Genomic DNA, 56,075 nt, shown 5'->3' on the forward strand with positions numbered 1-56,075 from the left:
AAGACTGATTTCATCGGGCAGACCGACGACCAGCTCGGCGAAGCGCTGGGCAACCTGAAGCGCGAGCAGTTCAACCTGCGCTTCCAGGCGGCGACCAATCAGCTCGAGAAGCCCAGCCGCGTGCGCGAGGTCCGCAAGGACATCGCCCGTATCAAGACCCTGCAGGCGGCTCGCGTCGCCGCAGCGGCCAAGTAAGAGGACGAGAGACATGCCGAAGCGCGTGCTGACCGGGGTGATCGTCTCGGACAAGGGCGAAAAGACGGTGGTCGTGAACGTGGAGCGCAAGGTCAAGCACCCGCTCTACGGCAAGATCATTCGCCGCTCGAAGAAGTATCACGCCCATGACGAGGCGAACGAGTTCAAGACTGGCGAGACCGTGCGGATCGAAGAGACCGCGCCGATCTCCAGGCTGAAGACCTGGAAGGTGGTCGATCGGGTCAATGCCCGCGCGACGCCGGCTCAGGTCGATGTCGATGGCGACGTCGCGGCGTAAACCGTTCGCCTCTTGATGGGGTTTGGATTTGAAGGCGGCGCTGGGTCGGTATCCAGTGCCATAACCGAGAAGGAAGCGGATCGATGATCCAGATGCAATCCAATCTCGACGTCGCTGACAACAGCGGCGCGAAGCGGGTGCAGTGCATCAAGGTGCTGGGCGGCTCTAAGCGCCGCACGGCCAGCGTGGGCGACATCATCGTGGTGTCGATCAAGGAAGCACAGCCGCGTGGCAAGGTGAAGAAGGGTGACGTGCATCGCGCCGTCATCGTTCGCACCGCGAAGGACATTCATCGCGCGGACGGCTCGACCATCCGTTTCGATTCGAATGCGGCCGTGCTGGTCAACAAGAACGAGGAGCCGATCGGCACCCGTATCTTCGGCCCGGTGGTGCGCGAACTGCGTGCCAAGAAGCACATGAAGATCATCAGCCTTGCGCCGGAGGTGCTGTAATGGCCGCCGCGAAGATCAAGAAGGGTGATCGCGTGATCGTCCTGTCCGGCAAGGACAAGGGCAAGACCGGCACCGTAACCCTCGCGATGCCAAAGGACGGCAAGGTCGTTGTCGAAGGCGTCAACGTCGCCACCCGTCACCGCAAGCCGAGCCAGACCAACCCGCAGGGCGGCCTGGAGCGCACGGAAGCGCCGCTGCACATCTCGAAGGTGGCGCACGTAACCGCCGACGGCAAGCCGACGCGCGTCCGTTTCGAGGTGAAGGACGGCAAGAAGGTCCGCGTGGCCGTGAAGTCCGGGGAGAAGATCGATGGCTGATGCGTACACCCCGCGTCTGCGCAAGCTGTATGACGACACCATCGCGAAGGCGATGACCGAGAAGTTCGGCTACAAGAACGCGCTTGAAGTTCCGCGGATCGACAAGATCGTCATCAACATGGGCGTCGGCGAGGCGACCCAGGACAAGAAGCGCGTCGAACAGGCCGCTTCGGAGATGGAGCTGATCGCGGGCCAGAAGCCGGTGATCACCAAGGCGAAGAAGTCGATCGCGCAGTTCAAGCTGCGCGAGGGCATGCCGATCGGCGTTAAGGTCACGCTGCGTCGCGAGCGCATGTACGAATTCCTCGATCGCTTCGTCACGATCGCGCTGCCGCGCGTTCGCGACTTCCGCGGGCTGAACCCGAAGAGCTTCGACGGCCGCGGCAATTACGCCTGCGGTCTGAAGGAGCAGCTCGTATTCCCGGAAATCAACTATGACCGCATCGACAAGGTGCGTGGCATGGACATCATCGTCGCGACGACCGCGAAGACCGACGACGAGGCGCGCGAGCTGCTTCGCCTGTTCGGCTTCCCGTTCCCGCAGGATGTCCAGATCGAAGAAAAGCAGGCCGCGTGAGCGCCCCGCGTAATTTTTGAACGAGAGAGCTTAAGTCCATGGCGAAACTGAGTTCCGTTAACAAGAACGAGCGCCGCAAGAAGCTGGTGAAGCAATATGCCGGCAAGCTTGCAGCGCTGAAGGCGAAGGCGAACGACAAGTCGCTCGATGAGACCGAGCGTCTCATCGCGCGCCTGAAGATGGCCGAACTGCCGCGCAATTCTAACCCGACCCGGGTGCGTAACCGCTGCGAGATCACCGGCCGCCCGCGCGCATATTATCGTAAGTTCCGTCTCTGCCGCGTGCAGCTGCGTGAATTGGCCAACAAGGGCCTTATTCCCGGCGTCACGAAGTCGAGCTGGTAAGGATCACGAACAATGGCAGTGACCGATCCCCTGGGTGACCTGCTCACCCGCATCCGCAACGGCCAGCGCGCGCGCAAGGACAGTGTCCTTTCGCCGGCGTCGAAGCTGCGCGTCCGCGTGCTCGACGTGCTTCAGCGCGAAGGCTATATCCGTGGCTACAGCGAGGAAGACATGGGGCCCGCCAAGGGCGTCCGTATCGAACTCAAGTATTTCGAGGGCCAGCCGGCGATCAAGCACGTCGCGCGCGTCTCGAAGCCGGGCCGCCGCATCTATAGCGGGTCGAACGACCTGCCGCGTGTGATGAACGGCCTGGGCATCACGATCGTATCGACGCCGCGCGGCGTTCTCTCCGACGCGGAAGCGCGCGAGCAGAATGTCGGTGGCGAAGTGCTGGCGGAGGTGTTCTGATGAGCCGCATCGGCAAGAAGCCGGTCGCGATCCCTTCGGGCGTGACCGCTAACATCGCTGACGGCACGCTGAGCGTGAAGGGCCCCAAGGGCACCCTTTCGCTCGCGCTCGCCGACGACGTGACCTACGACGTTCAGGCGGACGGCATCTCGGTGCAGCCGGCGAACGACACCAAGCGCGCGCGCGCCTTCTGGGGCATGCAGCGTACCCTGGTGCAGAACCTCGTCACGGGCGTCACCGATGGGTTCACCAAGAAGCTGCTCATCACCGGCGTCGGCTATCGTGCCAACGCGCAGGGCCGGAAGCTGAAGCTGCAGCTCGGCTACAGCCACGATGTCGACATCGACGTGCCGGAAGGTCTTGAGGTCAAGACCCCGGATAACACGACGGTCGAGATTTCGGGTGCCGACAAGCAGAAGGTTGGCCAGCTCGCCGCAGAGATCCGCCGCTGGCGTAAGCCCGAGCCGTACAAGGGCAAGGGCATCAAGTACGACGGCGAGTACATCTTCCGTAAGGAAGGGAAGAAGAAGTGACCAAGGGCCTTTCGCTTTTCGAGAAGCGGCGTCGCCGCAATCGCACGGCGCTGCGCGCACGCGCCGGCGTTCGTCCGCGCCTTTCGGTGCATCGTTCGGGCAAGCACATCTATGCCCAGGTGATCGACGACGAGGCGGGCCGCACGCTCGCGTCGGCCTCGACGCTCGCCGGCCACGAGGGCAAGACCGCGACCGTCGCGGCCGCGACCGAAGTGGGCAAGCGCGTTGCCGAGGCGGCGAAGGCCGCAGGCGTTACGCAGGTCGTATTCGACCGTGGCGGCTTCCTGTTTCACGGCCGGGTGAAGGCGCTGGCGGAAGCCGCGCGCGAAGCCGGACTGGAGTTCTAAGACATGGCTGACGAGAACAACACCGAGGTTCAGGCGACCGCGACCGCTCCTGAAGCGGCGTCCGGTGGCGCCAGCGAGGCCCCGCGCGGCCGTGGAGCGCGTGGCGGCCGCGGCGGTGGCGGTGGCGATCGCGGCCGTGGCGGCCGTGACGGCAACCGTGGTCGTCGCGACGATCGGCGGAACAACAACGAGGATGGTGGCGAGGAGCTGATCGAGAAGCTCGTCCATATCAACCGCGTGTCCAAGACGGTGAAGGGCGGCAAGCGCTTCGGCTTCGCGGCGCTGGTTGTCGTGGGTGATGGCAAGGGCCGTGTCGGCTTCGGCCATGGCAAGGCCCGCGAGGTGCCTGAGGCGATCTCGAAGGCGACCGCCTCGGCCAAGAAGCACATGGTTCGTGTCGCGCTCAAGGAAGGCCGCACGCTGCACCATGACGGCAACGGTCATTTCGGTGCCGGTCGTGTCACCGTCCGTTCGGCGCCGCAGGGCACCGGGATCATCGCGGGCGGCCCGATGCGCGCCGTGTTCGAGAGCCTGGGCGTCCACGACGTGGTGACCAAGTCGATCGGTACGTCAAACCCCTACAACATGATCCGCGCCACGTTCGAGGCATTGGGCAGCCAGACTTCGCCGAAGTCGGTCGCGCAGCGCCGTGGCAAGAAGATCGCCGACCTGCTCGGTCGCGGGCATGGCGCTGATGCGCAGACCGCCGCTGCCGAAGCCGCGGCCGTCACGGAGTAACCCGGCATGGCGAAGATCAAGGTGAAGCAGACCGGATCGCCGATCCGTCGCACCAAGGACCAGCGCGCGACTTTGGTCGGGCTCGGGCTCAACAAGATGCACCGCGTATCGGAGCTGGAGGACTCGCCTGAAGTCCGCGGCATGATCCGTAAGGTGCAGCACATGGTGGAAGTCCAGGAGGGCTGACGCTATATCGGGATCAGCCGCTTCGGGGAGGCCGAAGCTGAAAGGCGGCGCCACGGCACTATCCGGCACCGCGGCATGATCCGGTCGGATCCTACGGCGCACAGGCAAAATCCGGCCCGACCCGCAGTAACGCGAAGGCCGGTGCAGACAATGCCTTCGCCGTCGGGCCGATAGTGACAAATTTGCGGAAGGGGGCTAACGCGCCCCCTTCCTTATTTCCGTCCGCGCGACAAAAGCGAAAGCGAGTGCACGATATGAAACTGAACGAACTCCGCGACAACGAAGGCGCCCGCCATCGCCGTATGCGTGTTGGCCGTGGCATCGGCTCCGGCAAGGGCAAGACCGCCGGTCGTGGCCAGAAGGGCCAGAAGAGCCGCGAAGGCGTATCGATCGCCGGCTTCGAGGGTGGCCAGATGCCGCTCCACATGCGGCTGCCGAAGCGCGGCTTCAACAACATCTTCGCCAAGGATTATGCCACGGTGAATCTGGGCGCGATCCAGAAGGCGGTCGACGCGGGCAAGCTGACCGGCACCGACGTGGATCACGCGGCGCTCAAGGCGGCCGGCCTGGCGCGTGGCGGCAAGGACGGGGTCCGTCTGCTTGCCAAGGGCGAGCTGACGGCGAAGCTGAACTTCACCGTCGCCGGCGTCTCGGCCTCGGCGCGCGAAGCGGTCGAGAAGGCGGGTGGCTCGGTCACGGTGCCGGAGATCGTGCCGGCAGCCGAAAAGGCGAAGGCCAAGAAGGGCACTGTCCGCGCGGCGAAGATTGCCGCGAAGACCGCGAAGTAAGTCTCGAATGCCGCCCCGGCCGATCGGCCAGGGCGGAATTTGCTCGCCGGGTTAGACAAGCCTTCGAGCATGACTATATGAGCGGCGGGGCGGGGGCATCAGCACCTACTCCGCCGTTTTTCGTATCCGAAGGCATCCACGCACGATGGCATCCGCAGCCGACCAGATGGCGCAAAGCATCAGTCTCGCGAAATTCGCGAAGGCGACCGACCTCAAGAAGAGGCTGTGGTTCACGATCGGCGCGCTGATCGTCTTCCGCATGTTGAGCTATGTGCCGCTCCCGGGCATCGATCCGACCGCGCTGGGGCTGCTCAGCCAGCAGACGCGTGGCGGGGTGCTCGATTTCTTCAACACCTTCTCCGGCGGCGCGCTGACGCGCATGTCGCTGATCGCGCTCGGCGTGATGCCATATATCACTGCCTCGATCGTGGTGCAGCTCGCGACGTCGCTGTCGCCGCAGCTCGCCGCGATCAAGAAAGAGGGCGAGAGCGGGCGCAAGAAACTCAATCAATATACGCGTTATGGCACGGTATTGCTCACGGCGGTCCAGGGCTATTTCATCGCGGTCGGGCTCGAGGCGCTGGGCGCAAACCAGGGCGTGCAGGCGGTGATCCAGCCAGGCATGATGTTTCGCGTCGCGGCGGTCATCTCGCTGATCGGCGGCACGATGTTCCTGATGTGGCTGGGTGAGCAGATCACCAGCCGCGGTATCGGCAATGGCGTTTCGCTCATCATCATGGCCGGCATCGTCGCGCATCTGCCCACTACGCTGTTCAACCTGCTGGAGGGCGGCCGTTCGGGCAGTCTCGATCCGGTGAAGCTGATCGGCATCGTCGTTGCGGTCATGCTGCTTGTGCTGTTCATTTGCTTCATGGAACGCGCGCAGCGCCGCATTCTGATCCAATATCCCAAGCGACAGACGCAGCGCGGGATGCAGGCTGAGCGTAGCCATCTGCCGCTCAAGCTCAACACCGCCGGCGTGATCCCGCCGATCTTCGCATCGTCGCTGCTGCTGATGCCGCTGACGATCACGCAGTTCGCCGGCAATCGCGTGTCTGGCGAAAGCTGGTGGGGCGATGTCATCATCAGCCTCAACCAGTATCTGCAGCACGGCTCGCCGGTTTACATGCTTCTTTATGGCGCGGGCATCATCTTCTTCTCGTTCTTCTACACCGCGGTACAGTTCAACCCGGAGGAGACGGCGGAAAACCTGAAGCGCTATGGCGGGTTCATTCCCGGCATTCGCCCCGGCAAGAACACCGAACAGTATTTCGACTATGTGCTCACGCGCATCACGGTGATCGGGGCGGCTTATCTGACGATCATCTGCCTGCTCCCGGAATATCTGGTCTCGGCGCTGTCAATTCCCTTTTATCTTGGCGGCACCAGCCTTTTGATCGTCGTCAACGTGACGATGGATACGGTAACGCAGATCCAGTCGCACCTGCTGGCGCACCAGTATGGCGATCTTATCAAGAAGGCGAAGCTGAAGGGCGGCCGCCTGCGCTGATCGCGCTGAGGAATTGGGGGAGACGGTTCGCGTGAACATCATCCTGTTGGGGCCGCCGGGCGCGGGCAAGGGGACTCAGGCGGCGCGGCTGGTTGCCGACCGCGGCATGGTGCAGCTTTCCACCGGCGACATGCTGCGCGAGAAGCGCAAGGTCGATTCGCCGCTGGGGCGCGAGGTTGCCGCGATCATGGATTCCGGCGCGCTCGTTTCCGACGAAATCGTCTCGGCGCTGATCGACGATAAGCTGGCATCGATGAGCGAGGCGCAGGGCGCGATCTTTGACGGGTATCCCCGCACGGCTGCGCAGGCCAACTCGCTGGATGGCATTCTCGCCGGCCGTGACCGTGCCCTCGATTTCGTGATCGAACTGAGCGTGGACGAGGATGCGCTGGTAGAGCGGATCGTCGGGCGTTTCACGTGCGGTACCTGCGGTGCGGGATACCACGACACGTTTCAGCAACCGAAAGTTCCCGGGACGTGCGACGTCTGCGGCGGCCATGATTTCAAGCGTCGTGCCGACGACAACGAGGAGACGGTGCGCACGCGGATGGCGGAATATCGCGCAAAGACTGCGCCCATCATTCCGATCTACGAGTCGCGCGGGCTGGTTCGTCGCGTCGACGGCATGGCCGACATCGGCCAGGTGACGGCCGCGATCGAGGCGATTCTCGACGGCAAGTGAGGCGGGCCCCCCTTAGTTAAGGCGGGCCGCAACAGTGAAGAGCGAGGACTTCCCCTCATCTCGTCCGCGGCGGCGTGAATGCCCGCCTATCGTGCCGCTCGCAGCGCGCGCCTGGCGATGAGCGACTCGATGGCTCGCGCGTGCAATCGCGCGATGCGCGTTTCGGGCGGAGATATCTCTCCGGCTAAATGAACAATTTGTCATGCCGAAGCCACGCCCGCGACGGGCGGGCGCCGGTAACTGATGCGCTATGGCCGCGTGTCCCCTCGCGCGGTTTCCTTGAACAGGTTTCGTTTGATCGCGAGATCGGTACCCGAAACTCCCGGGGGTACCGAGGCCGGCGGGAAGTTCGCTTCCCGCCGGCTTTCCGTTGGCAAAGGTCTCGCTTCGGCGCGTCGCTTGACAGGGCTTGCAGCGGGGCTTAGTGGCACGTACTTCCAAAACAACGGTTACCGGCGGCGCGTTTTTGCGTACGCCGCTTTCCTGCGTCTAGGAAGTCAATGCGACGAGATGGGGGCCGTGGCAGCCATGCCGGCCCCTGTGGAGCACAGGAGAACAAGTTTCATGGCACGTATTGCGGGTGTCAACATCCCGACCAACAAGCGCGTAGTGATCGCGCTCACCTATATTCACGGGATCGGCCCGGCCAAGGCCAAGCAGATCATCGAAAAGCTCGCGATCGCCCCGGAGCGGCGCGTTCAGGATCTGACGGATCAGGAAGTGCTTCAGATCCGTGAGACGATCGACGCCGATCACACCGTGGAGGGCGATCTGCGCCGCGAGACGGCGATGAACATCAAGCGGCTCATGGACCTCGCCTGCTATCGTGGCCTGCGTCACCGCAAGGGCCTGCCGGTTCGCGGCCAGCGCACGCACACCAATGCGCGCACCCGCAAGGGCAAGGCGAAGCCGATCGCGGGCAAGAAAAAGTAAGCTGCACGGGAGCCGTCCGCAGGGACGGTTCTTCGGCTTGCTCCGTCGGTGGCAGGGTTGAGGCATGCAGCCTCCCGGCCGCCGAATTGAAAGAAAAGGTCAGGAATACCACATGGCACAGGCACCGCAGCGCCTCCGTCGGCGCGAACGCAAGAATATCACGGCCGGCGTGGCCCACGTCAACGCCAGCTTCAACAACACCATGATCACCATCACGGATGCGCAGGGCAATGCGATCAGCTGGTCCTCCGCCGGCATGATGGGCTTCAAGGGTTCGCGCAAATCGACCCCGTATGCGGCGCAGGTCGCAGCCGAAGATGCGGGAAAGAAGGCTGCCGAGCACGGCGTCCGCACGCTCGAGGTCGAGGTCAAGGGCCCCGGCTCGGGCCGCGAATCCGCGCTCCGCGCGCTGCAGGCAGTCGGTTTCCAGATCACATCGATCCGTGATGTGACCTCGATCCCGCACAATGGCGTGCGCCCGTCGAAGCGTCGCCGCGTCTGATCTTGTAGCCCCTGGCTGACGAGCCGGGGGTCTTTTGCACCAAGGCCGGGGCGAGCCCCCGTTCCGGCCCAACTTCAGGGGACGTGAGCTTGTCCGTCAACGCAAAGAACTGGCAGGAACTGAAGAAGCCCAACGCGCTCGAGAAGAAGAGCGGCGACGGGAAGCGCAAGGCGACCTTCGTTGCCGAACCGCTCGAGCGTGGCTTCGGCCTCACACTGGGCAATGCGCTGCGCCGCGTGCTGCTTTCCTCGCTTCAGGGTGCCGCCGTCACGTCGATCAAGATCGAGAACGTGCTGCACGAATTCAGCTCGCTCGCCGGCGTCCGTGAGGACGTCACCGATATCGTCCTGAACGTGAAGCAGATCGCGCTCAAGATGCAGGGCGAAGGCCCGAAGCGGCTTCAGCTTTCGGCAACGGGGCCCGCCACCGTCACTGCGGGTGACATCGCGGTCAGCGGTGATATCGAGGTGATGAACCCCGATCTCATCATTTGCCATCTCGATGAGGGCGCGACGCTCAACATGGAGCTGACCGCCGATGTCGGTAAGGGCTATGTCCCGGCGATAGCCAATCGTCCGGCCGATGCGCCGATCGGGCTGATCCCGGTCGATGCGCTGTATTCGCCCGTTCGCCAGGTCAGCTACAAGGTCGACCCGACCCGCGTTGGCCAGGATCTCGATTACGATAAGCTGACGCTGTCGATCGAGACCGACGGTACGGTCACGTCCGAGGACGCGCTCGCCTATGCCGCGCGCATCCTTCAGGACCAGCTGGCGTTGTTCGTGCACTTCGACGATTCTGCCGTTACGCGGTCCGCGCCGATCGGTGTCGCCGCGCCGGCCGCCGGCGCGGAGCCGCAGGGCGATACACAGCAGATCAACCGTTACCTCCTTAAGAAGGTGGACGAGCTTGAGCTGTCGGTGCGTTCGGCGAACTGCCTGAAGAACGACAATATCATCTATATCGGCGATCTGGTCGGCAAGACCGAGGCGGAGATGCTGCGCACGCCGAATTTCGGCCGCAAGTCGCTGAACGAGATCAAGGAAGTGCTGTCGTCGATGGGGCTTCGCCTGGGCATGGAAATCCCCGGCTGGCCGCCCGAGAACATCGAAGAGATGGCGAAGAAGCTCGAACAGGAAATCATGGGGTGATCGCGGCGGATTAGCGCAAGCCAATCCGTGTCTCGCGATAACCTTGGCCGGCGGATCGGCAAAGCCTGATCTGTCCGGCGGCGCGGCTTCTCCGCGTCGTCACACCGGCTCCTATTGGGCCTCAGCCAGTCTGAGGCGGCGTATTCGGGGTGGACCACGCCTCCACCTGGTCTGGGGTTCCGTAAGACGGCCCCCGAACGAACGACAAGGAAGATATCATGCGTCATAAAGTTGGCGGCCGTAAGCTTCAGCGCACCTCGGCACATCGCATCGCGCTGTTCCGCAACATGTCGGCAGCGCTTATCAAGCACGAGCAGATCACCACCACGGTGGCCAAGGCGAAAGAGCTTCGCCCGTATATCGAAAAGCTCGTCACGCTGGGCAAGAAGGGCGGTCTCTCGAATCGTCGCCTGGCGCATGCGCGACTGCTGGACGACGCGCAGCTGGTGAAGCTGTTCGACGTGCTCGCGCCGCGTTACGCCAGCCGCAACGGCGGCTACACCCGTATCATCAAGGCCGGCATCCGCCCGTCGGACGCCTCACCGATGGCGATCATCGAATTCGTGGACCGCGACGCTTCCGCCAAGGGTCAGGATTCCGGCCCGGTGATGACGGACGAGGATTTCGACGCCGCGGCATAAGGCGCAGCCTCGCCGTGTAACGTCGGCGGAAATCAGGAATCGGGCCGTTCCCTTGTCGGGAGCGGCCCTTTTCTTTTCCGCGCCGGAAACAATCGCTGACATAAATGCCGCGTGGCGGTCGCATTGACGCGCTATCCCGGCTGTGATGATTGTTGTCGTGTTCCTGGCCGCCCTCGCGGCTTTTCTCGTCAGCGCAGTATCGGGCGGGGGTGCCGGGCTGGTGCTCGTGCCGATCCTGCGCCTGGTGGTGCCGATCACGGCGGTGCCAGCTGCCTTGTCGATCGGAACGGCCGCGAGCGCGCTGTCGCGGATCGCCTTGTTTCGCAAGGAAGTACGCTGGGACGTCGTCCGCCGCTTCGTGCCGGCCGCGTTGCCGGCCACGGCGCTCGGCGTATGGCTGCTCAGCCGGTTCGAGCCGGCCTATATCGAATTCATCATCGGCTGTTTCCTGCTCTCAAATGTTCCCGCGCTGTTTCGTGGGCGCGAGACGACGCGGCGGTCGGCACTATCGCCGCGCCTGCTGCCGCTGTTCGGAATGGTGGCCGGGCTGCTGTCGGGCTTCACCGGCGCGGTTGGGCTGCTGTTCAACCGCGCCTATCAGCGGCTCGGGCTCACGCCGGGCGAGATCGTCGCGACCCGCGCGATGAACGAGGTGCTGCTCCACATCCTCAAGATCGCACTTTATGCGTGGCTTGGCCTGTTGACTGGCGGCGCGCTGGTGGCGGGTCTGCTGGTCGCGGCAGCGGCAGTATTCGCCTCGATCGGGGTGAAGCGACTGCTGCCGTTAATCAACGAGCGGCTGTTCCGCCGGATCGGGCACGGCGCAATGGTGGCCGCAGGGGCGGCGATGTTCACGCTGTCTGGCGATCAAATCGCGCGCCTGCACCGCGCCTGGATCGAGCATGTCGCGCCGGGCGGGGAGAACGAAATGCAATTCTACTGGCGCGGCAGGCGCGTGGCGGCGCTGGAGTGGGAGCCGGAGGGCCACGGCGCGTTCGAACGCACGATCGCGTTCGAGGCGCTTTCGCCCGCCTGGCGCGCGCGGGCGCTGGCGATCGCGCCACGCGAACGTATCACGCTGGTGGAGCGGGTGCACAGCCCGACGGCGCGCTATTATGAGATATATTACCGCGCGCCCGATGGCCGCGAGTTGAAAGCGGAACTGCACGATCGCCCCGCTTGATATGATCCCGCGCGGCGCCCAGGGCGCGGTCGGTTGCCGGCGGAAGGAGCGCGATGACGACGATCGGTTCATGGCGTTCGATAAGGGCGGCGGACCTGCCAGCGATTGCGGCGATCTCGGACGCGGCACACGGCAGCTCCACCGAGCGGCTGGAAATCTGCGTCGAGCGACTCGCCCCTACCCTGCTGGATAGGGCCGGAAGCGTTTCTGACGCGCCGCGCGGTTTGAGGCGCAGGGCCTCTTTCGCGCGCGCCGGCACATCGCTACAGGCCCGACATGGAACATCCCGACAGCATCCTCATCGTCGATTTCGGCAGCCAGGTGACCCAGCTTATCGCGCGCCGCGTGCGCGAGGCGGGGGTCTATAGCGAGATCGCGCCGTTCCAGTCAGCCGCCGCCGCCTTTGCGCGGATGAGGCCGGCGGGGGTGATCCTGTCGGGCGGCCCCGCCTCGGTGCTCGATGAGGGAAGCCCCCGCATCCCGCAGGAGATCCTCGAATCCGGCGTGCCGCTGTTCGGCATATGCTACGGCCAGCAGGCGCTGATGCATCAGCTTGGCGGCACGGTGGAAAAAGGAAGTTCCGGCGAGTTCGGCGAAGCGTTCATCGATATCGCCGATCGCTGTTCCCTGTTCGATGCGGTGTGGCGCGAGGGCGAGCGGCATCAGGTGTGGATGAGCCACGGTGACAAGGTCACCGCGCTCGCCCCGGGTTTCCGGCCGGTCGCCGCCAGCTCTGGCGCGCCTTATGCGGTGATCGCGGACGACGCGCGCCGGATCTATGCGATGCAGTTTCACCCGGAAGTCGTCCATACGCCCGATGGCGGCAAGCTGATCGCCAATTTCGCGCGCCACGTCTGCGGGCTTCGTGGCGACTGGACGATGGCGGAGTTCCGCCAGGCCAAGATCGAGGAGATTCGCGCGCAGGTCGGCAAGGGGCGCGTTATCTGTGGGCTTTCCGGCGGCGTCGATTCCGCGGTGGCGGCGGTGCTGATCCATGAGGCGATCGGCGATCAGCTTACCTGCGTTTTCGTGGACGGCGGCATCCTGCGCGCGGGAGAAGCGGAGCAGGTGGTCGGGCTTTTCCGGGGTGCGTACAATATCCCGCTGGTCCATGTGCAGGCGCAGACGCTGTTCATGGACGGCCTCGCCGGCGTCACCGACCCGGAGGCGAAACGCAAGTTCATCGGGAAGACATTCATCGAGGTGTTCGAGGCGGAGGCCAAGAAGATCGGCGGCGCGGAATTCCTGGCGCAGGGCACGCTCTATCCCGATGTGATCGAGAGCGTCAGCTTCACCGGCGGCCCGTCCGTGACGATCAAGAGCCACCATAATGTCGGCGGCCTGCCCGAGCGGATGAACATGAAGCTGGTCGAGCCGCTGCGCGAATTGTTCAAGGACGAGGTGCGTGCGCTGGGACGCGAACTGGGCCTGCCCGAAATCTTCGTCGGGCGGCACCCGTTCCCCGGCCCGGGCCTGGCGATCCGGATCCCCGGCGAAGTGACGAAGGAGCGCTGCGATATCCTGCGCAAGGCCGATGCGATCTATCTGGAGGAAATCCGTGATGCGGGCCTCTACGATGCGATCTGGCAAGCGTTCGCGGTGCTGCTGCCGGTGCGCTCAGTCGGCGTGATGGGGGACGGGCGGACCTATGACAGCGTACTCGCGCTGCGCGCCGTAACCTCCACCGACGGCATGACGGCGCAGGCGTTCGAGTTCCCCGGCGGCTTCCTCGCCCGCGTGACCACGCGGATCATCAACGAGGTGAAGGGCATCAACCGGGTAACCTACGACTACACCTCGAAGCCGCCCGGCACGATCGAGTGGGAATGAGGCTTTTCTTTCGGGGATCGCTGTGCGCCGCCGTGCTCCTTACCGGCGCTGCGCCGGCGTCGGCTGGTGATCCTCCGGCTTGGACCCGGCCGATCCAGCCGTTTAATCTGATCGGACCGATCGATTACGTGGGCACCGAGGGGCTGGCTGCCTATCTGATCCATACCAGCGCCGGTGCGATCCTGATTGATGCGCCGATGGCGGAGAACGTGGCGCGACTGGAAAAGAGCATCACGGCGCGCGTCAGGCTGCGCGATGTGAAGCTGATCCTGCTCAGCCATGCGCATTTCGACCATGCCGGTGGGCTGGCGGCGCTGAAAAAGGCGACCGGCGCTCGGCTGGTGGTGGGGGCTGGCGATCGCGATGCAGTGACCACGGGGACGCCGCCGGGCGAGACGACCTATGGCGTTATCCGGTTCCCGGCCGCAGCAGTCGATCGTGGGATCCGCGACGGTGAGGCGGTGCAACTCGGCGGTGTTACGCTTACAGCCGTGGCAACGCCGGGGCATACGCCGGGCTGCACAAGCTGGTCGATGAGGATCATGGCCGGCGGCGTGCTGCGCGACGTGCTGTTCGCATGCAGCATCACGGTGGCGGGCAATCGGCTGGTCCGCAATCACCGTTATCCCGAAATCGTCGCCGATTTTCGCCGCACTTTCGATCGGCTGGCGACGGTGAAAGCCGATATTGTGCTGCCCTTCCATCCCGAGACGACCGATTTGCTCAACCGGGCGCGTGGCGGCGCGCTGATAGATGCCGGTGTGTTGCCGGAGATGGTCGCGAAAGCGCGTGCCGCTTTCGCTGCCGATCTCGCGAAGCAGCAGATGCAATGATCGTGGAGGCGACAGGGGCGGATGAGGCCGAGCTTGTCGCGTTATGGGCAGCCTGCGGTCTGACGCGTCCGTGGAACCCGCCGTCGCGCGATATCGCCTTCGCGCTTGCAGGCGCTACCTCGACGATCTTCGTCGCGCGGGAGGATCGCGCGATCGCCGGCAGCGTGATGGTGGGGCATGATGGCCATCGCGGCTGGGTTTATTATCTTGCGGTTGCGCCAGATGCGCGGCGTGCCGGCATTGGTCGCGCGCTGATGCGAACGGCGGAAGCGTGGTTGCGCGACCGCGGCGCGCCCAAGCTGCAGTTGATGGTGCGTGACGGAAATGAGGAAGCGCTCGCCTTCTATCGCGCGCTCGGCTTTGTGGATCAGCCGGTTGCGGTGCTCGGCCGTTTCCTTGATTGAGGCGCCATGATTACGCTCTGTGGCATCCCGAACTGCGACACCGTCAAGAAAGCCCGCGCCTGGCTGGACGCGCACGGCGTCGTGTACACTTTTCACGATTATAAGAAACATGGTGTGGACGCGGCCAAGATCGCCCAGTGGGTCTCGCAAGCCGGGCTGGATCGGGTGCTCAACAGGCTCGGCACGACTTACAGGAAGCTGCCCGACGAAGTTAAGGGGCGGATGGAGGGTGAGGCGGCGGTTCAGGCGATGGTCGCGAACCCGTCAATGATAAAAAGGCCGATTGTGGAATTCGCCGGCGGGCTTTTGATCGGCTTTTCTTCTGCGGAGTGGGAGGCGGCCTTCTGATCTGCAATGGTGTCATTTCGCCTTTGGCTACACTCTACGCCAAAAAAAATGACGTGGTGTGCCGCTATCGAGCCTGCCAGCTCGATGATGTGGACACCGCATGTATCAGCGCCGCCCCGCCAGCTTTCCTCGAGCATGTAAGGTCGCGGCAGATACACGAACCATGTCGGCGAGCATCGTCCGCCAAACCGACTGAAAAATGGTGCTGCCGGTGAGGATTGAACTCACGACCTCAGCCTTACCAAGTCTGAGCGTGGGCTTTCCGTGTGTTACCGCTGATTTCCGTGTGTGGGTTTCTCACGGAAAATCAGTGCGGTAGGGGAAATCAAATGCAACGCAGAAACGCCACGGTTATCTATTCTGCTAGCGACTTAGTGAATTTCTTGGGCTGCGCGCACGCGACCGTGCTCGACATTGCCCAGCTCGATAAGCGGGTCGCCTTTCCGCCGGACGACGAGCCGACCCAGCTTCTTCAGGAAAAGGGTTTCGAGCACGAACGTGCTTATCTTGAGCGGTTGCGTGGGGAAGGCAAGGTAGTCGTCGAGATCGCCGGCGACGCCGATGTCGACGAGAAAGCCGCACGTACGCTGGCAGCCATGCGCGAAGGCGCCGACGTCATCTATCAAGGTGCGTTCCGCGACGGGCCTTGGCAGGGTTACTCAGATTTCCCGCTCAAGGTCTCGCAACCTTCAGCGCTCGGTGACTTCTCCTACGAAGTTGCTGACACGAAGCTCGCGCGGACGGCCAAGCCGAAGCATTTGATCCAGATGTGCATATACTCGGACATCCTCGCGCGTGAGCAGGGCCGTCAACCGGACGCGATGCACGTGGTGCTCGGCGATGGTTCGACGGCAAGCGTGCGCACCAACTCGGTGATCCACTATTTCATGCTCGCGCGAGACCGTTTCCTCGCATTCTCGGCGAACCCGCCGGCTGCGTCCGAAGGCGCTCCGTGCGGACATTGCACTTACTGTCGTTGGGTGAAGCGATGCGAGGACGAGTGGGACGCGGCCGATCACCTCAGTCTCGTCGCGGGGCTGACGCGGGGACAGGCCGAAGCATTGAAGGCAGCCGACGTTCCTGACCTTCGCGCTCTGGCGGCGCTGCCGCCGGAAGCCCGTGTCGACGGCATCCAGCCTGAAACGCTGTGGCGCTTGAGAGAGCAGGCTCGGCTGCAGGACCATCAACGACAGACGGGCGAACGCGTCGTCGAGCGGCTGGGCCTAGAATCAGGGCGTGGGCTAGCCCGACTGCCGCGCCCGAATGATGGGGACATGTTCTTCGACATGGAGGGCGATCCGCTCTTCGATGGCGGACTAGAGTATCTTTTCGGCATCACGACTGTCGACGACGGTGAAGAGCAGTTTCAAGCATTCTGGGCGCATGACCGTGACGAAGAAAAGCAGGCCTTCCAAGCTGCCGTCGACTTCATGGTCGATCGGATCGAACAATACCCTGACGCCCACATCTATCACTATGCCGCCTATGAGGAGACCGCACTCAAGCGCTTGGCGATGTTCCACGGCACCCGCGAGAACGCGATCGACGATTTCCTCCGTCAACAACGCCTCGTCGACCTCTATCGGGTCGTGCGCGAGGCTATCCGTACCTCTGAGCCGGCGTACTCGATCAAGAACATGGAGAAGTTCTACCTGGAAGACGCGCGTGGCGGAGAGGTGACGACTGCTGGCGACAGCATCGTCATGTATGAGCGATGGCGCCGATTGGGCGACCAGCGGCTCCTCGACGACATCGAAGCATACAACCGCTTTGACTGCGCCTCGACGCTAGCATGTCGGGACTGGCTGGTTTCGATGCGCGGCGAAGGCATGCCTTGGCTCGAACGACCCGCCACGCCAGCGCGGCCGGAAGCAGCCGAGGAGCGCAATGAGGTCGAGATGCGGCTGCACGCGATGAGCGTCGCGCTTCTCGCCGCCGAGGAACCTGGCGAAACATGGCGACCGCTACTCTCGGACTTGCTCGAATTCCACGGTCGCGAGGCTAAGCCCGACTGGTGGGCGATGTTTTCCCGACAGGACCTTCCGCACGACGCGCTGCTGGACGATCCCGAATGTCTGGCTGGCCTTGCGCCGCACCCAGACATCCCGGCGCGGCCAGAAAAGCGATCGGTGATCCACACGTTCACTTTTCCCGCCCAAGATTTCAAGTTGAAGGCGGGGAGTGAGCCCGTCCGCGCGGGTACGCTGGATCGCTCGGGCACCGTGATGTCGATTGACGAGGATCATCTGACGATCGAGCTGAAGCTCGGTCCGAGCGTCGCCGCGATCGCGCCCGGCACCGCGCTGATCCCACCGGGTCCCGTCCCAGACAAGAATCTCCGCTTGGCCATCTATCGCTTCGCGGAAGCGGTTCGTGACAACGATCTCGATCGCTATTCGGCCGTTGTTTCGATCCTGCGTCGCGACCTGCCGACGCTCCGCGGGCGTGAACCGGGCGCGCACGTGATCGCGAACGATGCGCCAGTGCTGCCTGCAACGATCGAGGCTCTGCACGCACTCCAGTCGAGCCACCTGCTTGTGCAGGGCCCACCTGGCGCAGGAAAGACCTATACCGCGTCTCACGCGATCCTTGCCTTGCTGGCGCAAGGCTATCGTGTCGGCATCACCGCGCACGGCCACAAGGCAATCAACCAACTGCTCGGTGAAGTAGAGACGCTCGTCGCAGCGAACGGCCTAAACCTACGCGGCATCAAGAAGAACAGCCGCGAGGATCAGCAGCTCGGGACCGGCCGGTGGATCGAAGAAACCACCAAGAACGACGCCGTGACGTCCGGTCACCAGCTGGTTGCCGGAACGGCTTGGTTGTTCGCCCGACCCGAGCACGACCAGGCATTCGATTACCTCTTCGTAGACGAAGCAGGGCAGTTCGGCATCGCTAACGTGGTCGCGGCGGGTGTGTGCGCGCGAAACATCGTCCTCGTCGGCGACCAGATGCAACTGGCACAGCCTATCAAGGGTACGCATCCTCGCTCGAGCGGGACATCGGCACTGAGGCACGTTCTGCAGGACCATGCGACGGTTCCTCCCGAGCGCGGAGTCTTCCTTTCCCAGACGCGCCGCATGCATCCCGACCTCTGTGAATTCGTGTCCGCTGCCGTTTACGACAACCGGCTCACTTCTGCGGCCGGCACCGAGCGTCAATCGCTCGTCGCGCCGGCCGACCTGGAACCTGGCGTCATCGCACCGTCGGGGCTTCGCTTCGTCACCGTCGAAAGCGTTGGGTGCACGCAGCGGTCGCAGCCAGAGGCGGATCGCCTCGCGCGCACCTACGGCTTGCTCCTCGGTCAGCGGTGGCGCGACAAGGATGGTGTCGAGCATCCGATAACCGTCGCCGACATCCTGGTCGTGAGCCCATACAACATGCAGGTCGAACTCCTGAAGCGTATGCTGCCCGGCGGTGCTCGTGTGGGAACGGTCGATAAGTTCCAGGGTCAGGAAGCCGCCATCGTCCTGATCTCGATGGCGACATCGAGCGGCGATGACCTGCCGCGCAACATCGAGTTCCTCTACAGTCAGAACCGGCTGAACGTCGCCATCAGCCGCGCACGATGCCTGGCGGTAATCTACGCGAACCCCAGACTCATGGAGATAACCTGCAACACGATCCCGCAGATGGAGTTGGTCAACAACTTCTGCTGGGCGAAGCAATTCGCGGACGGACAAGCGGCACAAATATGAGTGAAAGGTGCCCTCGCACCTCGATATGCAAGTGGCTGTTGCGTAGGACCCAGATAACGTCGTTCCCCTCGTCGGGACGGTGGCCGTCTCCGACGTTGCGCAGGCGCAAATGATGAAGCAGTGGCGCCGAACCAAATTGGATTTTTCTCCGCTTGCAGGGTGCGGATCTGGGGTGATTGTGGCTCGAGTCCACGTCTGTTATGCAGACGTCGTCGTGATCCATGGGGGATGAACGGTCGGGTCCGTCAGGCGTTTCTTTGGTTAGACCAAGAAGAGCGAGGCGGGCAGACGTACAGGAGCGTGACGATGGCTGCGAACGAGAGGCGTTTTCCAGGGGAGCAACACCCGCCTTCGCGGCACGAAGCCACGATAGTCCCCGTGCCGAAGAGCGAGCCGCCGCTGCGCAGCTCGACAGTCTATCCCAATGAGAGATCCAAGGACGACCGTGGCCGAAATTCAGCGAAAAGCTCGGGGGCAATTTCCGCGAACCGCCTTGCCGCCTACGCAGTCATCTAAATACTGGGCGAAGGAGAAGGACCGATACCTACGTCAGCTGCTCATCACTGACATTGAGGAGCTGACCGGTCGCGAGGCGATCGTCTATTTCGCCCAGCTCAACGAGGGCATCAACCACACGGACCCCGACGACCTTTCCGAAATCCTCGAGGACATCGAGGGGAAGAGCGTCGATCTGATCATTCAGACGCCGGGTGGCTCCGTCGATGCGATCGAAAAGTTCGTGTCCGTGCTACGGCACCGGGTCGATGATTACCGCGTCATCGTCCCGAGCTGGGCCAAAAGCGGAGGCACGGTGATCGCGATGTCGGCATCGACGATCCTACTCGGCGTCAATTCCGAGCTCGGGCCGATCGACCCGCACATGATGCTTCCCGAGCTCGGGCAGATGCCCTGCGAGTTCATCGCCCGCGACGCTTCAAAGGACCAGGTACTCCGCGACTATGCCGACGCCAACGTCAAGCGGATGCGCGGTCTGGCAGAGAAAATCCTGCGCCGAGGCATGCTTAAGGATCTCGATGACAAGGATCTTCAGACGACGCTCAACAAGCTGTCGTCGGCAACGCAATACAACTCGCACGGCGCGGTCATCGACTTTAGCGAAGCGAAAGAGCTGGGCCTGAACGTCGAGTGGATGGATCCGAAATGCGATCTGTGGCGCGCCGTCTGGCTGCTGTATTGCCTGTATGATCACGACACGAAGAGCAACGATCTCGGGCGTATCGTCGAGGGCGCGATCAACAGCATCGCGCGTCCACGGACGGACGACTGAACAAGCCGGGCCGTCTCGTATCAGACGGCGCCCCCTTGCGCGGCAACTCTCTATTATCCAGACTGCTTGAAGGGGGTGCTGCATGGGGCGACGCGAGCAGATTGCAGGTGTGATCGTTGACCGCTGAGATCGCCTCCTCAACCGCACCGCGGTGGCATTGGCAGCCGACAGCGTCGTCACGTTGGCGAGCCCAGGCCAGCGGAAGATGTACGATTCCGCAGAGAAGATCTTCGAGCTGTCGCGATTCCAGCCCGTCGGGCTTATGATCTATAACAACGCCCATCACATGAACGCGCCATTGGAAGTCGTCGTTCGCGACTTCCGCGAGAAGCAGACAACCGGGACCTTCGACAGGCTCGTCTCGGTATGGCCCAAGTTCAGCGAGTTCCTGCTCAACTTCGGACACAGCGACGAAGATGAGTTCGATCACCTCCGACAGCTCGTCGCCGCCGAGCTGAACCAGCTCAGCACTGTGCATGTGAACGCCATGCTCGAGGCGTTGCTACGAGGTCGTGGGCGTCGCGCGGTCGATCCCGTAGAGCGCGTCCGCTCTGCCATCGCAGCGCGCCAGGCCGAGGCCGAGGACGATCGCATTGACGGCTTCCTCGATGGTCATAGCGAGGCCGATTTCATTTCGCGCTACGGCGCCGTGATCGACGGCATCATCAACGTTGCCCTGAGCGGGTTGGAGGTCGACGCCTCGCTCCGCTCCCAGCTGCATACGATGATCTTCACTTTGGTGCGGTCGCGGATCCGGACCGAGGTGTTCACTGGTTTCGTATTCGCGGGCTTCGGCAGCGCCGACCAGTTTCCGACGATGCACGCCGTGGAATGGGATGGGATCTACTTCGGCGAGTTCCGGGTGATCAAAGAGCAAGTGATCGACATCGACCGGCGGGGCGCGACGGCCGCCGTCGTGCCTTTCGCCCAGACCGACATGGTCGAGCGTTTCATCTTCGGTATCGACAAGTCGTCCGAGGAGCGGCTCGAGCGCATCATGATGTCGATGGTCGGGGAGATACTGGATTCCCGGCCGCGCACATTTCCGCGAACGGCCCGCAAGGCCCTTCAGGAAGCTGCCCTCCAGCGGTTCCGGGAAGGGATCGAGGGGCTCAGCGAAGCCTCCGAGCAGGAAGTCGTCGGTGTCATCGACCACCTGTCGAAGAAGGAACTCGCGGAATTCGCTTACTCGCTTGTCGAACTCACGTCGCGCAAACGTCGATACTCGCCCGACCCCGATACCGTCGGCGGACCGATCGACGTCGCGGTCCTCACGCGTAACGAAGGATTCATCTGGGTTCGACGAAAGCACTACTTCGACATCGAGCTGAACCCCTCCTACGCGAAACGCGTTAAATGAGCAGGAGCATCCACATGCCAGGCGACGATGAGCGCACGTTGGCCATGCTGACGTCGCGTGACGAACAATTGAGACGCTACCTAAGGGACACGCCCTCGCCGGACGATGTCGTGCGAAGCGTCACCACAGCGTTCGCAGGCGACGTCGCGAGGATAATGTCGAGCGTCCAGGGCCAAAGCCTGCCCACGGGTTCCGGTAAGCGCAGCAAGCGCTGAACTATTTCTTGATGTCGACCTTCGCCATGCGCTGATAGGCGGCGGTCACCATACCGATCATCGCATCGCGGCTTTCGGTTGTCAGCCGCGCATCCGCGCTCAACAGGCTCGTGATCTGCGATAGAGCCTCGGGCCGCTGACCACGGCCGCCTGTAACGAACTCATCCGCCGACAGGCCCGACCAAGACACCAGCGCCGCCATGCTATCGACGTCGGGCCGCTTGCCTTGCGACAGGCGGGTCAGCGTCGACGCACTGACACCTGACTTCTCCGCCACCTGCTTCCAGTTGAGATCCTTGGCGGCACGGGCCCCGTCGAGCGCGAGATAGAACGCCCGCGCATTAAATTCGACATTCGGCATCAAATTTCACTCTTGCAATTACCAACTCTCGACCTCATATGAGTCGTCAGTTGCAAGAATGCAATCGAAAACCGAGCTTGAAAGGATTCTCTCCATGGATCAGCCCCAGAATACCGCCAGCATCGAACGCTTCACGGTCGTCGACGTCTCTGACGAGAGCCTCGTCTTTCGCCGCGTGCATGTCCCCGACACGACGCCGACCGGCCGCCAGGTTCTCGCGAGTCTCGGCCTCAGCCCGCACAACGAGTACATCGTCCTCCAGTGGCTGCCCGGCGGCGACATCGAAGAGGTGCGGCCGGAGGAGCAGGTCGATATGACCGGCATCGCCGCGCCGAAGCTCATCGTAGAAAAGACCGACCGCACATTCCGCTTGGTTCTCAACGACCATTCGATCGAGTGGCCCGCTAACGCCATCAGTGAACACGCGCTTCGCACGCTGGCCGCGGTCGATCCGGCACAGCACATCTACCTGCAGCGCGAGGACGAGGCCGATCTGCTCATCGAGCCCGGCACGGACGTCAACCTGAAGCATGCCGGCGTCGAGACCTTCTATACGAAAGCCGACGAGTGGAAGCTGAACGTTCAGGGCGTGACCATCAAGGGCGACACCCCCGAAATCAGCGTCCGTGATGCCCTGACGAAGGCTGGGTTCGACACCGACACGGCGTGGATCATCGTCCTGAAGTCTGCCAGCGGGCGCAGGCAGGTCGATCTCAACTACATCATCGATCTCCGCGAACCGGGCATCGAGAAGCTCCGGCTCACGCCCCGTGAGATCAACAACGGTGAGGTCGCAACGGCGCGGCATCGCGATTTCGCGCTGCTGCCGACCGACGAGGAATGGCTCACCGCCCATGGACACGACTGGGCGACCATCATTGACGCCGGACGGCGTTGGCTCGTTCTTCGGGATGTCGAACTTCCGGCGGGCTACAACGTAGGCACGACCACCGTCGCTATCGAGATCCCGACTGCCTATCCGATGGCCGAGATCGACATGTTCTACTGCAATCCGGCTCTCGCGCGCACGGACGGTCAGCCGATCCCGCAGACCCAGGTCAGCGAGACTATCACTGGTCGCGTTTTTCAGCGCTGGTCGCGCCATCGCGGCGCGATCGCGCCCTGGCGCCCTGGCAAGGACAGCGTGGTCACCCACCTGCTGCTCGTCGAGGAATCGCTCGCCCGTGAGGTGGAAAAGTGAGCCGCCGCTTGACGCTGTCGGGCATCCTCCACGCCCGCCTCGCGACCCACCTACTGCCCATCGACGGCGGCGAGGCGGCTGCGATCCTGCTATGCGGCTCGGGCGCTGGCCCGCAAGGAGACTTGATCGCGCGCGACGTGCTGCTCGTTCCTTACGACGAGTGTCGCCTTCGCGAGCCCGACATGATCGTGTGGCCAGGAGCACGACTGGCTATCGCGCAGGAGCGGGCCGAAGAAGAAGGCCTGACGCTTGTCCTCGTCCACTCCCACCCCGGTGGTCTGTTCGCCTTCTCCCACGCCGATGATGTCAGCGACGCCGAAGTCATGCGGCACCTGTTCGCGGGGTGGTGCGGCGCCACGCCCGCGCTGATCGGTTCGGCTATCATGGTGCCGGGCGGCGCGATGCGGGCGCGAGCCCACACGGCTGCGGGTGAGCGCTACAACCTCGTCGTGCGCGTAGCTGGCGACGATATCCTTCACTTCGAACCGGGCGATGGTGGCCGCAAGCCATCGATGGCGTTTGGAGATGGCATGAAAGCCGCACTTAAACGCCGCTGCGCATGCATCATTGGCGTTTCTGGTACCGGCTCGATCATGGCCGAGCAGGTCGCACGCCTCGGTTTTGGCCGCATCATCCTCATCGACTTCGATCGCGTCGAAACGAAGAACCTGAACCGCATCCTCAACGCCGTGGTCGGCGACGCCGATGCTGCCCGTCTGAAGGTCGACGTTCTGGCGGAAGCGATCGCGCGATACCGCCCCGACGCCACCGCAGAGGCGATACCCGAGACGATCCTTACCCGTGCCGCCATCGAGGCGGCGGCAGAGGCGGATGTCATCTTCTCGTGCGTGGATTCGTCCGAGGGACGACAGATCGCCGATCTGATCGCTCAGGCGTTCCTGATCCCGCTCATCGACATGGGGGTCACGATTCCCACGCGGCGGGACGAGGACGGCGATCCGGCGGTTGCCGAGGTCATGGGTCGCGTCGACTATGTCCAGCCCGGCCGGTCGAGCCTAGGAAGCCGGCGGGTCTACACGCCTGAATCACTACGAGCGGAATACCTCGCGCGGGTCGCGCCCAACGCCCACGCGGACGAAGTGGCGGAGGGCTACATCAAGGGCGTGCACGAAGAGGCGCCAGCCGTCATCGCGCTCAACATGCGCGCGGCATCGGCAGCGATGCTCGAGTATATCGCCCGAGCCTTCCCCTTCCGGCATGAACCGAACGACCGCTATGCCCGAACGTTGTTCCGCCTCGCCGAGATGGAAGACGAGACCTTCCCGGAGGGTAGCTTCGACGTCGCGGCTTCCCATGTCCTCGGCGCCGGTGCGGTGGAACCGCCGCTCGGACTGCCGGCCTTAGGAAAGGCGGGATGATCGTTTTCATCAGGCAGGTCGGCGCGCACCTAGCACAGTGGCGTGATCGGGCGTGGGCGAGGATACTCCTCCTCGCCGGGCGTAGGCCCCGAGACAAGGAATACGCCTTGGCCTTCGTCGAAGGTGACGAACTGCCCGCCGCGCTTCCCGATGGCTTTCTCGTCGTCGCGCGGGAAGATGGCGAGCTCTGGTCCGCCGGCATGATCTGTCCGTGCGGATGCGGTCGACAGCTCGAGGTAATGCTGCTCGATAACGTCAAGCCGCGATGGAGCTTGTCGGTCGATCGGCTTGGCTTGCCTACGCTCCATCCGTCGGTTTGGGCTCGTGACGGCTGCAGGTCGCACTTCTGGCTTGTCGGCGGAAAGGTCCGGTGGTGTCGCGACCTAGAAGAGGACGGCCAACCCCAGCGCCGATCAAGTCGTCGCCGTCGGTTTGGGATCTAGCACATCCCTGACCGCGGCGGCGGCGTCGCCCCGCGGCCAGAACAGGCCCACGACGCAACTCGGATTGCGAACCGCAATCTGGACGTGGGTCCGTTCGGCGAAACCGCATCCTGGATAGACCTCCGGCCCCTCCGTGAACATTCCCCGCACGGTATCGTACGGCTCGACCCTTCCCTCGGCCAACAGCCCGTGAAGATGCTTGAAGACCGCGCAGTCCAGGAATCTCAGCGAACGGTCCTGATCCGGTTGGCCCGGCACAGAGATGTTCTCCGGCACCTCCAGTCCGCCCGTCTGCTGGTGATCGATGAAGGACTCGTGCGCCTTCCTGAAGACCTCGACATCCTCGCGCGTCGTCAGGTCAAGGCAGTGACGAAGATCGATGACCGCGCCGATAACGGCACCGTGTCTGTAATGGTTGCGGCCGACCTTCCAGCTCGCCCATTCCGCGGCCCGCCGAGGATCCGATTCCCAGAAATATGCGCCGGGACCAAGCCAATCGTATTTCTTGTCGCTGGCAATGAGGTCGAACTCACCAGCGATCGCGCGCTCGCCCACCTTCCTGTCGCAGCCGTGGTAGCCGAGAAGGAAGGACGTCGTAAGACGGCTCAAGCCGCCTCGGTCTTGCGCTTACGCTCGTTCGGCACCTGGAACTGGGCGCGCAGCTTGCCCGCCTTAGTGTAGATGCCTTCGGCGATGAGAGCCGCGCGCGCGGTCTCCCTTGAGGCAGTGTTCTCCTCGGTCTTCAGCTTGATGACGGCGAGCACAGCAGCGCGCCGATCTGCGTCGTTCATGCGGTCCTCCTTGCATCAGGCCGGGTGCCACCGATCGGCACCTCTCGACCACAACGCGAATGTTAGCGGATCAGGCCCGTCTTACAAGTGCGCAGCTACGATCTGACCGTCCCGTAACGACGAGGCCTAACCGTTACGTCGGTTGATCAGTCGTGGACTAGCGGCCCGCCGCGTCGCGCGCGCGTTTCAACAACAGGAGTTGTTGAATGAAGTGGCAGAAGGGAAAAGACATTCAGCTTCGGACACGCCCCGGCGGAGCCTACGGGCTCAAAACCTAAGTTTCCGTAAACATGCGGCTCGCGAGCCGCTTTTTCCCTTCGAACCCTCATTCCCGCTCAGGACTGCATTTCGGGCGGCCGCCCGCTGGCGGCGATGCGCGCGACGTGCGCGCTCCGCCCAGGCTCGGCTTTTCCAAACTCATGAAGTGTCCCCGCAGAGCGAGGGGAAAAGAAGCACCGGACAGAAGGAGCAGAAATGAACGACAACGAACAGCAGCAACAGCGCGAGGCCGTCGCCAACTTCATGGGCGCGCTCGCCCATCTATTGACCGGCCGCCCCGGCCGCCACGCGGAATTCATCGAGAAGGTCGAATTGGTGCTGAGCGGTGCCGAACCGCACGCATTGCAACTGATGCAGTTCACCTCGAGGGTCCGCGCGACCCGCCGTCCGGTTATCTGGGTGCATTACGCCCCTGACGTGCCGAACGTGCCACAGATCGGCCTCGTCGCGCCGGACGGGAAGAAGGTTCACATCATCGAGAACTGCATGCTCTGGATGAGCGACCGGGGCAGCCGTGCGCAGCTCGTGCCGGACGGCTTCAACTTGGGTTGCTTCCGCTTCGACGATCGATTGCGATTGCGCAGGCTTGAAGAGGCGCCCGCGCCTGACTTCCAGTCCGCGCAGGATGACATGGTACGAGCCTACAATCGGCTCAACGAAATCGGGGCGGAGCAGCGCCGCAGGGGCGAAACGTTCAAGCTACCCTCATTGGCGAAGGCGGCCTGAAAGTCGCGTGTCGTCGGGCGGCCCGCCCGGCGACATCGCGCCAGCCAATAAGATGATGTCCCGACCGTGCGTCTAGTCTTCGCCGGTCGCGGCGTTCTGAATCGCGTCGAGCATGAGGCGCAGCTCATCGTCTGGCGGGGCAAATGCTCGCAGCGAGATGAGGTTCTTGTACATGAAGTCTCCCGCATTCAGCACGATCGCAGACGGGCATTCGGCAAGGCGGATGCCGAGGCGCATTGCGTCGTTGAACAGTTCGACAGGCGCTAGCGGCACCTCGTCGACACCATCCCGTGCCTCACGATTGCCCAAGGTGCGCAATATGTTCCCCTCGATCAGTGCAAGCGAACCGCCGGTTGGCATTTCGTAGGAGTCGCGCATCGATCCAGGGATTGCCTTAAGCATCCCAGCAAGCGCCAATGTCGCCAGGTCACTCCACTTCTCTTTCACGTAGCGGGCCGCAAGCGCCGGCGACATGTGCGCGTTCATCAACGCCATGGCCATCGATATCTCGGCCACCTCGGTCAGACCGTAGGTCAGATGCGCGTTCATGGTCGGCCTCGGCTTACTCGGAACTCCCAAGGCGCCAAGCTGCCTGATGCGCGCGATCAGAGCGTTCAGGCCGTTATGCCCCACATCTGACCCGCGCCCCGAGGTTTGCGGAACGTTGAACGTCTTTGCCAGGGTGCTGACTAGCGTGCCCCGAGAAATCTGAAGCCCAGACAGCGCAACCTCCATGTGTAGTGGTTAGGCAACATCCCTTGACGGATGGAGTAACACATGGCAAGCGAAAGAAAGTTGCCAAGTCACTACACATTCATGGAGCACGATCATGCATAGGGGGACGACTATTGATCGCAGGCCGCAAGCCGTCGTGCTTGAGGTGTCCGGCGCAGTGGCGGTGACGGATGGAGAACGTCTCCTCACGACCGTTGAGGCCAACGTATTTTTGCGTCGGGCCAAGGGGTTTCTCGAGAAGCGACGGTCGTCGGGGATAGATTCGCCACCGTTTATCCAAGCCTCCAAGAATGGACCGGTACGCTACAGGGTCGCAGACCTTCTCGCATGGGAAGAGGCTCGCATGCGGACGTGCACCTTCGCATGACGGACGGCTGCATCGTAAAAGACCGGACGAGCGACCTGGATGGTCGCTCCGCCGTCAATGACGACGACTTCTTCGACCCGACGAAGAAGGTCACCGCCAAAGACCTGCACCTCCTGACCGTCCGTGCCGCCCGCGATGCTGTCGCCGCCGGCGAGGTAAAGCTCCGTAGGAATAGTCGCGGTCAGCTGGACATCGGCTGGAGCGCGAAGTTGCTTGGCATCCCCCGTTTCGCAGGATATCTGCCGGGCATCCGGGAAGAGATCGAAGCGCTTGCGACGATCGACACCGCCGTCTGGATAGAGCAGCCTAAGCTGGTACGTTCCGCCGACGCGTTCGCGCGCCCCACCGCTACCGATGACCAGCTTGAAGCGCTCCGCCAGTCGGTCGCGGGATACGACATCGTCATACGCCAGGAAGAGATCGACGCCGCGCTGGACGAACTGGTGATGTGGGACGCCGACCTTGCGCTCGACGGCGGGAAGGTGCCTTGGCGAGGCGGCCAACCGGCCATTAAGCCGTGTGCCGAAGTATTGAAGTGCCGCGAGCCGGTCATCCGCCACGAAGCGGTCAATCAGGGCATCGTCGAGCTCGCCCGGCGCCACGGGGTCGTTACGATCTGTCCGTCGCGGACGATCTTAAATCCCAAACACAGCGTCGCCCTGCGACGCCGCATCGTCGACGTCGGAATCTGGCTGGGTCTCAGAAAGGAAAGGTTTCCCGTACTTAGTAGCGGCCACGTGGACTACCGCGAGGTGACGTTCATGATCGGATGTGACAAAAGCGACATCTATCGACCCTTCTTCAGAAGCGCAGTCAACGAGCAGCAATTGGCGCTCTGCAAGGCCGCCGGTTTGGATGTGCCGAACAGTAACAACCTGATCGAGGCGGAATACGGCGCAGTCCTCGATCTCGTCGAACTCGCCATTGCGGCTGAGGACCACGTTCCGATCGTCGAGAGCGACCGGATATCAAGTGCGCGAAAGTGCGAGCAACGCCTCGGCTTCGTCGCCGGGGCAAGAAACCGCTTCCCGACAATCGGTGCACGGATCAACGATATCCGCGCCCGCCTCGAAGAGCGCAGGGCGGACGAAATCGCTGGGGAGGCCATGGCTCGGCGCGTGGCCTTCGTATGTCGATCGATCGAATCGCTGATCCCGAAGTTCCTCCACGAAAAGCGCAGAGTCGCCGTCGATGCGAATGGCTCTGTGAGCATGTGTGCTCTGGAACTGAGCCTGCGGCAGAAGTTTCCCGCGCTCTGGAAGCACACCATGGTCGTCGCGTCCGTCGGGAAGCTGGTGGATGAAGTTGGGAAGGAGGACCCGGCCGACCTCAGCACCGTCCGACCTTTTGACATGGATCATACGATCAAGATCCTGTGCCGCTCGATCAGAGCGCGGGGCTTCGGTTTCCCGTGGCAATATGAAGGTTTGGAAGATTTCCGGCGAAAACTGGCCATCGAGATCAAGCAACCGGCAATCGATATCGAAGACCGCCATCTCGCAGACGTGGAAGCCGCGTGGGAATCCATGCGCACGCTCGGGCTTGCGTCGGCGCCGAGGCCGGTCCGTACGCGAAGAGGTTATAGGCCCAGCCATTCAACTGGGGGAGACACGGCTGTTCCAGATCAGTTCCGTCGCGTTGGGTGGGATCAGCGGCGGCGTCGTCTGTGATCCACAGACGGGCGCGGTCCTAGGCATGGTGACAAGTGGCCTAGACATCGCAGGCGTGAGCCTCCCCATCACATACGCGCTGCCAAGCGAGATCCTGAGGCCGTTCGTCGATGCGATCAGCTTCAACGCCACTGATGGTACCACGTGGAAATAGCAGAGCAGGGATTGCGGAAGTCTCCCGCCGAGCGCACATTGGGAGCATGACCACGAACACGAATGTGACAGTCAAGAAGCCGGTCGTCCTGGGGCGGAGCGCCGCCACGGGCCGCTACGTGTTGGCACCAGTCGTGTCCAAGAAATCGACCGTGTCAGATAAGCAGATCACGGCCGCCGTGAAGAGCGTCCTTTCCAAGAAGAAATAGGATGGCTCGGGCAGCGACGTCGACCGATGACGTCTTCATCAACTGCCCCTTCGACCCAGAGTTTGCCGCGTCGTTCCGCGCGATTATTGTCGCGATCCTCATCTGCGGCTTCCGCCCCCGATCGGCGCGGGAGCTGGACGACGGCGGGCAGACACGCATCGACAAGATCGAAAGGCTGATCGAGGATTGTCGATATGGGATCCACGACCTGTCGAGAACCGAACTAGACGACAAGCACAACCTGCCCCGATTCAACATGCCGCTCGAGCTTGGCCTTTTCCTCGGCGCCAAGCGCTACGGCGGAAAGCATCAGAAGGCGAAGAGGGTCCTGGTCCTCGATATCGAGCAATATCGGTATCAGAAATTCATCTCGGACCTCGCCGGCATCGACATCCATGAGCATGGGGGCGAGCCGATACGCGCGTTGCGCGAAGTTCGTGACTGGCTCGCAAACGTAACCAGGCGGGAGTTGCCCAGCGCAGATCGCGTGCAGCGCATTTACGAGGCATTTCTAGGTGACCTTCCCGCACTCGCCGACGCGCTCGAATTCGATCCCGACAAAATTCCCTACGTCGATTTCATGCGAATCGTCGCACGCTGGCTGCTCGAACAGCCGGACTGACAGAAGCGCTAGCGTAACCGCTTCAGATCCGTCGGCCATTGACAGAGCTCTCGCATGAAAGGAGCATAAAGGGAGCAGTTTGGCGCGAGTTGGCCTTTGATCAGCGCCAGGCGACAACCCAATTCTCATTCCTTCGTGGCGCCTTTTGTCCCGAGGAGCTGTTCTCCGCTGCTGCCCTGCTTGGCTGGCCAGCGATCGGCGTCGTCGACCGGAATATCCTCGGCGGTCTCGTCCGCGCTTGGGATGCGCAGAAGGTCACCGGCTTAAGGGCAGTGTCCGGTTGCCGCCTCGACCTTGGGGTCGGGCATCGTGCTTGGACAGCCCCCGAGGGAATCAAGATCTAGCCAAGGGATTTCAGGGCGATGGCACCAAAGCATCGGAATTTTACAAATGAAACCCAATGCCGCACTTGAAATCTCCGCAAGATGTCGCGACATCTGCCGGATGCAACGATGTATCTACTGCACGAAAACGCTAATCCCGCGAGAGACCGGGCAGGCCGCGCTCAATCCTTCGCTCGAGCATGCGATCCCATATTCGCTTGGGGGAAGCGACGGACTCGCGACCCATGACGCGTGCGTGGGGTGCAACAATAGCCTCGGCGATTCCGTGGATGCCGAATGCATCAACCAGCCGTATATCGTCATCCTGCGCCAGACGCATTCGATCCGCGGCCACGGCAGGACCGTGCCCGACTTGACGCTGCCGGCGACCAGCACGATCGGCAACGAGCCAGCCACCATGGTCCGGCCCCACAACGAACCGGCGACATTCCGTCATAAGCCGATCGTCCTACGGCAACACGAGACATACGGCGAGCAGGTTCTCGTCGTGGGCGACCACGGTCAGGTCACCGGTATCGTCGAAGGCATAGCCGCGAAGTCGAAGCGTCGCGGTGAAAGCGTCATCGACCCGACGACCGGCCAGCCGATGGACATCGCTGCATCGATTGCAGCCGCTGAACGCGAGCAATTCGGGGAGTACAAGGTCGGTTTTCCGATGGAGCTCGACGCGCTACGCCGTGGCCTGATCAAGATTGCTTTCGGTTTCGCTCACCTCGCGCTCGGCTGGCACTGGACGGGAAGCAAACACGCGCGCCGCATGCGGGCGGTCGTACGTGGCGCAGGGGGCGGCGGCGCAATCGAAAAATTCCTGACGGGGGTCGATCCCAACATCCGATCGACGCTCCCCATGGGAACTGCCGGGGCCACCGATCACCTGGTCTGCTTGATGCCTCAAGGTGCCGACACGCAGATCATCGTCTCGCTTTTCGGCGACCCGCTGCTGTCGGCCGCCATCAAGCTCGCAATCGACCCGGCGACGCTCGAGGCCGGCATAGCCGCGAACGACCGAATGATGGCGACGGTCGATCACCAGACCAGGAAGACGACATGGGTCGGCTTGGTCGACTTCACCGACCATATCAAACGATCGTCCGCAACCGTCTAGATCCGATCGAACACCGATCCCATTCGTGGGCTGAACAGCCGCTCATAGGTCTTCAACAGGAAGGAGTCGGTCATTCCTGATATGTGATCGCAGATCACCCGTTGCGGGTCCGCGGAAGCCTCATACCGGGTCAGGGTAGGACCCGGGAGCAGCGCCTTCGGTTCCGACGCCAGCGCCTCGAACACTTCGACCACCATGTTCTGCCCCTTGAATTCAAGATGCTGGACCGATGCGCTGCGGATGACCTTGGTCGCCACCGCCTTCTTGAGCTGGTTCAGGAAATCGCGCTGGGCTTTCGGCAATTCGGCACGGTACCGGAGAAGCGGCGTCCCGAATGCCTCATCCGTGGCGATGCGAACATTCGTGATGAAGTGCGCCACCATTCGGCCGATGAAGCGCTTGCGTCGATCGTGTTCCTTCAGCCCAGCGATGAACCCCTCGTACACGTCATTGCCGAATTCCGCCGGGTAGCGTTGCTTCAAGCTGTCGAGGAAGCAGCCGCACGAGGCTTCCGGTATCATCGCCCTTACGTCGTCCGCGTCCATCAGACCCATTGCGAGGGCGTCCTCCAGGTCATGAACGCCGAAAGCGACGTCGTCCGCCAAATCCATGATGCTGCAGTCGAACGACTTATAACGCGTCTTGCCATGTCCGCCGTCCTCGCGATCAAAGGATATGAAGCGATCACGATCGGCTGTCGGCAAGCGTTCCAGAAGCCACTCAACCACGTCTGCCTCGGTGTCGAGATAGCACTTGGGCGGCTTGCACGCCTTCCGGTCGATCAGGTTCACGACGCTGGTCCCACTCAGCAGCCGGGGGCGTAGATCCGGATCGTGGCTCGCCACCGCCGTGAAAGCGGCTGGATACTTCAGGATACCCAAAAGCGTGCGGCGAGACAGATTCGAGCCGGCGGATTCGGAAAAGCGCTCCAGCCGCGCGAGGATGCGCAGCGTCTGCCCGTTGCCTTCAAAGCCGCCGTCACCGCGCATGCAGTAGTTCAGCGCGACCTCGCCGCCATGGCCGAACGGCGGGTGGCCAAGATCGTGCGTCGCTCCAATCGCCTGGATGAGCGTCAGGTCCGGGATCCAGGCCGCGGCGGGGTGGTCGCGAAAGTCCTTCTGCATTTGCCGAGAAAGGCCGCCTGCGACCTGCGCCACCTCGATGGAGTGAGTCAGTCGGTTGCGGTAGAAGTCGCTGTCACCCAGGTTGAGGATCTGCGTCTTGCCCTGCAACCGACGGAACGACGCGGAATGAATGATGCGTGCGTAGTCGGTCGCTGCGGCATCTCGGGCATCTTCAACCTGTGCACGCCATGCCTCGCGGCGGTCGGACCAAGACTGATCTTCGGTTTCGTCTGGCATCCACATATCCATGATTTCGTTCGGCACCCGCCTAGCTGCTCCGCCCTGCCTCACCAACCTTTCGGCGGATCAGCCGAATATCCTCGCGCTGCCACACGTTTGGCTCAACCGTCCGCATCCAGGAAATGGGGAAATGGACCTGACCGAACCCGAGGCGATCAGCAAATTCACCGCATGACACTTCCAGAGAGAGTAGGCCCTGCCCATAGTCTTCGACGGTTCACTTCCGTTTGGGCGGCACCGGTGTGGGCTGCGGCCTCGGCTGAGAAGCCGCGACGGCTGCGGCTGTGGCGGCGTAGCTCTGGTCGATCTTCAGGCATGTCTTCGCGAGATCGGCCGGCGGCTGGCTGAAAGGCCGAGCAATGAACTGTCCCGCCACTATCGGTGTCCAGTTGCCCTTCATCCCAATGCCGCTGATGAGCTTCAGGCCCATCTTGCCGATCGACGGCGTAGCGGTCGAGAAAAAGGACTTCGGCTGATGGTTCAGCCAAGCCGCGAAGGCATTGGCCTGTTCGTAGGACACGAAGTCGATCGGCAGTGAATCGTCGAAGACAGTAAGTCCGTAGAGAGGAACGGTACTCGCGCTGGAGAAAATCCGCCAGCTGGGCTTCGTGATGTCGCCCGCCGGCACGACGGTCACGGCCTTCGTGGTGGTCTGAGCGGAATAGTACTCCGCGTCCTGCTGACCCTCCACGTAGCTGCGGCCATCCTTGGCACGCCTGAACTGGTAGAAGAGAGTTACCTCGGCCTTGAGTTCGCACCTCGGCGGGGCCTTGTTCACCGAAACGTCGATGACTGTCTCGTCCGCCGAGCGGAAAGCCCGCTTGTCGTCCAGCACGTTCAGCCCGGTCACGCGCAGGGTCTGCACGAAGTCTGCGTCCTGATAGTTATTCGGATCCATCCGCAGGCTCAGCGCGATCAACGTGTTGCCTGCGACATCCAGGTTGCGTTCGCTCTCGCGATATATCCGCAACTCGCCGGGCACGATGTCCGCGCCGAGCTTCACGTATTGCTGATTGATTGCGGCCGTCGTCGTGTAGGTGTTGCCCACAGAGCCCGATACACCCGCCGAGCCACCGAGAACGTTGGAGAGCGTGCTGACGACCGGCGGAGCGGTGGTCGTCGAACCGGTGGTACCGCTCGTCGTCCGCCCGAGCTGCCCCGTTAGGCTCGCCGTGGTGGCGTTGGTCACGTTCTCGATGTTCAGGACCTGATTATCGGTCGCGACGATCGTATATCCCTCGAAGGCGAAGTTGAGCGGCTTCACGTACACCCACGTCCAGACGAGGCGGTCGCCGGGTCGGGCGTTCCAGCCTTTGGTGACGTTGGCGACGAGCGTCCGTTTGAAAACGCCCTCGGTCACGACCGGCGTCTCGGTGGGTGCGGTCTTCGCTTTCAGTGGCTTTGCCAGGGCATCCCGGATGTCGTCCGGTTTCGCACCCGACGCAGTCATCGCCAAGATTAGCGCGGCTTGGCCGCGATCGGAGAGGTCGCGCAGGCTTGCGTCGGGGGTCGGCGTCGCCGGGCTGGCGAAGCTGTATACCGAGACCGATGGGTCCGACCACGATCCGAACGAGCTGCCGTCTGGCGGACTAAGGTTGCCGGCGAACTTGGGCGAGCTGTCCTCGCTCCAACGATAGTTCTCCGCATGCGCGCAGGCGCCGAGCATCATGACAGCGACGATAGGTGTCGGAAAACGCTTCAGTGAACTGCGCATCGTATCGCACTCATGCTGCCGCTGTTGTCACACGCGGGGACGTTGGTGGCGCCGCCGACCGGCGTCAGGCTGGTGCGTGCCAGGTTGGACTGCTGGTTCGGAGGATAGCAGGGGCCGTCCGGATAGGCAGTGACATAGGGTTGCCCGCTGTTCCACGAGGCCGCAGGGACCAGCACTGTACCCGGCAACATGTCGTCGAGCAGGTTGCCCGCCGGAAGGCTAATGTTCGCCTTCATCAGCTCAAGGCCTGGCGCAGGCCTCGCCTCGAATGATTCGAGGTGGGCGATCACTTCGTCCGGATCTGTGAGGAAGCGAACCCAGTCTTCATATTCGTTGCCGATGTTGCGGTCCGGCGCCTTCGCCGGCTTCCCGAACAGAGCCTTCAATACCGGACGGACGCGGATTTTCGTCGTCCAGAAATCACCGAAGAAGACCATGGGACTGAACTCGCCCGTTTTGCCCGGTCCTGTCGGGAAGGTCTTGTAGTAGTTCTGGGCCGCGTCCTGGAACACCTCCTGGAGCGTACCCGCGCCGCCAGGCATGTAGATAATTCCATTGGTCGCGAGCGCGAGGAGTCCGTCCTCACGAATGCTGTTCTGGAAATACTTCGCGATCGACGAGGCGAAGGGCGTGGTCGGCTCATGGCCGTATAGCCATGTCGGGATGCCTATGCCGCCGGTTCGACCGAGCGAGCGCATAATCCGCACCGCTGGCGCCAGATACTCGCCGAGCGCGCCGGCAATCGCGGTGTCGATCGCGCCGTCGGCTTGCACGAGCCGTCCAGCATTAGCTGGAATCGCCGGCGGTACGCCCGCAGCGGAGATTTCCTTCAGCGCGTCCTCCAGACCGGGATCGCCGGCGAAGGCCACGCCGAGGTGCGTGGCTTCCATGATACCGGGGCCGCCGCCGCTTGCTAGCGTGAAGCCGGCGGTCGTCAGTCGGGAGGCAAGCCTAGCTGTGTCTTCATATACCGCGTCACCGCGAGCACCTGCGTGGCCGCCCATGATCGCCACGATCCGGTCCCCCGGCACTGTCTGGGCAAGCGCTTGGCCGATCGCGTTGTCATGCAGCGCCCTCCCCATCGTGGTAAGGTAGTCTGTGCAGGCTGCGCCGCCGGTTGCCACGAACTCCCTGTAGATAAGGGTGTCGTGCATCTTTCCATAGCTCGAAGGCTTATCGGGATCGAACCCTTGGAGAAGGTCCTCGGCGGAATAAAGGGTGGTCGGAAACGGGTCGAATTCAAAGGATGGACTTGGCATCGGCGCGCTCCCCTCAGACGGCGTCCCGAGTCTTACTTGTGCGATTTAATTAGCACTCAATGGCAACTGTCAAAGCCTCTTTCCGGATTCGGTCCGGATTGATCACGATTGGCGCCGACAACGCGTTCCCCATCACGGTCGCCTGCGGTTAGCCTCCTCGTCGCGGCCCCGCATCTCTCGGTCGAGCTGCTCGCCCTGCTGGAGTTCGTCGCGTCGAGGCTCGACGTGCGCGTCCTGACCTCGGAAGCCTCGTTGGCTGCGCCTATCCTGCGCATGGCCAACCCAGAACGGCTCGCGCTACGGGTTGTGGAGGGGCTTCACGCCAAGGTGTTCGTGGTCGACAACGAAGCGGCATGCCTCAGCGAACTTCGCCAATCGCGGAGGTGCTTCTTCAGCCAGGGAGGTCATTACAATCGTCCGAGCACCGGACGTCGTGGAAGGCGCGAGGCGGGGCTTCGAAGAAGCGTGGACGAACGGCAGGCCCGCGAGCTACTTCGTCTGAGTTGAGGCGCGTTGCTGCCCGCTCGCTCCACAGGAGGCGAATGGCCGGTTCCGGCACGAGCGGTCGTTCGTGGACCGGTGACCGAAAGACCTGAACTGGTCGTAGCCGGCCGGGCAATCGAATGGGTCAGGACCGGCAGCTCTTCGGCTTCGCTCTTCCGAAACGTGCCAGTCCGGAACCGGCCCGTTATCGGTCGAAGAGCGTGTAAGATGCAACATATGAATTTGTGAGCAAAACGGCGGTAGTTGAACGCCGCTGCTTGCCAAGCGATTGCCAAGGACAATCTGCTAGCGGCGTGAGAATCACTAAGTTGTTGAAAAAATGGTGCTGCCGGTGAGGATTGAACTCACGACCTCAGCCTTACCAAGGATGCGCTCTACCACTGAGCTACGGCAGCATTTCCCGAGGGAGAGGCGCCCTAGAGACGAGGGCGGCGGCATTGTCAAGGCTTTGGCGCAGGCGCATTAACAGATTGCATGTCGAACAATGATGATAGCCGGGCCGCACGGCTCGCAGAGCAGCTCCGCGCGAACCTTAAAAAGCGCAAACAGCAGGCGCGTGGCAAGCCTGCATCGGGGACTGAGGTGCCGATTGCGGCCGACCGCGGCTCGGCCAATACTGGCGTGGAGTGATCGCCCGCATGTCGCCAGCCGCGCGGCTAATGGTTCAGCGGTCGGCAACGCTCGATCAGCCACGCCCGATCGTCGCCCTCCAGCACCGTACCTAAACTTTCCGCGACGCGCGCGTGATAGGCGTTCAGCCATGCCAGCTCAGCCTGATCGAGCAGCGCCGGATCGATCAGGTCGCGATCGATCGGGGCGAGCGTCAGCGTTTCGAAGGCGAGCATCGGCGCCTCGCCGCCGACAAATTCGCGCTCGACCACCAGCAGCAAATTCTCGATGCGGATGCCGTATTCGCCCGCCTTGTAATAGCCGGGCTCGTTCGAAAGGATCATGCCGGCGCGCAGCGGCTCCTGCGGGCCGCCACCGCCATAGCTGGGCTTGGCGATGCGCGCCGGGCCTTCATGCACCGAAAGATAGCTGCCGACGCCATGTCCCGTGCCGTGCGCGAAATCGAGCCCGGCCTTCCACAGCGGCAGACGCGCCAGCGCGTCCAGTTGCTGCCCGGTCGTGCCATGCGGAAAGGCTGCGGTGGCCAGCGCGATATGGCCCTTGAGCACACGGGTGAAGCGGTCGCGCATCTCGGCTGTCGGCGCACCGATCGGCACGACACGCGTCAGGTCGGTCGTGCCGTCGGCATATTGGCCGCCGGAATCGATCAGGTAGAGCTGGCCGGGTTCGATCGGCGCGTTCGATTCCGCGGTGACGTGATAGTGCGGGCTGGCGCCGTGCGCGCCGGTGGCGGAGATCGTGTCGAACGACAGATCCTTCAGCAGCCCGGTTTCCTCGCGAAACGCTTGCAGCTTGGCGGCGGCGGAAAGCTCGGTCTGGCCGCCCTTGAGCGCCTCGATCGATATCCAGCGCAGGAAACGGGTGAGCGCCGCGCCGTCGCGCAGGCTGGCGGCGCGGTGGCCATCGATCTCGGCGGAATTCTTGCACGCCTTGGGGATGACGATCGGGTCGCGCAGCGGCAATGTCGTGCCGCCGCCGGCCTCGATCGCCAGCGGGATCGCCGCGACCGAGAGCGCTAGATCCACCGCCACGCGCTTGCCCGCGAACGTCGCAAGCGCGGTGGCGAAAGCAGCGCGAGGATGGACGCGCACGGCATTGCCGAGGTGCTGGCGCACAGCATCGGTGATCTTCTCGGGCGCGACGAACAGGTCGGCGGTGCCGTCCGCGTTGACGATCGTGTAGGCGAGCGCCACGGGCGTGCGGGATACGTCGGCGCCGCGCACGTTGAGTAGCCATGCGGTCGAATCGAGCGCTGCCAGCACGACCGCGTCGGCATGCTGCTCGGCCAGCCAGTCGGCGATCGCGGCGCGCTTGTCGGCGGAGGAGCGGCCGGCCAGCGCATCGTCATGCACCGCCAGCGTGGCGTCCGACGGGGCGGGACGATCGGGCCAGACCGCGTCGACCGGGTTGGTATCCATCGCCACCAATGTTGCACCCACCTTCGCGAGCGCGGCTGAAGCCTCGTCCACCCAGGCGCGGGTATGGAGCCACGGATCGTATCCGATCCGCGCTCCGTCCGCCGCGTGCCGCTCGAGCCAGGCCGCCACGCTCGTCTCCGGCACGCCGACGAACTGCCAGTCGTCGCCATCGACCTGCTCGCGGACTTGCAGGGTGTAACGCCCGTCGGTGAAGATGGCGGCCTCTTCAGGCAGCACCACCGCTGTCCCCGCCGATCCCTGAAAGCCGGTGAGCCACGCCAGCCGCTGCGCATAGGCCCCCACATACTCGCTCATATGCTCGTCGGTCAGCGGTACGACGAAGCCGCCGAGGCGCTCGCGGGCGAGCTGTTCGCGCAGGGCGGCGAGTCGGGCGGAATAGGTGGACATGCGTGGCTTCCGTTCGTGGGTCAGTGCCGACGGGGGACAAGATGCAGCACGCCGGCGACAATACCGCCCACGATAAGGCCGATGATCGCCGATAGGAAGGCCGCGCAGGCCCAGGATGCCGCGTCGCCCAACGCGCCGGCGGTTCCCCGCACCGTCTCGCTGGCGTGATGAATCCAATCGGGGATGGGCGTCAGGCTGAACTGTTCCAGCCCGTGGACGATGATCTGTCCGCCGACCCAAGGCATCGCGGCGATCCCGATCGTGGAAAGCGCGCTCAGCACCACGGGCATCGCCGATACCAGCCCGCGCCCGATCGCCTGCGTCATAGTGCCGGGGCGGCGGGCGAGCGCGAGGCCGATATCGTCCATCTTCACGATCAGCGCGACCACGCCATAGACGCCCGCCGTTATGGCCACCGCGACCAGCGCGAGCGCGATCGCCTGATTGACCAGCGACTGGTCATCGAGCGTGGACAGCGCGATCGCCATTATTTCTGCCGACAGGATCAGATCGGTGCGGATCGCGCCGGAAACCTGGCGGTCCTCCAGTTGCTTTGCGTCTGCGGCTGCGACGGCGTCGTTATCGTCCGCTTTGCTGGTGATCGCGCCAATCACCTTCTCGGTCGCCTCGAAACAAAGAAACGTGCCGCCCGCCATCAGGATCGGCGTGATCGCCCAGGGCGCGAAGGCCGACAGCAGCAGCGCGGCGGGAAGCAGGAAGATGAGTTTGTTGCGTAGCGACCCCAGGGCGATCTTGCCGATGATCGGCAGCTCGCGCGAAGGGGAGAGGCCCACCACATAGCGCGGCGTGACGGCGGTATCGTCGATCACCACGCCGGCTGCCTTCACGCCCGCCTTCCCGGCCGCGGCGGCAACGTCATCCAGGCTGGCGGCGGCGAGCTTGGCGAGCACTGCGATATCGTCAAGCAGCGCAAATAAGCCGCCGGCCATCGATCAAGTCCCTGTTAAATTAACGGAAGAGCCGGCATCGCGCATTTCTCGCCCAATACGCAAGGGGCGATATCGGCAGGATGCGAACCGCCGGTAGAACAAAGCGGGGGAGAACGGCCATCCGCGGACCGCTCGATCCCCCGCACTGTTGCTCCGCCGGTGCCGGTCCTGCCGGCGGCTCCACTCCAAATCATTATTTTGATTCGGCGTGCCTCAGCGACCTTTGCTTGCAGGCTCTTCAGGCAAAAAGAAAGGCCAGTCGCGAGACCGGCCTTGGAAAGTTTTTAGGAGAGGATGCCTGAAAGGCCCGATCCTTGTGCGACGCAGCATGTCATTTCGCAACTGCAAACTAAGCGGAGTAGATTGCAAAAAGTGCAATCGTGATGTGCGGATGCATCGACAAGATCGGATCGGTGGTTATGGAGGGCGCATGAGCCTTCCAGTTCCGCCCCGCGCCCAAACCCGCCCGCACCGATTTACCCGCCACGGCATCACGATCGAAGATCCCTGGGCATGGCTGAAAGATGCCGGTTATCCCGATGTCACCGACAAGGATGTGCTCGCATATCTGGAAGCGGAGAATGCCTATTTCGAGGCGGTGATGGCGCCGCTGAAGCCGCTGACCGATCGGATCAACGCCGAGATGCGGGCGCGCATCAAGGAGGATGAGGAAACCGTTCCGCAAAAGGACGGCGACTGGTTGTACTGGACCGGTTTTGATCTGGGCGGCCAGTATCGAAAGTGGTGGCGCAGGCCGGTCGCCGGCGGCCCGGACGAATTGCTGCTCGACGAACCGGCGCTCGCGCAGGGCAAGGAATATTTTCGGCTGGGCGCGTTCGCGGTGTCGAACGACGGCACCAAACTTGCCTATGCGATCGACGATTCAGGCGCGGAGCGCTTCGAGATCCGCGTGAAGGATATCGTGACTGGCGAGCATCTGCCGGACGTCATTCCCGGCATGCTCTCCGATATAGTCTGGACGGCGGACGATGCCGGCTTCCTGTACGGGCTCGCCAACAAAGAATGGCGCACGGACAATGCGCGATTCCACCGTCTCGGCACCGATCCGGCGGATGATGTCGAGCTCTATCACGAGGATGATGAGGGCTATCGCGTCGCCGTGTCGGAGACGAGCGACCGCAAGTGGATCATGATCGCGACTGGCGATCATGTGACGAGCGAGGTGCGGTTGCTGCCGGCGAACGATCCGTTCGCGGCGCCGATCATGGTCGCGCCGCGTCTTGCGGGCCGTGAATATGATGTCGATGCACATGGCGACACCCTGTTCATTCACACCAATGACACCGATCCGATGTGGCGACTGGTGACCGCGCCGATCAGCGCGCCTGGCGAATGGACCGAACTGATCGCTCCATCGCCGAGCTTCTACATGACGGGAGTGGAATGCTATCGCGATTTCTTCGTAGTGGAGGGGCGCGAGGATGGCCTCGATCAGATTGCGATCCACCGCTACGATGCGCCGACCCAGGGCAGGCGCATCGCGTTTCCGGAAGAAAGCTATACGGCCGGGCTTGGCGACAATCCCGAATATGACCAGACCGTCCTGCGGCTCGGCTATGAGTCGATGGTCACGCCCGGAACAGTGTATGATTATGACGTCGCGACCGACGAACTCACCGTGCTCAAGGTGCAGGAAATCCCTTCGGGCTATGATGGCACGAAATATCGCACCGAGCGGCTGAAGATCGCCGCGCGCGACGGCACGATGGTGCCGGTGTCGATCGTCTTTCCGGCCGATTTCCCGAAGGACGGGTCGCGGCCGCTCTATCTTTACAGTTATGGCGCTTACGGTCACGCGATCGCGCCAGGCTTCTCCACCGGCCGGCTCTCGCTGCTCGATCGTGGCTTTGCTTACGCGATAGCGCATATCCGTGGTGGCGACGACCTGGGGCAGCAATGGTATCGTGACGGGAAACTGGAAAAGCGCACCAACACTTTCAACGATTTCGTCGATGTGGCGAAGGGGCTGATCGCGCAGGGCTGGACCAGCGCGGGCCGGATCGCGATCGCGGGGCGGTCCGCGGGTGGCGAACTGATGGGCGCGGTGGTGAATTCCGATCCCGAACTGTGGGGCGCGGTTATCGCCGATGTGCCGTTTGTCGACGTGCTCAACACGATGCTGGACGAGACGCTGCCGCTCACGCCGGGCGAATGGCCGGAATGGGGCAATCCGATCATCGACAAGGCCGCGTTCGAGCTGATCCACAGCTATTCGCCCTACGATCAGGTGAAGCCGCAAGCGTATCCGCCCCTGTTCATTTCCGGCGGGCTTAACGATCCGCGGGTCACCTATTGGGAGCCGGCGAAATGGGGCGCGAAACTGCGCGCCACGAAGACCGATGACAATGTTCTGCTGCTCAAGACCAACATGGGCGCGGGGCATGGCGGCAAATCGGGGCGCTTCGACAGCCTTTACGAGGCGGCGGAGGAACATGCCTTCGTGCTGTGGCAATTGGGCGTCGAGCAGTGACGATCGAGGCGATCGTGGCCAAATATGGCCTCGCCGCACTGTTGCTTGGCGCCGGGTTGGAGGGCGAGACGGTCGTCGTGGCGGGCGGCATCCTGTCACATCGCGGGCTGTTTCCGTTGCCGGGCGCGATGATCGCGGCAGCGGTCGGGTCGTTCGTGGCGGACCAGATCTGGTTTCTGATCGGCCGGCGCTTCCACGATCACCGGATCGTGCGCAAGGCGCATCAGAAGCCCGCGTTCGCAAAGGCGATCGGCTTTTTCCATCGTCACCCGATCGGCTTCATATTCGCGTTTCGGTTCATCTATGGTTTTCGCACGATCAGTCCGATCGCGATTGGCACCACCGATGTGGCGGCGCGTCTGTTCGTGCTGGTCAATCTCGTGTCGGCGATCGTGTGGGGGATTACCTTTTCGACGATCGGTTATGCCTTCGGCCGCAGCTTTGAGCAGCTCCTCGGGCGGCTCCAGCCCGATACGCATACTGTGGTTGCAGTGCTTGCGGGCGTCGTGGTGGCGACCGGCTTGTTCTTTGGCATCCGTTACTGGCGCAAGGCGTGAGGCGTTTCACGCTGCCCTTTGTCGCCGCGCGCGAAGACATCGACGAACTCGGCCACGTCAACAACACGGTGTGGGTACGCTGGGTACAGGAACTGGCCGTCCGGCACTGGGCGGCGGTCGCGCCCGCTGAGCAGCAGGAAGCCTATATCTGGGTCGTGACGCGGCACGAGATCGACTATCGCGGCAATGTCGGACCGGGGGAGGCGGTGATCGGCGAAACATGGGTCGCCGGAGAGCCGCGCGGCGCGCGTTTTGACCGCCGTTTCGTCTTTACCGGCGCCGACGAGCGAGTGAAGGTCGAGGGGGTGACAACATGGGCGCTGCTCGATCGCGCCAGCGGCCGCCTCCTGCGCGTCAGGCGCGAGGTGGCGGCGCCGTTTGTCGCGGATCAAGAATAACGGCAGCGCTTTTTCGCGGTGATCGTCCGGTCGATCGCCCGTCCTGCCAGCGCGCCGCCAGCCGCGCCCGCAACCGTGCCCAGCGCGCCATGCCCCAGGATCGAGCTGCCCACCAGCGCGCCGCCTACGCCACCCGCGACGAGGCCCGTGGTGCCGCTCGATCGACGACAACGCTTAACGCCGCGATATTTGTGCTTGTAGGTCCGGGCCTGCGCATCGCTGGTCGGGAAGCTCATGGAAACGGGAACCGCGAGCGACAATGCTCCAAGGGCAAGCATCATTCTGCGCATGGTCGGCATCCTTTCGAGATAGATCGTATCGCTGGCATAACGTAGATCAGGCGCGAGGGTTGCGTCTCGACAAATTTGCCGGTCTCACCCCGAATTGCGCAATGCGGTTGCGATGGCGTTGATCGACAGCAGAATTCCCTGACTGATACGCTCGTCGCTCTCGCCCGCGCGGTGGCGCCTCATCAGCTCGATCTGGAGCAGATTCAGCGGCTCGACATACGGCAGGCGCAGCCGGATCGAGGATTCGAGCGTGGGATGCTTTTCCAGCAGCCGGCATTGACCAGTCGCCTGGAGCAGCCCGTCATGGGTGGATTGCCAGCCATCGCGGATCGCGCCGAAGATGCGATCGCGGAGCGCCCCGTCCTCGACCAGCCCGGCATAGCGCTCGGCGATCCCCATGTCCGATTTCGCCAGCACCATTTCCATATTCGCCAGTGTCGCGGCGAAGTGCGGCCAGCCTGCGGCCATTTCGGCGAGCAACGCCTTGTCCTCGAACGCCGCAATCGCCTGGCCGACGCCATACCAGCCCGGCAGCATCACGCGTGCCTGCGCCCAGGAGAACACCCAGGGGATCGCGCGCAGATCCTCGATCCGCTGGCTTTTGGTGCGGCTCGCCGGGCGACTGCCGATCTTGAGACCCGAGATTTCGGCGATCGGCGTCATCTGACGAAAGAAGGTGGTGAAGCCATCCGTGCCATACACAAGGTCACGGTATGCGCGGAAAGCGGTCTCTGACAGCGCATCCATCGCGCGGGCAAACGTCTCGTTCTCGGCATTGGAAAGTTGCGGCGGTTCGAGGCTTGCGAGCAAGGTCGCGGATGCCATCGCTTCCAGGTTTGTCGCGGCGCTCTCGCGCGTGCCGTATTTTCCGGCGATCACCTCACCCTGCTCGGTAATGCGGATGCGGCCCTGCACCGTGCCCGGCGGCTGCGCAAGGATCGCCGCGAAGCTGGAGCCACCGCCGCGCCCCACCGCGCCGCCGCGCCCGTGGAAAAGCTGCATCCCCACGCCGGCTGCCTCGAATACCGGCTTCAACGCGGTGGACGCCTTGGAGAGCTGCCACGTGGAGGTCAAATAGCCGCCATCCTTGTTCGAATCCGAATAACCGATCATCACCTCCTGATGCCCGCGCGCGGCGACGATCCCGCGCACCTCCGGCAGCGCGAACCATTCGGCCATGATCGCTGGCGCAGCCGCGAGATCCTCGATCGTCTCGAACAGCGGCACCGCCATGATCGCGGCGGCCGGCTGACTGCCGGGCCGGTAAAGCCCTGCCTCCTTGAGCAGCAGGTTCACCTCCAGCAAGTCCGATACGGATTTGGACATCGAGACGATATACTGCCGGATCGCGCCCTCGCCGTATCGGGCGTGCGCCTCGGCGGCGGCGTGGACGATAGCGAGTTCGGAGCGCGTTTCGTCGGAATAGCGCGCGTAAGGAGAGACGAGTGGCCGAGGGCTGGAAAGCTCGTGCCGCAACAGCATGACGCGCTGATCTTCATCGAGCGAGAGGTAATCGTCGCATACGTCGGCGACCTTCAGAAGCTCTGCAACGACGCGATCGTGGACCGCGCTGTTCTGCCGCATGTCAAGCGTGGCGAGATGAAAGCCAAACACCTCGACAGCGCGAATCAACCGCCCGAGCGCCCCGCCGGAGGCAAGCATCCCGTCTCCGATCGCGCCGAGCGTATGGGCGAGCGCGACGAGATCGGCACGGAAGGCGGCCGGATCGGGATAGGGCTCGCCGCGCAGCGTTCCCGGTCGTGGGGCGGATTTTCCGGTCAGTGCAAGGTGCGTTGCCGCGAGGCGGGCGTAGATCCCTGAAATCGCCCGGCGATACGGCTCGTCGGCGCGGCTCTCCGCCGTGTCGCCGCTGCGTTCGGCCAGCGCCAGCACCGCCTCGTCGACCGGCGCGAGTTCGCCTGAAATGGAAAGCTCCGCGCCAAGAGCGTGAAGCTGGTCGAGATAATGGACGAGCACCGCCTCGGCTGCGCGGGCCAGTGCGTTGCGCAGCGATTCGGCCGTGACAAAGGGATTGCCGTCTCGGTCGCCGCCAATCCAGCTTCCGGGGCGCAGGAACGAGGGGACGCGCCCGCCCATCGCCCGATCCCAGCGCTGATAGAGCGCCGGCAGTACCGGCAGGAACACGTCGCGCAGATAGCTGAGCGCGGTTTCCACCTCGTCCGCAACATAGAGCCGCTCGCGTCGCAGCACGCGGGTTTCCCAGAGCAGCGCGACCTGCCGCACGATCGCCTCGTCCACCACATCGCCGTCCGGCGTCACCTCAAGTCCGCGATCACGATAGGCCATCAGTTGCGCGATGCGGTTGCGGTGATCGATCATCGACTTGCGGCGCACTTCGGTCGGATGAGCGGTCAGCACCGGCGAAACCAGTGCACGGTCGAGCAACGCGGAGACGGCGGCCTTGTCGATGCCCTCTGTCGCCAGTCGCGCGAGCACGCTGGGCACGTCTGCGCCTTCCTCGGCGGTAACGCCCTGCCGGTCTTCCGCAAGGTTGGCGAGCATCGAGAACAGCATGAAGCCGCGCACGAAATCGAGCGTTTCGTCGAGAGTCAGCGCCTCCAGATGATGATCGACTGGCGGACCGCCGTCGCGATGCCGCTCGACCGAGGCGGCCCGGATCGCCTCGGTCGCGGCGAACAGGCGCTCGCCCCCCAGTGCGCGGATGACGTCGCCGAGCACGCGGCCAAGATAGCGCACGTCCGGATTGTTGGTGATGGGGGGAAGATCGACCATAGCCGATTGATGCTGCATCGCGGCATGGAGGCGGTCAACCGCCGTGCGGAAGTTAAATCACGTTTGAGACGCGGAATGGGCGATCTCGTTCGGAAGTGCCGTCACCGCCCGTCGGGCGATGTCGCTGAAAGCGCCGGCATCTTCTTTCAGGCAGGCGGCGATACGCTGGCGCATGGCCGGATCCCAATAGAGGCGCATATGTTCACGCATCGCGGCGACCGCCTCGTCCTCGCCACTCACGGCGAAATTCCGTGCGATCTGGTTGGCCATGTAAACGAGCCGGTCAGTTGTGGACATCACGCAGGTCATTCGGCCGCCTCCGCCTCGATCCGGCGCGAGCGGGCGGCCTGATCGGCGTATTCGCGTTGCCAGTCGCTCGGCCCGTTCGACGCGGAAACCTGCACCGCCGTCACCTTGTATTCCGGGCAGTTGGTGGCCCAGTCGGAATAATCGGTGGTTATGACGTTGGCCTGCGTGTCCGGATGGTGGAACGTCGTATAGACCACTCCCGGCGCGACCCGGTCGGTGATGAGCGCGCGCAGGGTGGTTTCGCCCGCGCGACTGCGAAGGCTTACCCAATCGCCATCGCGCAAGCCGCGATTCTCCGCGTCGTGCGGATGGATCTCCAATCGGTCCTCCTGATGCCAGGCGACGTTGTCGGTCCGACGCGTCTGCGCGCCGACATTATACTGGCTGAGGATACGCCCGGTGGTGAGAAGCAGGGGGAAGCGCGGCCCGGTCCTCTCGTCGGTCGGCACGTAATCGGTGACGACGAACCTGCCTTTGCCGCGCACGAAGCCATCCAGATGCATCGTCGGGGTGCCGAGCGGCGCGTCGTCGGTCGCTGGCCATTGCAGCGAGCCGTGTTCCTCCAGCGCGGCGTAACTGACGCGCGCGAAGGTGGGTGTAAGGGCGGCGATCTCATCCATGATCTGCGACGGGTGGGTGTAATTCCAGTCGAGCCCGAGCGCGCGCGCGAGGAGTTGCACGATTTCCCAATCGCCATGGCCGTTGAGCGGCTCCATCACCTTGCGGACGCGCTGGATGCGGCGCTCGGCGTTGGTGAAGGTGCCGTCCTTTTCCAGAAAGGTCGATCCGGGCAGGAAAACATGGGCGTAATTAGCGGTCTCGTTGAGAAACAGATCCTGCACCACCACGCACTCCATCGCGGCGAGGCCCGCCGCGACGTGATGCGTATTGGGATCGGATTGCAGGATATCCTCGCCCTGGACGAATAGCGCCTTGAACGTACCGTCCGTCGCCGCATCGAGCATGTTGGGGATGCGCAGCCCCGGCTCCGGATCGAGCGACGTGCCCCACGCATCCTCGAACAGGGTTCGCGTGGCCGGATCGGAAACGTGGCGGTAGCCGGAATATTCGTGCGGGAAGCTGCCCATGTCGCATGCCCCCTGGACGTTGTTCTGCCCGCGCAACGGATTTACGCCGACACCCTCGCGCCCGATGTTGCCGGTCGCCATCGCGAGATTGGCGATCGCCATCACGGTGGAGGAGCCCTGGCTGTGCTCTGTCACGCCGAGCCCGTAGTAGATGGCGCCGTTGCCGCCGCTGGCGAACAGCCGGGCGGCGGCGCGCAGGTCCGCGGCGGGAACGCCGGTCAGCGCCTCTGTGGCTTCCGGTGAGCGATCCGGCTGCGAGACAAATGCCGCCCAATCGGCATACGCGTCCCAGTCGCAGCGCTGGCGGATGAAGGCCTCGTCGGCGAGCCCCTCGGAGACGACGACATGCGCCATCGCTGTCAGCACCGCGACATTGGTGCCGGGGCGCAGTGGCAGGTGATGATCGGCGGCGATATGCGGGCTGCGCACCAGATCGATCCGGCGTGGATCGACCACGATCAGCCGCGCGCCGGCCCGCAGCCGCTGCTTCATGCGACTGGCGAACACGGGATGTCCATCCGTGGGATTGGCGCCGATGACCATGATGACGTCGGCCTGCATCACACTGTCGAAGTCCTGCGTACCGGCCGAGGTGCCGAAGGTGGTCTTCAGGCCATAGCCTGTCGGCGAGTGGCAGACGCGCGCGCAGGTATCGACATTGTTGTTGCCGAAGCCCTGGCGGATCAGCTTCTGAACGAGGAAAGTCTCCTCGTTGGTGCAGCGCGAGGAGGTGATGCCGCCAACGCTGCGCTTGCCGTATCGGGCCTGGATGCGGCGGAATTCGCGCGCGGTGTGGGCGATCGCCTCTTCCCAGGAAACCTCGCGCCACGGCTGATCGATGCTGGCGCGGATCATCGGCTTCAGGATGCGGTCGCGGTGATTGGCGTAACCCCAGGCGAAGCGGCCCTTGACGCAGCTATGCCCGTGATTGGCCTTGCCCTCTTTCCACGGCACCATGCGAACCAGTTGTTCGCCGCGCATCTCCGCACGAAACGTGCAGCCCACGCCGCAATAGGCGCAAGTGGTGACGACGGCGCGATCGGGCGTGCCGATCCTGGCGACGCTTTTCTCGATGAGTGCGGACGTGGGGCAGGCCTGCACGCATGCGCCGCATGAAACGCATTCGGAAGCGATGAATTCCTCGTCGGCGCTCGCCGCCACTTTCGAGCCGAAGCCGCTGCCGTCGATCGTCAGCGCGAACGTCCCCTGCACCTCGTCGCAAGCGCGCACGCAACGCGAGCAGACGATGCACTTGGCCGGATCGAAGGTGAAATAGGGATTGCTCTCGTCCTTGTCGGCGGACAGGTGGTTCGCGCCGTCATAGCCATAGCGCACGTCGCGCAGGCCGACCGCGCCCGCCTGATCCTGCAGCTCGCAATCGCCGTTGGCCGCGCAGGTGAGGCAATCGAGCGGGTGATCCGAGATGTAAAGCTCCATCACCCCGCGTCTCAGCTCTGCCAGTCGCGGGCTTTCGGTGCGGACGATCATCCCTTCGCCGGCGGGTGTGGTGCAGGAAGCGGGATAGCCGGTGCGGCCGTCGATCTCGACCAGGCACAGGCGGCACGATCCAAACGCCTCCAGCCGGTCGGTGGCGCACAGCTTGGGGATATTGGTGCCGCGCAAGGCGGCGGCGCGCATGATCGACGTGCCTTCCGGCACCGTCACGGGCTCACCGTCGATCAACAGCGTTACACTGTTGCCGTTACCGGCCGGCGGGCTGGTGCCAAGGTCAATTTCGCCGATCCATGCCATGAAGCTTACTCCAGCGGCGCCGCAAGGCTGCCGAAATCCTCCGGGAAATGATCCAGCGCGCTTAGCACGGGATAAGGCGTGAAGCCGCCAAGCGCACACAGCGAGCCGAACTTCATCGTATCACAAAGGTCGCGCAGCAGCATAATTTCTTCGGCGCGCGAACGGGCGCGTGGCGTTGCGTTACGCATTTGCGGCAGTGCTTCCACGGTGCCGGGCGCGGCGCGTCCACCGGCTGCGATGCGATCGATCGTTTCCATCCCGCGTACCGATCCGATGCGGCACGGCGTGCATTTGCCACAACTTTCATGAGCGCAGAATTCCATCGCGAAACGCGCCATCCGCGCCATATCCGCGGTGTCGTCAAACACGGTGATCCCGGCATGGCCGATCAGCCCGCCAGCTGCGGTGAACGCTTCGTAATCGAAGGGCAGATGAAACATTGATGGCGGGAAATAGGCGCCGAGCGGGCCGCCGACCTGCACTGCCTTCACCGGGCGGCCGCTTTCCGTACCGCCGCCGACCTCCTCGACCAGTTCGCCGAGCGTGATGCCGAAACCGGCCTCGAACAGCCCGCCGTTGCGCACGTTGCCGGCAAGCTGGATCGGCATCGTTCCGCGCGAGCGTCCGAAGCCCGCCTTTGCGTACGCAGCCGCGCCCTGTGCGATGATGAACGGTATGGCCGCGAGGCTCAGCACGTTGTTGATAACCGTGGGCTTGCCGAACAGCCCCGCGATCGCGGGCAGCGGCGGTTTGGCGCGCACCTGCCCGCGCTTGCCCTCGATCGAATCGAGCAGCGCGGTTTCCTCGCCGCAGACATAGGCGCCGGCGCCGACGCGCACCTCCAGCGCCAGCGGTGCGATGCGCGGGGCGGCGCGCATGATCGCCGCCTGCATCGTGCGAATCGCGAACGGATATTCGGAGCGGATGTAAACAAAGCCGCGCCCGGCGCCGACCGCATGGGCGGCGATCGCCATTCCCTCGATCAGGCAGAAAGGATCGCCCTCCATGAGCATCCGATCGGCGAAGGTGCCGCTGTCGCCCTCGTCGGCGTTGCACACGATGAATTTCTCGGCTGCCTCGGCATCGAGGACGGTCTGCCACTTGATGCCGGTGGGAAAGCCCGCGCCCCCGCGCCCGCGCAGGCCGCTCTCCTTGACCTCGTCAACCACTGCCTGCGGGGATCGCGCGCGCGCCGCGTCCAGCGCGCTCCACCCACCGTGGGCGGCGTAATCGTCGAGGTCCAGCGGATCGATGACGCCGCACCGCAAGAAGGTGAAACGCTGCTGCCGCGAGAAGAAGGGATGTTCCTCGATCAGGCCGATGCGGTTCGGGTGCGTGCCGTCCAGTACCGCAGCCGCCTCGTCTGGATGAACCGGGCCATAGGCGATGCGACCGGCTGCCGTTTCCACCTCCACCAGCGGCTCGATACGGAACAGGCCACGGCTGCCGGTGCGCATCACCCTGGCGCCCCGTCCCGACAAGGCCGCCGCCACTTCGTCCGCGCCGAGCGCCACAGAGGCCATGTCGGCACTGACAAAAACGCGCGTCACGCCAGCGTCTCCGCGACGATCCTGCCGATCTTGGTCGCATCCAGTCGCGAGACGGGGTGGCCATCGACAAACGCATTGGGCCCGGTGGCGCACAGGCCCAGGCAATAAACCGCCTCGATGGAAACCCGGCCGTCCGCGCTCGTCTCGCCCATCCGCAGCCCGAGCCGGTCGGTGATCAGCCGTTCGATCGCCGCGCCGCCGCGCGCCTGGCAGCTTTCCGCGCGGCACAGCCGGATCCGATGCGTTCCCGATGGTGCGCGCCGGAAATCGTGGTAGAAGGTGACGACGCCGTACACGTCCGCCCGGCTGAGGTTCAGCGCCGCGGCGACCGGCGGGATCATTGCGTCGTCGATATGCCCGAACTCGTGCTGCAACGCGTGAAGCAGCGGCAGCAGGGCGTCGCGCACCGGCGCGCAACTGCGCAGGAAGCGTGCGATCGCATCGGTATATCGGGCGGAAGTGTCTTCCGCTGTGGTCGGATTGATACGGGTCATGGGTTCCTGACGTTCGCACCACGGCAGCGGACGATCAACGGAATTCATCGCCGCGTATTTACAACCTGTCTCGGCTCGTCCGGTTTACAAGCCGTCCCGCTCAGTCCGGTTTACAACCGGTCTCGCCCCATCTGCCTTACAAGATGTCTCGCTCCGTCGGGTTTACAACCTGTCCCGCCCCATCTGGCCTCCTCAACATGACTGCTGTTACCCCAGCGCCTCAGCCCCCGTTGAGCCGGGGGCTGTGCGGCCCTACATCGGGGTTTGATGACCATCGGCACGCCCGTAACCGAACTCAGCGACCGCGCGCGCGACGTGTTTCGCCGCGTGGTCGACAGTTATCTGGATAGCGGTGTACCGGTGGGCTCGCGAACGCTGGCGCAGGCCGGGCTGAACCTGTCGCCGGCGTCGATTCGCAGCGTGCTGGCGCAGCTCGAGACGATCGGATTGCTCGCCGCGCCGCATACGTCGGCCGGGCGAATGCCGACCGAACTGGGGCTGCGACTGTTCGTCGATGGCATGATGCAGGTGTCGGAGCCGAGCCGGGAGGAACGGGCAACCATCGAGGCGCGCGCCGCTGCCGCCGGGCCGGTGGAAGAAGCACTGGCGGCGACTACCTCCGCTCTTTCCGGCCTCTCCGCCTGCGCCGGGCTGGTGATGGTGCCCAAGAACGAGCAGGTGTTGCGCTCGATCGGCTTTGTTCCCCTGTCGCGGACCCAAGCGCTGGCCGTGCTGGTGAGTGAGGACGGCGCGGTAGAGAATCGCGTCATCGAACTGCCCGCCGGGGTCGATCCGCCCGCGCTGGTGGAAGCGGGCAATTACATGTCGGCCACACTTGCCGGACTTACGCTCTCCCAGGCGCAGGCACGGGTGGATCGTGAGCTGGCCGTCGGGAAGGCCGCCGTCGATGCTTCTGCACAGGCGCTGATTCGGCGCGGTATAGCGGTGTGGACCGAGGACGGGGACCGCAGACCAGTGCTGATCGTGCGCGGGCAGGGGCGGTTGCTTGACGATGCCGCCGCAGCCGACCTCGAACGGGTGCGCGATCTGCTTGATGATCTGGAGGGCAAGCAGGAAATCGCGGCGCTGCTCGATTCGGCGCGCGCCGGTGACGCTACACGCATCTTCATCGGGGCCGAGACGAAGTTGTTCGCGCTTTCCGGGTCGTCGGTGATCGCCAAACCGTTTCGCGGGCAAGACGGTCGCGTCGTCGGCGTGGTAGGGGTGATCGGCCCGACCCGGTTGAACTACGCGCGTGTCGTGCCCATGGTGGATTTCACGGCTGCAACGCTTGCCCGCCTGATCGGGTGAGCCGCCAACATACGGGAATGAAATGACAGACGAGAATACGACCGAGAACCTGCACGAAGATGCGACGGAAGCGGCGCACGAGGTTGCCGATCACGACCGGGCAGCCGAACTGGAGAGCGCGCTCGCCGAGGCCAAGCAGCAGGTGCTCTATGCACAGGCCGAGACGCAGAATGTTCGCCGCCGGGCCGAGAAGGACGCCGCCGATGCGCGGGCCTATGCAGCGACCAACTTTGCGCGCGATGTTCTTTCGGTCAGCGATAATCTCGAACGGGGCCTTGCCGCAATTCCCGAGGAATTGCGCACGGACGAGCGGCTCAAGGGGTTGATTGCCGGGTTGGAGGCGACCGGTCGCGAACTCTCCAGTGTGTTCCAGCGTCATGGCATCACGCGGATCGATGCGCTGGGCGAGAAGCTTGATCCGAACCGCCATCAGGCGATGGTCGAAATCCCGTCGGTCGATGCGGAGCCGGGCGTGATCGTTCAGGAAATGCAATCGGGCTGGATGATCCGGGACCGGCTGCTCCGCCCGGCGCTGGTCGGCGTCGCCAGGGCTGCTGACTGATTCGGCGCGGTATCGGCGGATGAACGAGAATATTGTCGCGGAGCGGCCGACCTTCGTTACGCACCTGGAATGCTCGATCACCGGTGAGCGGTACGCGGCGGACCAATTGCATGGCTTGTCGCGCGCGGGGCGTCCGTTACTCGTTCGCTACGATTTGGAGGCGGTCAAGGCGGCGCTCCCGCGCGAAATACTGGCCGCGCGTGAGACCGATCTGTGGCGCTGGCGCGAGCTTTTGCCCGTCCGGCGAACGGAGAATGTCGTCAGCCTGGGCGAGATTGAGACGCCGCTGGTGCCGATCAGCCGTAGCGGCGGTGCGAGAGTGCTGGTGAAGGACGAGGGGCGGTTGCCCACCGGCAGCTTCAAGGCACGCGGGCTGGTGATGGCCGTGGTGATGGCGAAAGAGCTTGGCGTCTCGCGAATCGCGATGCCGACCAACGGTAACGCCGGGGCCGCACTCGCCGCCTATGCGTCGCGGGTCGGCATCGAGACAATTGTCTTGTGCCCGGAGGACACACCGGAGGTGAACGTCCGCGAGATCGCGATGCAGGGCGCGCAGGTGTGGCGCGTCAACGGCCTGATCGACGATTGCGGCGCGATCGTCGGTAAGGGCGCAGCGGAAGGGCACTGGTTCGATTTCTCTACGCTGAAGGAGCCATATCGGATCGAGGGCAAGAAGACGATGGGCCTGGAACTGGCCGCTCAGCTTGGCTGGCGGCTGCCCAAGGCGATCTTCTATCCCACAGGAGGCGGCACCGGGCTGATCGGTATGTGGAAGGCTTTCGAGGAGCTGGAGAAGCTTGGCTGGATCGGGGCGGAGCGGCCTCGCATGTATGCGGTGCAAGCGGCGGGCTGCGCCCCGATAGTTCGTGCGTTCGAAGCGGGCGAGGAACATGCCGACCGCTGGGAGGATGCCCACACCGTCGCCGCAGGCATCCGCGTGCCGCGGGCGATTGGCGATTTTCTGATCCTGCGCGCGGTTCGGGAGAGCGGTGGCAAGGCGCTGGCGGTGGGAGATCCCGCGATACTCAAGGCGGTGGATGATTGCGCGCGCAAGGATGGCCTTCTGCTCTGCCCGGAAGGTGGCGCGACGCTGGCAGCTTATCGACAGGCGCTGGTCGACGGCGAAGTACAGGAGGATGAGGACGTGGTGCTGTTCAACTGCGCGACAGGACTGAAATATCCAATGCCGGAAGCGACGCGCACGCTCGACCGTCACGCCGCGATCGACCTTAATTCGTTGTGACGGCCGCGCCTGGACGCGAGGTCCGCTATTCGAGCGCCTCACCCGATATGGTGATGCGGTGCATCAGCCGGCGATGCCCCTGGTAGTCATTCATCGCGCAATGCCACGTCGAGCGATTGTCCCATACCGCCAGCGACCCTGGTGACCATTGTACGCGGCACTGGAATTCCGGCCGCATCGCGACGCTGAACAGATATTGCAGGAGCGGCAGGCTTTCCTGGCGCGTCCAGCCTTCGAAATGCAGCGTGAAGGCCGGATTCACGTAAAGCAGTTCTCGCCCGGTCTGCGGGTGGCGCAGCGCCACCGGATGGACCGCGCGGGTGCGGATCTCATGGCCCTTCAGATCCGCACCCTGATCGGTCTTCGCATAGATGCCGTCGGCACTGTAGATATGGTCGGCGGAATGGACGGCGCGCAACCCACGCAACGTCTGCTTCAAACCGTCGGACAGCGATTCGAAGGCGGCACCCATGCTGGCGAACAATGTGTCTCCGCCCGCAGGCGGCGTTTCGCGGGCAAGGAGGATCGAGCCCATCGCCGGCACCTGGTCATAGCTGTGATCGGTGTGCCAGCCACCGCCGATATTGGTTGTCTGCGTCTCCGATTTTCGGACCTCGGCGATCTCGGGGTAACCGCCGTTCGCCGGAAAGTAATTGTTGACGTCGATTCCGCCCCAGCGCTGCGCCAGCGCAATGTGCTGCTCGGGCGAAAGCTGCTGATTGCGCACGAACAGGATGCCGTGATCGGCAACTGCACGGCGGAGCACGTCGAGTCCGCCATCGTCGATCGTGTTCAGATCCACACCTAGCGCCTCGACGCCGACATGATCGGCTAGCGGGCGGAGTTGCACATCGCTCATCGCATCTTCTCCTTGGATGAGCGC

At 63.7% G+C, this 56,075-nt stretch carries 57 protein-coding genes and 1 tRNA gene (1 of these 58 only partly in view); 40 read left to right on the forward strand and 18 right to left on the reverse strand.

The features are described 5' to 3' along the window. The 26 genes from rpmC to ACM61V_RS05990 all read left to right on the forward strand — a co-directional run. Window positions 1-195: the 3' portion of a 50S ribosomal protein L29 gene (gene rpmC, locus ACM61V_RS05865; RefSeq protein ID WP_137786758.1), read on the forward strand. The gene continues 9 nt to the left of window position 1, outside the view; 195 of the gene's 204 nt are visible here — the last part of the coding sequence; its start codon lies off the left edge, out of view; the stop codon is at window positions 193-195. A 13-nt stretch (window positions 196-208) separates the two neighbouring features. Further along, a complete protein-coding gene (gene rpsQ, locus ACM61V_RS05870) occupies window positions 209-493 on the forward strand; it encodes a 30S ribosomal protein S17 (protein WP_137786757.1) in 285 nt (94 codons plus the stop codon). 83 nt (window positions 494-576) lie between these two features. Further along, on the forward strand, window positions 577-945 hold the full coding sequence (gene rplN / locus ACM61V_RS05875; RefSeq protein ID WP_137786756.1) for a 50S ribosomal protein L14: 369 nt from the start codon (window positions 577-579) through the stop codon (window positions 943-945). Continuing rightward, a complete protein-coding gene (rplX, locus tag ACM61V_RS05880) occupies window positions 945-1,262 on the forward strand; it encodes a 50S ribosomal protein L24 (RefSeq protein WP_419713881.1) in 318 nt (105 codons plus the stop codon). Before rplN ends, rplX begins: the two co-directional genes overlap by 1 nt. After that, window positions 1,255-1,839 carry a 50S ribosomal protein L5 gene (rplE, locus tag ACM61V_RS05885; RefSeq protein ID WP_137786754.1) on the forward strand — a complete coding sequence of 195 codons (585 nt, stop codon included), beginning with the start codon at window positions 1,255-1,257 and terminating at the stop codon, window positions 1,837-1,839. Before rplX ends, rplE begins: the two co-directional genes overlap by 8 nt. Before the next feature lie 38 nt (window positions 1,840-1,877). Continuing rightward, window positions 1,878-2,183 (forward strand): 30S ribosomal protein S14, encoded by a 306-nt coding sequence (gene rpsN, locus ACM61V_RS05890; protein ID WP_137786753.1) that lies wholly within the window; start codon window positions 1,878-1,880, stop codon window positions 2,181-2,183. A 12-nt stretch (window positions 2,184-2,195) separates the two neighbouring features. After that, window positions 2,196-2,591 carry a 30S ribosomal protein S8 gene (gene rpsH, locus ACM61V_RS05895; protein WP_137786752.1) on the forward strand — a complete coding sequence of 132 codons (396 nt, stop codon included), beginning with the start codon at window positions 2,196-2,198 and terminating at the stop codon, window positions 2,589-2,591. Then, on the forward strand, window positions 2,591-3,124 hold the full coding sequence (gene rplF, locus ACM61V_RS05900) for a 50S ribosomal protein L6 (RefSeq protein ID WP_137786751.1): 534 nt from the start codon (window positions 2,591-2,593) through the stop codon (window positions 3,122-3,124). The genes rpsH and rplF overlap by 1 nt, the downstream gene beginning before the upstream one ends. Next, on the forward strand, window positions 3,121-3,471 hold the full coding sequence (rplR, locus tag ACM61V_RS05905; protein ID WP_137786750.1) for a 50S ribosomal protein L18: 351 nt from the start codon (window positions 3,121-3,123) through the stop codon (window positions 3,469-3,471). Before rplF ends, rplR begins: the two co-directional genes overlap by 4 nt. A 3-nt stretch (window positions 3,472-3,474) precedes the next feature. Then, entirely contained in the window at window positions 3,475-4,209 is a 735-nt protein-coding gene (gene rpsE / locus ACM61V_RS05910; RefSeq protein WP_137786749.1) for a 30S ribosomal protein S5, read from the forward strand. Window positions 4,210-4,215: 6 nt separating this feature from the next. Next, complete coding sequence (rpmD, locus tag ACM61V_RS05915; protein ID WP_137786748.1) at window positions 4,216-4,395, forward strand: 50S ribosomal protein L30; 180 nt, start codon at window positions 4,216-4,218, stop codon at window positions 4,393-4,395. Between the two features lie 254 nt (window positions 4,396-4,649). Next, on the forward strand, window positions 4,650-5,183 hold the full coding sequence (gene rplO / locus ACM61V_RS05920) for a 50S ribosomal protein L15 (protein WP_137786747.1): 534 nt from the start codon (window positions 4,650-4,652) through the stop codon (window positions 5,181-5,183). Between the two features lie 145 nt (window positions 5,184-5,328). Continuing rightward, window positions 5,329-6,693 (forward strand): preprotein translocase subunit SecY, encoded by a 1,365-nt coding sequence (secY, locus tag ACM61V_RS05925; protein WP_137786746.1) that lies wholly within the window; start codon window positions 5,329-5,331, stop codon window positions 6,691-6,693. A 31-nt stretch (window positions 6,694-6,724) separates the two neighbouring features. After that, window positions 6,725-7,375 (forward strand): adenylate kinase, encoded by a 651-nt coding sequence (locus tag ACM61V_RS05930; RefSeq protein ID WP_137786745.1) that lies wholly within the window; start codon window positions 6,725-6,727, stop codon window positions 7,373-7,375. A 564-nt stretch (window positions 7,376-7,939) separates the two neighbouring features. Then, on the forward strand, window positions 7,940-8,308 hold the full coding sequence (gene rpsM / locus ACM61V_RS05935; protein WP_137786744.1) for a 30S ribosomal protein S13: 369 nt from the start codon (window positions 7,940-7,942) through the stop codon (window positions 8,306-8,308). Between the two features lie 112 nt (window positions 8,309-8,420). Next, window positions 8,421-8,810 (forward strand): 30S ribosomal protein S11, encoded by a 390-nt coding sequence (gene rpsK, locus ACM61V_RS05940; protein WP_066486290.1) that lies wholly within the window; start codon window positions 8,421-8,423, stop codon window positions 8,808-8,810. Between the two features lie 89 nt (window positions 8,811-8,899). Beyond that, complete coding sequence (locus ACM61V_RS05945; RefSeq protein WP_137786743.1) at window positions 8,900-9,961, forward strand: DNA-directed RNA polymerase subunit alpha; 1,062 nt, start codon at window positions 8,900-8,902, stop codon at window positions 9,959-9,961. A gap of 218 nt (window positions 9,962-10,179) precedes the next feature. Further along, window positions 10,180-10,602, forward strand: a complete 423-nt coding sequence (gene rplQ, locus ACM61V_RS05950) for a 50S ribosomal protein L17 (protein ID WP_137786742.1) — start codon at window positions 10,180-10,182, stop codon at window positions 10,600-10,602. A gap of 157 nt (window positions 10,603-10,759) precedes the next feature. After that, a complete protein-coding gene (locus tag ACM61V_RS05955) occupies window positions 10,760-11,785 on the forward strand; it encodes a sulfite exporter TauE/SafE family protein (protein ID WP_249341541.1) in 1,026 nt (341 codons plus the stop codon). A 276-nt stretch (window positions 11,786-12,061) separates the two neighbouring features. Next, window positions 12,062-13,615, forward strand: a complete 1,554-nt coding sequence (guaA, locus tag ACM61V_RS05960) for a glutamine-hydrolyzing GMP synthase (protein ID WP_137786740.1) — start codon at window positions 12,062-12,064, stop codon at window positions 13,613-13,615. Beyond that, on the forward strand, window positions 13,612-14,448 hold the full coding sequence (gene bla / locus ACM61V_RS05965; protein ID WP_137786739.1) for a subclass B3 metallo-beta-lactamase: 837 nt from the start codon (window positions 13,612-13,614) through the stop codon (window positions 14,446-14,448). Before guaA ends, bla begins: the two co-directional genes overlap by 4 nt. Further along, on the forward strand, window positions 14,445-14,852 hold the full coding sequence (locus ACM61V_RS05970; protein WP_137786738.1) for a GNAT family acetyltransferase: 408 nt from the start codon (window positions 14,445-14,447) through the stop codon (window positions 14,850-14,852). Before bla ends, ACM61V_RS05970 begins: the two co-directional genes overlap by 4 nt. A gap of 6 nt (window positions 14,853-14,858) precedes the next feature. Beyond that, entirely contained in the window at window positions 14,859-15,200 is a 342-nt protein-coding gene (locus ACM61V_RS05975; protein WP_137786737.1) for an arsenate reductase, read from the forward strand. A 329-nt stretch (window positions 15,201-15,529) separates the two neighbouring features. After that, window positions 15,530-18,898: a TM0106 family RecB-like putative nuclease gene (locus ACM61V_RS05980; RefSeq protein ID WP_137786736.1), complete on the forward strand. Its 3,369-nt coding sequence runs from the start codon at window positions 15,530-15,532 to the stop codon at window positions 18,896-18,898. 493 nt (window positions 18,899-19,391) lie between these two features. After that, window positions 19,392-20,186 carry an SDH family Clp fold serine proteinase gene (locus ACM61V_RS05985; RefSeq protein ID WP_419713882.1) on the forward strand — a complete coding sequence of 265 codons (795 nt, stop codon included), beginning with the start codon at window positions 19,392-19,394 and terminating at the stop codon, window positions 20,184-20,186. A gap of 205 nt (window positions 20,187-20,391) precedes the next feature. Beyond that, window positions 20,392-21,546 carry a hypothetical protein gene (locus tag ACM61V_RS05990; protein WP_212742188.1) on the forward strand — a complete coding sequence of 385 codons (1,155 nt, stop codon included), beginning with the start codon at window positions 20,392-20,394 and terminating at the stop codon, window positions 21,544-21,546. A 216-nt stretch (window positions 21,547-21,762) separates the two neighbouring features. Here the strand turns inward: ACM61V_RS05990 and ACM61V_RS05995 are convergent, their stop codons facing one another. Beyond that, window positions 21,763-22,122 (reverse strand): helix-turn-helix domain-containing protein, encoded by a 360-nt coding sequence (locus ACM61V_RS05995; protein WP_137786734.1) that lies wholly within the window; start codon window positions 22,120-22,122, stop codon window positions 21,763-21,765. 94 nt (window positions 22,123-22,216) lie between these two features. Between ACM61V_RS05995 and ACM61V_RS06000 the strand changes: the two genes are divergently transcribed. Together ACM61V_RS06000 and ACM61V_RS06005 are read left to right on the forward strand one after the other, a co-directional pair. After that, window positions 22,217-23,323 carry a multiubiquitin domain-containing protein gene (locus tag ACM61V_RS06000; protein WP_137786733.1) on the forward strand — a complete coding sequence of 369 codons (1,107 nt, stop codon included), beginning with the start codon at window positions 22,217-22,219 and terminating at the stop codon, window positions 23,321-23,323. Then, the gene (locus ACM61V_RS06005; RefSeq protein ID WP_137786732.1) at window positions 23,320-24,702 is read left to right on the forward strand and encodes a ThiF family adenylyltransferase; all 1,383 of its coding nucleotides are present in this window, start codon (window positions 23,320-23,322) and stop codon (window positions 24,700-24,702) included. The genes ACM61V_RS06000 and ACM61V_RS06005 overlap by 4 nt, the downstream gene beginning before the upstream one ends. 29 nt (window positions 24,703-24,731) lie before the next feature. Here the strand turns inward: ACM61V_RS06005 and ACM61V_RS06010 are convergent, their stop codons facing one another. Beyond that, window positions 24,732-25,010: a hypothetical protein gene (locus ACM61V_RS06010; protein WP_171007572.1), complete on the reverse strand. Its 279-nt coding sequence runs from the start codon at window positions 25,008-25,010 to the stop codon at window positions 24,732-24,734. On the opposite strand from ACM61V_RS06010, the gene ACM61V_RS06015 reads away from it, so the two are divergent. Then, on the forward strand, window positions 24,942-25,145 hold the full coding sequence (locus tag ACM61V_RS06015; RefSeq protein ID WP_419714249.1) for a DUF6527 family protein: 204 nt from the start codon (window positions 24,942-24,944) through the stop codon (window positions 25,143-25,145). The genes ACM61V_RS06010 and ACM61V_RS06015 overlap by 69 nt on opposite strands. Here ACM61V_RS06015 and ACM61V_RS06020 read toward each other — a convergent pair. Continuing rightward, complete coding sequence (locus ACM61V_RS06020) at window positions 25,116-25,700, reverse strand: hypothetical protein (protein ID WP_137786731.1); 585 nt, start codon at window positions 25,698-25,700, stop codon at window positions 25,116-25,118. The two genes, ACM61V_RS06015 and ACM61V_RS06020, sit on opposite strands and share 30 nt — an antisense overlap. A gap of 50 nt (window positions 25,701-25,750) precedes the next feature. Continuing rightward, window positions 25,751-25,936, reverse strand: coding sequence for a hypothetical protein (locus ACM61V_RS06025; RefSeq protein WP_137786730.1), 186 nt, complete (start codon window positions 25,934-25,936; stop codon window positions 25,751-25,753). Between the two features lie 474 nt (window positions 25,937-26,410). On the opposite strand from ACM61V_RS06025, the gene ACM61V_RS06030 reads away from it, so the two are divergent. Next, window positions 26,411-26,941, forward strand: coding sequence for a hypothetical protein (locus ACM61V_RS06030; RefSeq protein ID WP_137786729.1), 531 nt, complete (start codon window positions 26,411-26,413; stop codon window positions 26,939-26,941). Between the two features lie 72 nt (window positions 26,942-27,013). On the opposite strand, the gene ACM61V_RS06035 is transcribed toward ACM61V_RS06030, so the two are convergent. Continuing rightward, entirely contained in the window at window positions 27,014-27,676 is a 663-nt protein-coding gene (locus ACM61V_RS06035) for a hypothetical protein (protein ID WP_137786728.1), read from the reverse strand. A gap of 363 nt (window positions 27,677-28,039) precedes the next feature. On the opposite strand from ACM61V_RS06035, the gene ACM61V_RS06040 reads away from it, so the two are divergent. The 3 genes from ACM61V_RS06040 (at window position 28,040) to ACM61V_RS06050 (ending at window position 32,146) form a co-directional block, all read left to right on the forward strand. Continuing rightward, window positions 28,040-29,713 carry a hypothetical protein gene (locus tag ACM61V_RS06040; RefSeq protein WP_137786727.1) on the forward strand — a complete coding sequence of 558 codons (1,674 nt, stop codon included), beginning with the start codon at window positions 28,040-28,042 and terminating at the stop codon, window positions 29,711-29,713. A gap of 363 nt (window positions 29,714-30,076) precedes the next feature. Beyond that, entirely contained in the window at window positions 30,077-30,697 is a 621-nt protein-coding gene (locus ACM61V_RS06045; protein WP_137786725.1) for a hypothetical protein, read from the forward strand. Between the two features lie 444 nt (window positions 30,698-31,141). Beyond that, a complete protein-coding gene (locus tag ACM61V_RS06050) occupies window positions 31,142-32,146 on the forward strand; it encodes an HNH endonuclease (protein ID WP_419714250.1) in 1,005 nt (334 codons plus the stop codon). Here the strand turns inward: ACM61V_RS06050 and ACM61V_RS06055 are convergent. The 4 genes from ACM61V_RS06055 to ACM61V_RS06070 all read right to left on the reverse strand — a co-directional run bounded on the left by ACM61V_RS06055 (window position 32,143) and on the right by ACM61V_RS06070 (window position 37,382). Further along, entirely contained in the window at window positions 32,143-33,507 is a 1,365-nt protein-coding gene (locus ACM61V_RS06055) for an anti-phage deoxyguanosine triphosphatase (protein WP_137786723.1), read from the reverse strand. The genes ACM61V_RS06050 and ACM61V_RS06055 overlap by 4 nt on opposite strands. A 220-nt stretch (window positions 33,508-33,727) precedes the next feature. After that, window positions 33,728-35,224, reverse strand: coding sequence for a hypothetical protein (locus ACM61V_RS06060; RefSeq protein WP_137786722.1), 1,497 nt, complete (start codon window positions 35,222-35,224; stop codon window positions 33,728-33,730). After that, window positions 35,209-36,483: an LOG family protein gene (locus ACM61V_RS06065; RefSeq protein WP_419713883.1), complete on the reverse strand. Its 1,275-nt coding sequence runs from the start codon at window positions 36,481-36,483 to the stop codon at window positions 35,209-35,211. The genes ACM61V_RS06060 and ACM61V_RS06065 overlap by 16 nt, the downstream gene beginning before the upstream one ends. An 824-nt stretch (window positions 36,484-37,307) precedes the next feature. After that, window positions 37,308-37,382, reverse strand: a tRNA-Thr gene (locus ACM61V_RS06070). A 79-nt stretch (window positions 37,383-37,461) separates the two neighbouring features. Between ACM61V_RS06070 and ACM61V_RS06075 the strand changes: the two genes are divergently transcribed. Continuing rightward, the gene (locus tag ACM61V_RS06075) at window positions 37,462-37,617 is read left to right on the forward strand and encodes a hypothetical protein (RefSeq protein ID WP_419713884.1); all 156 of its coding nucleotides are present in this window, start codon (window positions 37,462-37,464) and stop codon (window positions 37,615-37,617) included. Window positions 37,618-37,643: 26 nt separating this feature from the next. Here the strand turns inward: ACM61V_RS06075 and ACM61V_RS06080 are convergent, their stop codons facing one another. Both ACM61V_RS06080 and ACM61V_RS06085 read right to left on the reverse strand, forming a co-directional pair. Then, window positions 37,644-39,443 (reverse strand): aminopeptidase P family protein, encoded by a 1,800-nt coding sequence (locus tag ACM61V_RS06080; protein ID WP_419713885.1) that lies wholly within the window; start codon window positions 39,441-39,443, stop codon window positions 37,644-37,646. Window positions 39,444-39,463: 20 nt separating this feature from the next. Continuing rightward, window positions 39,464-40,393 (reverse strand): DUF808 domain-containing protein, encoded by a 930-nt coding sequence (locus tag ACM61V_RS06085; protein WP_419713886.1) that lies wholly within the window; start codon window positions 40,391-40,393, stop codon window positions 39,464-39,466. A gap of 430 nt (window positions 40,394-40,823) precedes the next feature. Here ACM61V_RS06085 and ACM61V_RS06090 point away from each other — a divergent pair, with 430 nt between their 5' ends. The 3 genes from ACM61V_RS06090 to ACM61V_RS06100 are packed head-to-tail and all read left to right on the forward strand — an operon-like array spanning window position 40,824 to window position 43,839. Further along, window positions 40,824-42,884: a S9 family peptidase gene (locus tag ACM61V_RS06090; RefSeq protein ID WP_419713887.1), complete on the forward strand. Its 2,061-nt coding sequence runs from the start codon at window positions 40,824-40,826 to the stop codon at window positions 42,882-42,884. Next, the gene (locus ACM61V_RS06095) at window positions 42,881-43,441 is read left to right on the forward strand and encodes a DedA family protein (RefSeq protein ID WP_137786717.1); all 561 of its coding nucleotides are present in this window, start codon (window positions 42,881-42,883) and stop codon (window positions 43,439-43,441) included. Before ACM61V_RS06090 ends, ACM61V_RS06095 begins: the two co-directional genes overlap by 4 nt. After that, complete coding sequence (locus tag ACM61V_RS06100) at window positions 43,438-43,839, forward strand: acyl-CoA thioesterase (protein WP_137786716.1); 402 nt, start codon at window positions 43,438-43,440, stop codon at window positions 43,837-43,839. The genes ACM61V_RS06095 and ACM61V_RS06100 overlap by 4 nt, the downstream gene beginning before the upstream one ends. Here the strand turns inward: ACM61V_RS06100 and ACM61V_RS06105 are convergent. The 6 genes from ACM61V_RS06105 to ACM61V_RS06130 all read right to left on the reverse strand — a co-directional run bounded on the left by ACM61V_RS06105 (window position 43,830) and on the right by ACM61V_RS06130 (window position 52,076). Continuing rightward, window positions 43,830-44,129: a hypothetical protein gene (locus ACM61V_RS06105; protein ID WP_137786715.1), complete on the reverse strand. Its 300-nt coding sequence runs from the start codon at window positions 44,127-44,129 to the stop codon at window positions 43,830-43,832. The two genes, ACM61V_RS06100 and ACM61V_RS06105, sit on opposite strands and share 10 nt — an antisense overlap. An 84-nt stretch (window positions 44,130-44,213) precedes the next feature. After that, window positions 44,214-46,883 (reverse strand): phosphoenolpyruvate carboxylase, encoded by a 2,670-nt coding sequence (ppc, locus tag ACM61V_RS06110; protein ID WP_137786714.1) that lies wholly within the window; start codon window positions 46,881-46,883, stop codon window positions 44,214-44,216. A 57-nt stretch (window positions 46,884-46,940) separates the two neighbouring features. Beyond that, window positions 46,941-47,153, reverse strand: a complete 213-nt coding sequence (locus tag ACM61V_RS06115) for a formate dehydrogenase subunit delta (RefSeq protein WP_249341539.1) — start codon at window positions 47,151-47,153, stop codon at window positions 46,941-46,943. A gap of 35 nt (window positions 47,154-47,188) precedes the next feature. Further along, a complete protein-coding gene (gene fdhF / locus ACM61V_RS06120) occupies window positions 47,189-50,032 on the reverse strand; it encodes a formate dehydrogenase subunit alpha (protein WP_137786712.1) in 2,844 nt (947 codons plus the stop codon). Between the two features lie 5 nt (window positions 50,033-50,037). Next, entirely contained in the window at window positions 50,038-51,582 is a 1,545-nt protein-coding gene (locus ACM61V_RS06125; RefSeq protein WP_137786711.1) for an NADH-ubiquinone oxidoreductase-F iron-sulfur binding region domain-containing protein, read from the reverse strand. Then, window positions 51,579-52,076: an NAD(P)H-dependent oxidoreductase subunit E gene (locus ACM61V_RS06130; protein ID WP_137786710.1), complete on the reverse strand. Its 498-nt coding sequence runs from the start codon at window positions 52,074-52,076 to the stop codon at window positions 51,579-51,581. The genes ACM61V_RS06125 and ACM61V_RS06130 overlap by 4 nt, the downstream gene beginning before the upstream one ends. A gap of 267 nt (window positions 52,077-52,343) precedes the next feature. On the opposite strand from ACM61V_RS06130, the gene hrcA reads away from it, so the two are divergent. From hrcA to ACM61V_RS06145, 3 genes are read left to right on the forward strand one after another with little or no spacing between them, the layout of a single operon-like run. Beyond that, a complete protein-coding gene (hrcA, locus tag ACM61V_RS06135; RefSeq protein ID WP_137786709.1) occupies window positions 52,344-53,387 on the forward strand; it encodes a heat-inducible transcriptional repressor HrcA in 1,044 nt (347 codons plus the stop codon). Window positions 53,388-53,409: 22 nt separating this feature from the next. Beyond that, window positions 53,410-53,949 carry a nucleotide exchange factor GrpE gene (grpE, locus tag ACM61V_RS06140; RefSeq protein ID WP_137786708.1) on the forward strand — a complete coding sequence of 180 codons (540 nt, stop codon included), beginning with the start codon at window positions 53,410-53,412 and terminating at the stop codon, window positions 53,947-53,949. Between the two features lie 19 nt (window positions 53,950-53,968). Beyond that, a complete protein-coding gene (locus tag ACM61V_RS06145; RefSeq protein ID WP_137786707.1) occupies window positions 53,969-55,192 on the forward strand; it encodes a threonine synthase in 1,224 nt (407 codons plus the stop codon). A 25-nt stretch (window positions 55,193-55,217) separates the two neighbouring features. Here ACM61V_RS06145 and ACM61V_RS06150 read toward each other — a convergent pair whose 3' ends face one another. Beyond that, window positions 55,218-56,051 carry a TauD/TfdA dioxygenase family protein gene (locus ACM61V_RS06150; protein WP_137786706.1) on the reverse strand — a complete coding sequence of 278 codons (834 nt, stop codon included), beginning with the start codon at window positions 56,049-56,051 and terminating at the stop codon, window positions 55,218-55,220. Between the last annotated feature and the right edge of the window lie 24 nt (window positions 56,052-56,075).

Source organism: Sphingomonas sp. TX0543, assembly GCF_048565505.1.
In the GTDB taxonomy this organism is placed as follows: domain Bacteria; phylum Pseudomonadota; class Alphaproteobacteria; order Sphingomonadales; family Sphingomonadaceae; genus Sphingomonas.

Bases quoted from the DNA above. Each gene is read 5' to 3' on its own strand.
- rpsQ (WP_137786757.1), top strand. From the start codon at position 209: ATGCCGAAGCGCGTGCTGACCGGGGTGATCGTCTCGGACAAGGGCGAA.
- rplN (WP_137786756.1), top strand. From the start codon at position 577: ATGATCCAGATGCAATCCAATCTCGACGTCGCTGACAACAGCGGCGCG.
- rplX (WP_419713881.1), top strand. From the start codon at position 945: ATGGCCGCCGCGAAGATCAAGAAGGGTGATCGCGTGATCGTCCTGTCC.
- rplE (WP_137786754.1), top strand. From the start codon at position 1,255: ATGGCTGATGCGTACACCCCGCGTCTGCGCAAGCTGTATGACGACACC.
- rpsN (WP_137786753.1), top strand. From the start codon at position 1,878: ATGGCGAAACTGAGTTCCGTTAACAAGAACGAGCGCCGCAAGAAGCTG.
- rpsH (WP_137786752.1), top strand. From the start codon at position 2,196: ATGGCAGTGACCGATCCCCTGGGTGACCTGCTCACCCGCATCCGCAAC.
- rplF (WP_137786751.1), top strand. From the start codon at position 2,591: ATGAGCCGCATCGGCAAGAAGCCGGTCGCGATCCCTTCGGGCGTGACC.
- rpsE (WP_137786749.1), top strand. From the start codon at position 3,475: ATGGCTGACGAGAACAACACCGAGGTTCAGGCGACCGCGACCGCTCCT.
- rpmD (WP_137786748.1), top strand. From the start codon at position 4,216: ATGGCGAAGATCAAGGTGAAGCAGACCGGATCGCCGATCCGTCGCACC.
- rplO (WP_137786747.1), top strand. From the start codon at position 4,650: ATGAAACTGAACGAACTCCGCGACAACGAAGGCGCCCGCCATCGCCGT.
- secY (WP_137786746.1), top strand. From the start codon at position 5,329: ATGGCATCCGCAGCCGACCAGATGGCGCAAAGCATCAGTCTCGCGAAA.
- rpsM (WP_137786744.1), top strand. From the start codon at position 7,940: ATGGCACGTATTGCGGGTGTCAACATCCCGACCAACAAGCGCGTAGTG.
- rpsK (WP_066486290.1), top strand. From the start codon at position 8,421: ATGGCACAGGCACCGCAGCGCCTCCGTCGGCGCGAACGCAAGAATATC.
- rplQ (WP_137786742.1), top strand. From the start codon at position 10,180: ATGCGTCATAAAGTTGGCGGCCGTAAGCTTCAGCGCACCTCGGCACAT.
- guaA (WP_137786740.1), top strand. From the start codon at position 12,062: ATGGAACATCCCGACAGCATCCTCATCGTCGATTTCGGCAGCCAGGTG.
- bla (WP_137786739.1), top strand. From the start codon at position 13,612: ATGAGGCTTTTCTTTCGGGGATCGCTGTGCGCCGCCGTGCTCCTTACC.
- ACM61V_RS05970 (WP_137786738.1), top strand. From the start codon at position 14,445: ATGATCGTGGAGGCGACAGGGGCGGATGAGGCCGAGCTTGTCGCGTTA.
- ACM61V_RS05975 (WP_137786737.1), top strand. From the start codon at position 14,859: ATGATTACGCTCTGTGGCATCCCGAACTGCGACACCGTCAAGAAAGCC.
- ACM61V_RS05980 (WP_137786736.1), top strand. From the start codon at position 15,530: ATGCAACGCAGAAACGCCACGGTTATCTATTCTGCTAGCGACTTAGTG.
- ACM61V_RS05990 (WP_212742188.1), top strand. From the start codon at position 20,392: ATGTACGATTCCGCAGAGAAGATCTTCGAGCTGTCGCGATTCCAGCCC.
- ACM61V_RS05995 (WP_137786734.1), bottom strand. From the start codon at position 22,122: ATGCCGAATGTCGAATTTAATGCGCGGGCGTTCTATCTCGCGCTCGAC.
- ACM61V_RS06000 (WP_137786733.1), top strand. From the start codon at position 22,217: ATGGATCAGCCCCAGAATACCGCCAGCATCGAACGCTTCACGGTCGTC.
- ACM61V_RS06015 (WP_419714249.1), top strand. From the start codon at position 24,942: ATGCTGCTCGATAACGTCAAGCCGCGATGGAGCTTGTCGGTCGATCGG.
- ACM61V_RS06010 (WP_171007572.1), bottom strand. From the start codon at position 25,010: ATGGAGCGTAGGCAAGCCAAGCCGATCGACCGACAAGCTCCATCGCGG.
- ACM61V_RS06025 (WP_137786730.1), bottom strand. From the start codon at position 25,936: ATGAACGACGCAGATCGGCGCGCTGCTGTGCTCGCCGTCATCAAGCTG.
- ACM61V_RS06030 (WP_137786729.1), top strand. From the start codon at position 26,411: ATGAACGACAACGAACAGCAGCAACAGCGCGAGGCCGTCGCCAACTTC.
- ACM61V_RS06035 (WP_137786728.1), bottom strand. From the start codon at position 27,676: ATGGAGGTTGCGCTGTCTGGGCTTCAGATTTCTCGGGGCACGCTAGTC.
- ACM61V_RS06040 (WP_137786727.1), top strand. From the start codon at position 28,040: ATGACGGACGGCTGCATCGTAAAAGACCGGACGAGCGACCTGGATGGT.
- ACM61V_RS06045 (WP_137786725.1), top strand. From the start codon at position 30,077: ATGGCTCGGGCAGCGACGTCGACCGATGACGTCTTCATCAACTGCCCC.
- ACM61V_RS06050 (WP_419714250.1), top strand. From the start codon at position 31,142: ATGCAACGATGTATCTACTGCACGAAAACGCTAATCCCGCGAGAGACC.
- ACM61V_RS06055 (WP_137786723.1), bottom strand. From the start codon at position 33,507: ATGCCAGACGAAACCGAAGATCAGTCTTGGTCCGACCGCCGCGAGGCA.
- ACM61V_RS06060 (WP_137786722.1), bottom strand. From the start codon at position 35,224: ATGCGCAGTTCACTGAAGCGTTTTCCGACACCTATCGTCGCTGTCATG.
- ACM61V_RS06065 (WP_419713883.1), bottom strand. From the start codon at position 36,483: ATGCCAAGTCCATCCTTTGAATTCGACCCGTTTCCGACCACCCTTTAT.
- ACM61V_RS06075 (WP_419713884.1), top strand. From the start codon at position 37,462: ATGTCGAACAATGATGATAGCCGGGCCGCACGGCTCGCAGAGCAGCTC.
- ACM61V_RS06080 (WP_419713885.1), bottom strand. From the start codon at position 39,443: ATGTCCACCTATTCCGCCCGACTCGCCGCCCTGCGCGAACAGCTCGCC.
- ACM61V_RS06085 (WP_419713886.1), bottom strand. From the start codon at position 40,393: ATGGCCGGCGGCTTATTTGCGCTGCTTGACGATATCGCAGTGCTCGCC.
- ACM61V_RS06090 (WP_419713887.1), top strand. From the start codon at position 40,824: ATGAGCCTTCCAGTTCCGCCCCGCGCCCAAACCCGCCCGCACCGATTT.
- ACM61V_RS06105 (WP_137786715.1), bottom strand. From the start codon at position 44,129: ATGCGCAGAATGATGCTTGCCCTTGGAGCATTGTCGCTCGCGGTTCCC.
- ppc (WP_137786714.1), bottom strand. From the start codon at position 46,883: ATGGTCGATCTTCCCCCCATCACCAACAATCCGGACGTGCGCTATCTT.
- ACM61V_RS06115 (WP_249341539.1), bottom strand. From the start codon at position 47,153: ATGGCCAACCAGATCGCACGGAATTTCGCCGTGAGTGGCGAGGACGAG.
- fdhF (WP_137786712.1), bottom strand. From the start codon at position 50,032: ATGGCATGGATCGGCGAAATTGACCTTGGCACCAGCCCGCCGGCCGGT.
- ACM61V_RS06130 (WP_137786710.1), bottom strand. From the start codon at position 52,076: ATGACCCGTATCAATCCGACCACAGCGGAAGACACTTCCGCCCGATAT.
- hrcA (WP_137786709.1), top strand. From the start codon at position 52,344: ATGACCATCGGCACGCCCGTAACCGAACTCAGCGACCGCGCGCGCGAC.
- grpE (WP_137786708.1), top strand. From the start codon at position 53,410: ATGACAGACGAGAATACGACCGAGAACCTGCACGAAGATGCGACGGAA.
- ACM61V_RS06145 (WP_137786707.1), top strand. From the start codon at position 53,969: ATGAACGAGAATATTGTCGCGGAGCGGCCGACCTTCGTTACGCACCTG.
- ACM61V_RS06150 (WP_137786706.1), bottom strand. From the start codon at position 56,051: ATGAGCGATGTGCAACTCCGCCCGCTAGCCGATCATGTCGGCGTCGAG.